46 protein-coding genes and 3 pseudogenes are annotated in these 52,424 nt (G+C 62.6%); 23 read left to right on the forward strand and 26 right to left on the reverse strand.

Annotation, left to right across the window (positions count from 1 at the left end):
* From ASG92_RS12960 to ASG92_RS12970, 3 genes are all read left to right on the forward strand, one after another.
* A partial coding sequence (locus ASG92_RS12960; protein WP_162256320.1) for a CoA transferase subunit A occupies positions 1–351 on the forward strand: 351 nt, incomplete at its 5' end.
* Positions 352–421: 70 nt separating this feature from the next.
* Positions 422–1,087: a 3-oxoacid CoA-transferase subunit B gene (locus ASG92_RS12965; RefSeq protein WP_056628942.1), complete on the forward strand. Its 666-nt coding sequence runs from the start codon at positions 422–424 to the stop codon at positions 1,085–1,087.
* Positions 1,078–2,274 (forward strand): acetyl-CoA acetyltransferase, encoded by a 1,197-nt coding sequence (locus tag ASG92_RS12970; protein WP_056628943.1) that lies wholly within the window; start codon positions 1,078–1,080, stop codon positions 2,272–2,274. Before ASG92_RS12965 ends, ASG92_RS12970 begins: the two co-directional genes overlap by 10 nt.
* Positions 2,275–2,706: 432 nt before the next feature.
* On the opposite strand, the gene ASG92_RS12975 is transcribed toward ASG92_RS12970, so the two are convergent.
* Positions 2,707–4,521 (reverse strand): glycoside hydrolase family 15 protein, encoded by a 1,815-nt coding sequence (locus tag ASG92_RS12975; protein ID WP_056628945.1) that lies wholly within the window; start codon positions 4,519–4,521, stop codon positions 2,707–2,709.
* Between the two features lie 949 nt (positions 4,522–5,470).
* Between ASG92_RS12975 and ASG92_RS12980 the strand changes: the two genes are divergently transcribed.
* On the forward strand, positions 5,471–5,869 hold the full coding sequence (locus tag ASG92_RS12980) for a carboxymuconolactone decarboxylase family protein (protein ID WP_056628947.1): 399 nt from the start codon (positions 5,471–5,473) through the stop codon (positions 5,867–5,869).
* Between the two features lie 119 nt (positions 5,870–5,988).
* Positions 5,989–8,784 (forward strand): LuxR C-terminal-related transcriptional regulator, encoded by a 2,796-nt coding sequence (locus tag ASG92_RS12985; protein ID WP_056628948.1) that lies wholly within the window; start codon positions 5,989–5,991, stop codon positions 8,782–8,784.
* Positions 8,785–8,823: 39 nt separating this feature from the next.
* On the opposite strand, the gene ASG92_RS12990 is transcribed toward ASG92_RS12985, so the two are convergent.
* From ASG92_RS12990 to ASG92_RS13010, 5 genes are all read right to left on the reverse strand, one after another.
* Positions 8,824–9,651, reverse strand: a complete 828-nt coding sequence (locus tag ASG92_RS12990; RefSeq protein ID WP_056629033.1) for a hypothetical protein — start codon at positions 9,649–9,651, stop codon at positions 8,824–8,826.
* 120 nt (positions 9,652–9,771) lie between these two features.
* A complete protein-coding gene (locus ASG92_RS12995; protein ID WP_056628949.1) occupies positions 9,772–12,102 on the reverse strand; it encodes a hydantoinase B/oxoprolinase family protein in 2,331 nt (776 codons plus the stop codon).
* Positions 12,103–12,161: 59 nt separating this feature from the next.
* Positions 12,162–14,288, reverse strand: coding sequence for a hydantoinase/oxoprolinase family protein (locus ASG92_RS13000; protein ID WP_056628950.1), 2,127 nt, complete (start codon positions 14,286–14,288; stop codon positions 12,162–12,164).
* A 15-nt stretch (positions 14,289–14,303) separates the two neighbouring features.
* Complete coding sequence (locus ASG92_RS13005; protein WP_056628953.1) at positions 14,304–14,759, reverse strand: acetone carboxylase subunit gamma; 456 nt, start codon at positions 14,757–14,759, stop codon at positions 14,304–14,306.
* Positions 14,760–14,799: 40 nt separating this feature from the next.
* Complete coding sequence (locus tag ASG92_RS13010) at positions 14,800–16,728, reverse strand: hydantoinase/oxoprolinase family protein (protein WP_056628956.1); 1,929 nt, start codon at positions 16,726–16,728, stop codon at positions 14,800–14,802.
* A 657-nt stretch (positions 16,729–17,385) separates the two neighbouring features.
* Between ASG92_RS13010 and ASG92_RS13015 the strand changes: the two genes are divergently transcribed.
* Complete coding sequence (locus ASG92_RS13015; protein ID WP_056628961.1) at positions 17,386–18,282, forward strand: 2-hydroxy-3-oxopropionate reductase; 897 nt, start codon at positions 17,386–17,388, stop codon at positions 18,280–18,282.
* Between the two features lie 741 nt (positions 18,283–19,023).
* Here ASG92_RS13015 and ASG92_RS13020 read toward each other — a convergent pair.
* The 4 genes from ASG92_RS13020 to ASG92_RS13035 all read right to left on the reverse strand — a co-directional run bounded on the left by ASG92_RS13020 (position 19,024) and on the right by ASG92_RS13035 (position 22,755).
* Positions 19,024–19,239, reverse strand: coding sequence for a hypothetical protein (locus ASG92_RS13020; RefSeq protein WP_056628962.1), 216 nt, complete (start codon positions 19,237–19,239; stop codon positions 19,024–19,026).
* 117 nt (positions 19,240–19,356) lie between these two features.
* On the reverse strand, positions 19,357–20,037 hold the full coding sequence (locus ASG92_RS13025) for a class II aldolase/adducin family protein (RefSeq protein WP_056628963.1): 681 nt from the start codon (positions 20,035–20,037) through the stop codon (positions 19,357–19,359).
* Positions 20,034–21,287 (reverse strand): 3-oxo-tetronate kinase, encoded by a 1,254-nt coding sequence (gene otnK, locus ASG92_RS13030; protein WP_056628964.1) that lies wholly within the window; start codon positions 21,285–21,287, stop codon positions 20,034–20,036. Before otnK ends, ASG92_RS13025 begins: the two co-directional genes overlap by 4 nt.
* Before the next feature lie 94 nt (positions 21,288–21,381).
* Positions 21,382–22,755, reverse strand: a complete 1,374-nt coding sequence (locus ASG92_RS13035) for an MFS transporter (protein ID WP_162256321.1) — start codon at positions 22,753–22,755, stop codon at positions 21,382–21,384.
* A gap of 212 nt (positions 22,756–22,967) precedes the next feature.
* On the opposite strand from ASG92_RS13035, the gene ASG92_RS13040 reads away from it, so the two are divergent.
* Together ASG92_RS13040 and ASG92_RS13045 are read left to right on the forward strand one after the other, a co-directional pair.
* Entirely contained in the window at positions 22,968–23,735 is a 768-nt protein-coding gene (locus tag ASG92_RS13040) for an NAD(P)-dependent oxidoreductase (protein WP_277309129.1), read from the forward strand.
* Between the two features lie 178 nt (positions 23,736–23,913).
* On the forward strand, positions 23,914–24,696 hold the full coding sequence (locus tag ASG92_RS13045) for an MBL fold metallo-hydrolase (RefSeq protein ID WP_056628967.1): 783 nt from the start codon (positions 23,914–23,916) through the stop codon (positions 24,694–24,696).
* A 66-nt stretch (positions 24,697–24,762) separates the two neighbouring features.
* Here the strand turns inward: ASG92_RS13045 and ASG92_RS13050 are convergent, their stop codons facing one another.
* Both ASG92_RS13050 and ASG92_RS13055 read right to left on the reverse strand, forming a co-directional pair.
* On the reverse strand, positions 24,763–25,479 hold the full coding sequence (locus ASG92_RS13050; protein WP_056628969.1) for a fumarylacetoacetate hydrolase family protein: 717 nt from the start codon (positions 25,477–25,479) through the stop codon (positions 24,763–24,765).
* Positions 25,480–25,575: 96 nt separating this feature from the next.
* The gene (locus tag ASG92_RS13055) at positions 25,576–26,295 is read right to left on the reverse strand and encodes a substrate-binding domain-containing protein (protein ID WP_056628974.1); all 720 of its coding nucleotides are present in this window, start codon (positions 26,293–26,295) and stop codon (positions 25,576–25,578) included.
* A 200-nt stretch (positions 26,296–26,495) separates the two neighbouring features.
* Here ASG92_RS13055 and lhgO point away from each other — a divergent pair, with 200 nt between their 5' ends.
* Together lhgO and ASG92_RS13065 are read left to right on the forward strand one after the other, a co-directional pair.
* The gene (lhgO, locus tag ASG92_RS13060; protein WP_056628977.1) at positions 26,496–27,683 is read left to right on the forward strand and encodes an L-2-hydroxyglutarate oxidase; all 1,188 of its coding nucleotides are present in this window, start codon (positions 26,496–26,498) and stop codon (positions 27,681–27,683) included.
* Positions 27,680–28,774: an Ldh family oxidoreductase gene (locus tag ASG92_RS13065; protein ID WP_056628979.1), complete on the forward strand. Its 1,095-nt coding sequence runs from the start codon at positions 27,680–27,682 to the stop codon at positions 28,772–28,774. The genes lhgO and ASG92_RS13065 overlap by 4 nt, the downstream gene beginning before the upstream one ends.
* A gap of 41 nt (positions 28,775–28,815) precedes the next feature.
* On the opposite strand, the gene ASG92_RS13070 is transcribed toward ASG92_RS13065, so the two are convergent.
* Positions 28,816–29,481 (reverse strand): GntR family transcriptional regulator, encoded by a 666-nt coding sequence (locus ASG92_RS13070; RefSeq protein ID WP_056628980.1) that lies wholly within the window; start codon positions 29,479–29,481, stop codon positions 28,816–28,818.
* A 341-nt stretch (positions 29,482–29,822) separates the two neighbouring features.
* On the opposite strand from ASG92_RS13070, the gene ASG92_RS13075 reads away from it, so the two are divergent.
* The 5 genes from ASG92_RS13075 to ASG92_RS13095 all read left to right on the forward strand — a co-directional run bounded on the left by ASG92_RS13075 (position 29,823) and on the right by ASG92_RS13095 (position 34,067).
* Positions 29,823–30,611 (forward strand): TIM barrel protein, encoded by a 789-nt coding sequence (locus ASG92_RS13075; protein ID WP_056628981.1) that lies wholly within the window; start codon positions 29,823–29,825, stop codon positions 30,609–30,611.
* Positions 30,608–31,294, forward strand: coding sequence for an aspartate/glutamate racemase family protein (locus tag ASG92_RS13080; RefSeq protein WP_056628982.1), 687 nt, complete (start codon positions 30,608–30,610; stop codon positions 31,292–31,294). Before ASG92_RS13075 ends, ASG92_RS13080 begins: the two co-directional genes overlap by 4 nt.
* A gap of 168 nt (positions 31,295–31,462) precedes the next feature.
* The gene (locus ASG92_RS13085) at positions 31,463–32,017 is read left to right on the forward strand and encodes a LacI family DNA-binding transcriptional regulator (RefSeq protein WP_056628983.1); all 555 of its coding nucleotides are present in this window, start codon (positions 31,463–31,465) and stop codon (positions 32,015–32,017) included.
* A 4-nt stretch (positions 32,018–32,021) separates the two neighbouring features.
* Positions 32,022–33,068, forward strand: a complete 1,047-nt coding sequence (mgrA, locus tag ASG92_RS13090) for an L-glyceraldehyde 3-phosphate reductase (RefSeq protein WP_056628984.1) — start codon at positions 32,022–32,024, stop codon at positions 33,066–33,068.
* 153 nt (positions 33,069–33,221) lie between these two features.
* Entirely contained in the window at positions 33,222–34,067 is an 846-nt protein-coding gene (locus ASG92_RS13095) for an aldo/keto reductase (RefSeq protein WP_056629036.1), read from the forward strand.
* A 513-nt stretch (positions 34,068–34,580) separates the two neighbouring features.
* Here the strand turns inward: ASG92_RS13095 and ASG92_RS13100 are convergent.
* From ASG92_RS13100 to ASG92_RS29815, 4 genes and pseudogenes are all read right to left on the reverse strand, one after another.
* Complete coding sequence (locus ASG92_RS13100; protein ID WP_056628987.1) at positions 34,581–34,874, reverse strand: hypothetical protein; 294 nt, start codon at positions 34,872–34,874, stop codon at positions 34,581–34,583.
* Between the two features lie 118 nt (positions 34,875–34,992).
* Positions 34,993–35,169, reverse strand: a complete 177-nt coding sequence (locus ASG92_RS28340) for a hypothetical protein (RefSeq protein ID WP_157372215.1) — start codon at positions 35,167–35,169, stop codon at positions 34,993–34,995.
* 472 nt (positions 35,170–35,641) lie between these two features.
* Positions 35,642–36,316, reverse strand: a complete 675-nt coding sequence (locus tag ASG92_RS13105) for an endonuclease/exonuclease/phosphatase family protein (RefSeq protein ID WP_200951964.1) — start codon at positions 36,314–36,316, stop codon at positions 35,642–35,644.
* 395 nt (positions 36,317–36,711) lie between these two features.
* Positions 36,712–36,860, reverse strand: a pseudogene (locus ASG92_RS29815) (transcriptional regulator); the annotation flags it as partial.
* 266 nt (positions 36,861–37,126) lie between these two features.
* Here ASG92_RS29815 and ASG92_RS13110 point away from each other — a divergent pair.
* Positions 37,127–38,110, forward strand: coding sequence for an NAD(P)-dependent oxidoreductase (locus ASG92_RS13110; RefSeq protein WP_277309146.1), 984 nt, complete (start codon positions 37,127–37,129; stop codon positions 38,108–38,110).
* A gap of 142 nt (positions 38,111–38,252) precedes the next feature.
* On the opposite strand, the pseudogene ASG92_RS27365 reads toward ASG92_RS13110, so the two are convergent.
* Positions 38,253–38,526: pseudogene (locus tag ASG92_RS27365) on the reverse strand (transposase); the annotation flags it as partial.
* Between the two features lie 520 nt (positions 38,527–39,046).
* Here ASG92_RS27365 and ASG92_RS13120 point away from each other — a divergent pair.
* From ASG92_RS13120 to ASG92_RS13140, 4 genes are all read left to right on the forward strand, one after another.
* Positions 39,047–39,262 (forward strand): hypothetical protein, encoded by a 216-nt coding sequence (locus ASG92_RS13120; RefSeq protein WP_056628994.1) that lies wholly within the window; start codon positions 39,047–39,049, stop codon positions 39,260–39,262.
* Between the two features lie 336 nt (positions 39,263–39,598).
* The gene (locus tag ASG92_RS13125; RefSeq protein ID WP_056628997.1) at positions 39,599–41,011 is read left to right on the forward strand and encodes a cytosine permease; all 1,413 of its coding nucleotides are present in this window, start codon (positions 39,599–39,601) and stop codon (positions 41,009–41,011) included.
* A gap of 8 nt (positions 41,012–41,019) precedes the next feature.
* The gene (locus tag ASG92_RS13130; RefSeq protein ID WP_056629000.1) at positions 41,020–42,504 is read left to right on the forward strand and encodes a C69 family dipeptidase; all 1,485 of its coding nucleotides are present in this window, start codon (positions 41,020–41,022) and stop codon (positions 42,502–42,504) included.
* A gap of 522 nt (positions 42,505–43,026) precedes the next feature.
* Positions 43,027–43,407 (forward strand): hypothetical protein, encoded by a 381-nt coding sequence (locus tag ASG92_RS13140; RefSeq protein ID WP_056629005.1) that lies wholly within the window; start codon positions 43,027–43,029, stop codon positions 43,405–43,407.
* Between the two features lie 278 nt (positions 43,408–43,685).
* Here the strand turns inward: ASG92_RS13140 and ASG92_RS13145 are convergent, their stop codons facing one another.
* Positions 43,686–45,617 carry a glycoside hydrolase family 15 protein gene (locus ASG92_RS13145; RefSeq protein WP_056629007.1) on the reverse strand — a complete coding sequence of 644 codons (1,932 nt, stop codon included), beginning with the start codon at positions 45,615–45,617 and terminating at the stop codon, positions 43,686–43,688.
* Positions 45,618–45,812: 195 nt separating this feature from the next.
* Here ASG92_RS13145 and ASG92_RS13150 point away from each other — a divergent pair, with 195 nt between their 5' ends.
* Positions 45,813–46,661, forward strand: coding sequence for an alpha/beta hydrolase (locus tag ASG92_RS13150; RefSeq protein ID WP_056629010.1), 849 nt, complete (start codon positions 45,813–45,815; stop codon positions 46,659–46,661).
* Between the two features lie 75 nt (positions 46,662–46,736).
* Here ASG92_RS13150 and ASG92_RS13155 read toward each other — a convergent pair whose 3' ends face one another.
* Positions 46,737–47,378: a lactate utilization protein gene (locus ASG92_RS13155; protein WP_056629011.1), complete on the reverse strand. Its 642-nt coding sequence runs from the start codon at positions 47,376–47,378 to the stop codon at positions 46,737–46,739.
* A 67-nt stretch (positions 47,379–47,445) separates the two neighbouring features.
* On the opposite strand from ASG92_RS13155, the gene ASG92_RS13160 reads away from it, so the two are divergent.
* On the forward strand, positions 47,446–47,949 hold the full coding sequence (locus ASG92_RS13160) for a MarR family winged helix-turn-helix transcriptional regulator (RefSeq protein WP_082579492.1): 504 nt from the start codon (positions 47,446–47,448) through the stop codon (positions 47,947–47,949).
* 48 nt (positions 47,950–47,997) lie between these two features.
* Here the strand turns inward: ASG92_RS13160 and ASG92_RS13165 are convergent, their stop codons facing one another.
* The 3 genes and pseudogenes from ASG92_RS13165 to ASG92_RS29245 form a co-directional block, all read right to left on the reverse strand.
* Complete coding sequence (locus ASG92_RS13165; RefSeq protein ID WP_240987127.1) at positions 47,998–48,945, reverse strand: low temperature requirement protein A; 948 nt, start codon at positions 48,943–48,945, stop codon at positions 47,998–48,000.
* A 67-nt stretch (positions 48,946–49,012) separates the two neighbouring features.
* Positions 49,013–49,129 (reverse strand): annotated as a pseudogene (locus tag ASG92_RS29820) (hypothetical protein); the annotation flags it as partial.
* A 142-nt stretch (positions 49,130–49,271) separates the two neighbouring features.
* Positions 49,272–49,493: a hypothetical protein gene (locus ASG92_RS29245; protein WP_056629014.1), complete on the reverse strand. Its 222-nt coding sequence runs from the start codon at positions 49,491–49,493 to the stop codon at positions 49,272–49,274.
* Positions 49,494–49,975: 482 nt separating this feature from the next.
* On the opposite strand from ASG92_RS29245, the gene ASG92_RS13175 reads away from it, so the two are divergent.
* Positions 49,976–50,383, forward strand: a complete 408-nt coding sequence (locus ASG92_RS13175) for a DUF4192 family protein (protein ID WP_056629017.1) — start codon at positions 49,976–49,978, stop codon at positions 50,381–50,383.
* Between the two features lie 255 nt (positions 50,384–50,638).
* Here ASG92_RS13175 and ASG92_RS30450 read toward each other — a convergent pair whose 3' ends face one another.
* The 3 genes from ASG92_RS30450 to ASG92_RS30280 all read right to left on the reverse strand — a co-directional run bounded on the left by ASG92_RS30450 (position 50,639) and on the right by ASG92_RS30280 (position 52,174).
* Entirely contained in the window at positions 50,639–51,055 is a 417-nt protein-coding gene (locus ASG92_RS30450) for a DUF1508 domain-containing protein (RefSeq protein ID WP_346762993.1), read from the reverse strand.
* A gap of 662 nt (positions 51,056–51,717) precedes the next feature.
* Positions 51,718–51,984, reverse strand: coding sequence for a hypothetical protein (locus ASG92_RS13190; RefSeq protein ID WP_056629022.1), 267 nt, complete (start codon positions 51,982–51,984; stop codon positions 51,718–51,720).
* Positions 51,985–52,039: 55 nt separating this feature from the next.
* Positions 52,040–52,174, reverse strand: coding sequence for a hypothetical protein (locus ASG92_RS30280; RefSeq protein ID WP_277309144.1), 135 nt, complete (start codon positions 52,172–52,174; stop codon positions 52,040–52,042).
* Positions 52,175–52,424: the final 250 nt, after the last annotated feature.

The raw sequence follows: 52,424 nt of genomic DNA on the forward strand, positions 1-52,424 counted from the left end.
CTCGTCGCCGAAGGCAAGCCGCTCGCGGAGTTCGACGGCGAAACCTACGTCCAGGAGCGGGCCATCCGGGCCGACCTCGCCCTGGTCCACGCGCACACCGCGGACACCGACGGCAACCTGATCTACCGCTACACCGCACGGAACTTCAATCCGGTGGTGGCCACCGCGGGTGCCGTCACCATCGCCGAGGCCGAGGCCATAGTCGAGCCCGGCGCCCTGGACCCCAACCACATCGTCACGCCCGGCGTCTACGTCCAGCGCCTGGTCCGGGCCAGCGGCAGGGTCAAGGACATCGAGCAGCGCACGGTCCGCCCGAGGGTCGAGCCCGCCTCCGCAGCAGCCCCGGCCTGATTAGCCCCGCCAACCCAGCGCGAACGAACACTTAAGCCCCCCGCAACTTTGAGAACCCAAGGAGAACCCCATGGCCTGGACCAGGGATGAAATGGCCGCCATCGCGGCCGAGGAACTGAACGACGGCGACTACGTCAACCTCGGCATCGGCATCCCCACGCTCGTGGCCAACAACCTGCCCGAGAGCGTGCGCGTGGTCCTGCAGAGCGAAAACGGGCTGCTCGGCATGGGCCCGTTCCCCTACGACGGCGAGGAGGACGCCGACCTCATCAACGCCGGCAAACAGACCGTCACCGTACTTCCCGGCGGCAGCATCTTCGACTCCGCCACATCCTTCGGCATGATCCGCGGCGGACACGTCAAGGTGGCCATCCTGGGCGCCATGCAGGTCTCCGGTAACGGCGACCTCGCCAACTGGACCATCCCCGGCAAGATGGTCAAGGGCATGGGCGGCGCCATGGACGCCAAGGACGGCACCGCCAAGATCGTCAAGGAATGCACCCTGCCGCTCACCGGGCTGAGCTGCGTGGACCGGATCATCAGCGACCTCGCCGTCTTCGACCTCGTGAGGAACGAACAAGAAACAGGCGGCGGCCGGCGCCTCACGCTCACCCGCCTCGCCCCGGGCGTCACCGTCGAGGAAATCCGCGAGAAAACCGAGGCGGAATTCACCGTCGCGCTTGAAGCAGCAGATGCACAGGAAGAAACACTGGAAGTTGCCACCGCATGGGCCTGAAAGAACAGTTCGGCAAGGATGTCCTGCTAACCGGCTGGGGCCACAGCCGCTTCGGCAAACTCACCGACGAGACCCTCGAGTCCCTGATCGTGCAGGTCGCCGCCGAGGCGATCGACAACGCCGGGATCGAGCCCGGGCAGATCGATGAGATCTACCTTGGCCAGTTCAACTCCGGCATGATGCCGCTTGCATTCCCATCCTCCCTCGCACTGCAGGTGTCCGACCAGCTGGCCAACGTGCCGTCCACCCGCGTCGAGAACGCCTGCGCCTCAGGATCGGCCGCTTTCCAGCAAGGCTCCAAGTCGCTGCTGGCCGGGACCGCGAAATCAGTCCTGGTGATCGGTGCCGAGAAAATGACGAACGCCGGAGCGGACGTCGTGGGCGCGGCACTGCTGGGGGCGAACTACGACATGGCCGGCCAGACGTCCACCACCGGATTCACCGGGCTCTTCGCAGACGTCGCCAAGCACTACGCGAAGCGCTACGGAGCCGGCGTCGAGAATCTCGGCGATGTCCTCGGCACCATTGCGGCGAAGAACCACCGCAACGGCGCAGACAACCCCTACGCCCAGCTCCGCAAGGATCTGGGCGAGGAGTTCTGCCGCACCGTCTCGGACAAAAACCCGATGGTGGCCGATCCGCTGCGCCGCACGGACTGCTCCCCCGTGTCCGACGGCGCCGCCGCCGTCGTGCTGTCTATCTCACCGACCGGCGGGGCCACTGCCCCGGTGCGGCTCGCCGGATTAGGCCACGCGAACGACTTCTTCCCCGCAGAACGCCGCGACCCCACCGCCTTCGCCGCCACCCGCGTCTCCTGGCAGCGCGCCCTGGCGATGGCCGGCGTCGGGCTTGAAGACTTGGACTTCGCAGAAGTCCACGACTGCTTCACCATCGCCGAGCTGCTCATGTACGAGGCCATGGGACTGACCGAACCGGGCCAGGGATCCCGCGCCCTGGCGGAAGGCTGGGTGTTCAAGGACGGGAAGCTGCCCGTCAATGTTTCCGGCGGCCTCAAAGCCAAAGGCCACCCCGTCGGCGCCACCGGCGTGTCCCAGCACGTCATCGCCGCCATGCAGCTCACCGGCACCGCCGGCGACATGCAGCTCGCCAATCCCCGGCGCGCCGCCGTGCAGAACATGGGCGGCGTAGGCATCGCCAACTACGTCAGCATCCTCGAAGCCGTCTAACGCCGAATGCGGGCAGCTACCTGGACGGGAATCAATATGAATGCAACACGCACGCTCGGCCCCGTGGAAAGCGCCACGCTCCGGTCGCCTGCGTCCGACATCAAACATTCGACGGACCCGGCGCGAAGCCGTCCGGGTAGACGAAGCCAGCCGCTCCTGACACAGCAATGGAAACACCTATGGGCATCAAATGCCCCGGTACCAGTGCCGGAGCTATCGTCACCACCGGCCCGGCCTGTTGTTCATGCGGGTCCCGCCAGGCCGCAGATCATTCCGCCGCCCGGGAGTAGCCCGGACGGGCTTCTTGGCTGGGCGGCACAAACTGCCAGTCGGGACACTACGCGCCCCGATGTCAGTCGCTCTGGGAGCAACTCAGCGGAAGACTTCTTACGGGAAGCCGGCGGAGGCGCACCGCATCTCCGTCAAAATACGCTATTCAATAACCGCCAGACTGAGCCGGTCAACTCCGTGCATTGCATCCGCCGCCCGCACAAGCGCTAAATGCGAAAATGCCTGCGGGAAGTTGCCCGCCATCCGTTTTTCCTTCACTGCGTATTCTTCGCTGAGCAGACCGACTTCATTGGAGAGCCCTACGAGCTTGTCCATCAGAGCCCTGGCTTCAGTCCAGCGACCGGTGCGGGCGTACTGCTCCACCAGCCAGAAGGAACACGCGAGAAACGGATGCTCGCCCGGTTCGAGTCCGTCAACGCCGGTCTCGGTCCGGTACCGAAGAAGCAGGCCCTCATCAGTCAGTAGCTCCTTCTCCAACAGTGAAACGGTACCAAGCATGCGTTGGTCCGAGTAGGCGAGGAAGCCCACCTGCGGCAGGGCTAACAGAGCGGCGTCGACCTGTCGCCCACCATAGGTTTGCGTGAAAGACCCCAAATCGCAGTTGAAGCCCTTGTTCAATATTTCCGCGCGCAGCCGTTCCCGGAGTTCCTGCCAGTGCTCCAGCGGGCCCGGCAGTCCGTGATCACGAACCGCCCTGACCCCGCAGTCGAATGCCGCCCACATCATGGCTCTGGAATGCGTGAAATATTGGGCACTGCCGCGCATCTCCCAAAGACCAAAATCTCTGTCCTCGAGGTGGTGCTCCACATAGCCCAGGAGAGCACGCTGTAATGCCCAGGAAAAGTGGTCTTCCTTGCCGCCGGCTAGACGCAGCCTTTCCAAAGCAACCAGGACTTCTCCCACTACATCGGCCTGGTACTGGGAGACCGCAGCGTTGCCAATCCGCACCGGTATCGCGTCCTGGTAACCAGGCAGATGGTCCAGTTCTTTCTCCGGCAGGTCCCGCTCACCTGCGACTCCATACATAATCTGGATGTCCTCCGGATCACCGGCAAGGGCACGCAACAGCCAGTTGCGCCACTTCAAAGCCTCCGATTCATAGCCATGCGTCAACATGGATTCCAGCGTCAACGAGGCGTCTCGAAGCCAGCAATAGCGGTAGTCCCAGTTGCGTGAACCGCCAAAATCCTCCGGTAAGGACGTTGTAGGAGCGGCGACGATGCCTCCCGTTTCATAGTGCGTCAGAGCGCGCAGCACCAACAAAGATCGTTTGACTGCGCCTCCGTATACCCCGTCCTGACGGCAATGGCCGCCCCACCGGGTCCAATAGTGCACGGCCTCATCAAGGGCAGAGTCGACTTCGACGGCGGCCGGCACGCCACGGTGCGACGGAAACCAAGTCAGCTCGAAGTTCGCACTCTCACCAGCTGTAACCACAAATTCGCCGACGTGCCGAGCATCGTGGGCCTGGGGCAGATGACGCCCTCGCAATGCCCAGGCATCCGGTCCGGCCATGGCCAGTAATATTTCTGAGCCGCGCGTGGCGTTCTCGCGATGTCGGCTGACCCACGGCAATACGGCACCGTAGCGTGGACGAATCCTCAACTCCTGGATCATGGTCACACTTCCGCTCAGTCCTGTGACCCGACGTACAAGGGATGAACGGCCTTCCCCGAGTGGCATGAAGTCGGTAATCGTGGCCTCCCCGCTGGAGGTCTGCCACATTGTCTCCAAGACAAAAGTGGACTCCTTATAGCGACGGCTCACAACGACAGCCTCCGGCTGCTTGGGAGCGAGCAGCCACCGCCCGTGTTCTTCACTTCCCAGCAGAGCGCCAAAAATTGATGCGGAGTCGAAGCGTGGCAAACAGAGCCAGTCAACGCTGCCCTGGCGGGAGATTAGACATCCTGTAGAGAGATTCGACAGGAGCGCATAGTCCTCTATCGAAGCGGCCATAACTCAACTCAAGCACAAGGGTTTGAACAGCGTCAGGTCCGAACCGAGATACTCATCAAGCCGTCAACGCCCGATGCAGATAGGCCTGAGGCTCCGGCACCAAGCCACCGGGGCTCTATGGCCGGAGGGTCGCCACTCCTCCCCACCCGGGTGGGGAGGAGTGGCCCGAAAAGTTCACCCGGGAAGGTAGTTGCGGGCCACTCCGGCTGCTGAGCCAGACTGAAAACAGGACACCACCAGTGTCACAGCGAGGCAATAGATATTGAGGGAGTAGTCATGGAACGGCCTGTCAACGTCGACAGTGGTGACACACTAACCGCTTCTCGTGTCCGGATTGGCCGAGGTCTTTCGGCAATGAATTCGACCCCGGAGCGGGCCGTCTGCGGCGCCCCCGTTGCGCAAGAGGGGGACCGAGATGACGCGTGAGGAGGCTTACGCCCGTTGCCCCGACGATTCATATGTGGAGCTATACGGCCAGCAGTGGTTAATAGTTCCGTTCGCGCCGATCGAGCAGCCGAAGTTCTTCGTCTGCACGCCAGGGTTAAAGGGCGCGAGCCTGTGAGTTATGTCCCTGCCGCTGTCCGGTCGGCCGCAATGGCGCATCCACCATGTTCTCCATAAAGAGGACCGGCATAAGGACAGCTGTCGCATGTCTGCGTCTGGGTGGCCGGGATCCCTACGCCCTACACCAACGAGGCGACGTTCTGGCGGGCGTAACACCGGAGTCGGAACACTGGCCGCCGGGCAAGACCATGGCGGTCCTCACCGCCCAGGGATGAATAAACGGACGCCATAACTGCCGGACAGCAGAGCCCGCGAGTCTCTCCTCTCAGCATCTGCGTTCCAAGCTCGTGGCAACAAACTACCCGACGGCGTCCGCGTCGCCGCCTCGTGGCAAACACCCCACCTGCGGGCATCGCCAATCAGCCACAGCAGAAAGGGCACACCGATGACAACTTCAGGAACACATCAGAAGGGCTACGACACGGGTTTGGGGATCCGCAAGACCGTCATGGGGGCAGCCCACGTCGAACGCAGCCTTGGGCAGACCAGCGACTTTTCCCGCCCTGTCCAAGAGCTCGTCACCGAGTACGCGTGGGGGAAAGTATGGTCCAGGCCCGGGCTGGATCCGAAGACGCGAAGCATGCTGAATCTGGCGATGCTGACCGCCCTCAACCGTCCCCATGAATTCGCAGGACATGTCCGCGGCGCGGTTAACAACGGTGTGACGGAACAGGAAATACAAGAAGTACTGTTGCAGACAATGATCTACTGTGGCGCGCCTGCTGCTCTTGAGTCTTTTCGCGTGGCCGAGATAGTCCTGCGGGAGATGCGGCAGCAGGATTAGAAATCCTGGCCGGCAAACCAGCACGGCTGCACCGCGCTGTTTTTGAAACATTTGTTGCCATAGGATTTTAGAGGGTATTTCGCATTCCCGGCGAACGTCGGTCCACTAGGAGGTGGCAGATGGCGGTGGTGCCGCCCGGTGCTTCAAGCAAGTTCCGTTCCCCGAAACCGGTCGGGAAATGGGTTCCCAGGACGCGCCTGACCGATTTTCTCAATGCCGAGCCTAGTTGGCGCCTGGCCCTAATCCATGCCCCGGCAGGCTTCGGCAAATCCACCCTGGCGGCCCAATGGATGGAGCTTCTCGCCTCACAAGGACGGACGACAGTGTGGCTCTCCCTGGACCGGGATGACAACAACACCATCTGGTTCTTGTCCCATTTGCTGGAAGCCATCGGAAGGGCAAGGTCGGGGTTCGATGACGACCTGCAGCAGCTGCTCGAGGAACGGCCCGATGACGCAGAACGATATGTTATCCCTGCCCTCATCAACGCCATCGATGAAAGCGGTCAGGACATAGTCGTCGTGTTGGATGACTGGCATTTGGTCACGGACAAACGCACCCTGGACGTCATTGAACGCCTGTTGGACGCTGGCGGGGCGCATCTGTCCTTCATCATCACGAGCCGAACTCGCTCAGGGCTCCCGCTCGGGCGTCTTATGGTACGCGGCCAGCTGGTTGAGGTGGATGCCGTCTCGTTGCGGTTTGACCGGACGGAATCCCAGTCTTTTCTGGTAGACATTAACCGCCTGGACCTCGATGGAGAGGACGTGGCCAGCCTCCATCGGACAACGGAAGGCTGGATTGCTGCTCTGCAACTCGTGTCCCTCTCCTTGCGCGATCATCGGGAGGCCTCGGCCCTGATCGAACGCCTTTCCGGAGGGCATCAGTCGATTGGTGAGTACCTGGCGGAGAACGTTTTCAATACTCTGGAACCGGACGTGCTGAACTTCCTCTTGACCTCTTCTGTTCCGGAGCGGCTCTGCGCGGGGCTCGCGTCCGCGCTGTCTGGTGTGGGACAAGGCCAAGCGATGCTCGAACAGGTCCAGGCCCAGGACTTGTTTTTGCAGCCGCTTGACGAGGACGGCACCTGGTACCGCTACCATCATCTCTTCGAGGACTATCTGCGGCGCCGCCTGGAGCGCGACTACCCGGGACGTATCAGGGAGCTGCATCTGACGGCCGCGCGCTGGTATTCGGAGAACGGATTCCCAAGCGACGCTGTCGACCATGCATTGGCCGCACGTGACGTGGATTTCGCCGTGGAAATCGTGGAGTCCCGCGCGATGTGGCTGGTGGAACACTCAAGTATGGCGACCCTGCTTGCGCTCGTCGGCAAAATCCCGGCTGGTCGTGTTGCTGGCCAGGCGAGGCTCCAGATGGCCATCGCATGGGCAAACACGCTGCTTCACCTAGCCGCAGAAGCGCAGGTCGCCCTCGACCAGGCCCAGGCCGTGATGCCCTCCGATGCGACACTGAGTGACGACGACCGCTTTGAACTCGGAGTTGAGAGCCTTGTCGTCCAGAGCTGCATCGATATGTACGGTGACAATGTGAGCCGCGTTGGAGAATTGGATGAAAAGTGCTTCGCGCAAGCGAGCAGGCTTCGACCTTGGATCGTTTCGGTGGGAGCAAATCTGTCAACGTTCAAGAAAATTCACGACGGCCAGTACGAGCTTGCACTGGAACAGCAACTTTGGGCGAACACGTTTCACAACCAAGTCTCCGGCCCATTCAGTAATGTCTACGGACACTGCTTTGCGGGCCTGGCAGCCTATGCGCTCCTCGACATGGATCAGGTCGAAAAGCAATTCGCTCTTGCCGTCGAACTGGGACGAAGCCACGCTGGACGACACTCGCACGCCGCCCGCCTGGCCGCGGCCATGAAGGGCCAACTCCTTTACGAACGTGGCGCTCTAGACAAAGCCGAAAGGCTTCTTGAAGAGACACATGAGCTGGGATCAGAAGGCGGAGTCGTGGACTTCATGATTTCCACCTTTGCCACACTCGCCAGAATCAAGGAACTTCGTGGAGACTCATCTAAGGCCGCTGAGATACTCGACGAAGGCGACTCCGTCGCCGACAGCTTGGGACTTTCGAGGCTAAAACTCGTCATCAATCTTGAACGGGTGCAGCTGGGCCTCAAGTCCAGGACATTCCAACCGGGCCTCGCCCCTGGCGTTCCCGTAGTGCACGGCACTCCGGGACAACGGCTTGAGGGACTGGCCGAAACCAGCTACCAGATTTTCCTGGCCACCCAGATCCGTTCGGCGCTGGCCGATGCCGCCCCCGCCGGCGCAGCTACTCCTGAGCACCTCGCCGCCGTCGAGATGGCCCGTCTTCTGCTGGGACGAGCTGCGGCCTACTCGGGCCCGCGGTCAGAATTGCACGCCCGCATACTGTTGTCCGCGGCGCTCCAGCAGGCAGGACTCCATGACGAGGCTGAAGATATCATCGTCCCGGCGCTCAACACATGTTGCAGGTTGGGCCTTGTCAGGCCAGTACTGGACGGCGGCGCTGCCTGCTCCGAACTGGTGCGTACGGTCTCTGAAAAACTGAGGCTGGGAACAGCGAACTACGATTACCACCCAGATCTCGGGGGGTTTCTCAGTCTCCTGATCCGGCTGGATTCAAATGCAGCCGTCAACCGCGGAAGTTCCCCACTTCGAAGCACGGCACCGTACAACAGCAGGTCCGCAGCGCCGTCTGTCGCAGAGCCAGGCTTGTCACAACGAGAACAGACCATTCTGCTGCTGGTTGACAAGGGCCGGTCCAATCGCGAAATCGCCCAGGAGCTTCACTTGGGGATCAACACTGTGAAGTGGTATCTGAAGAACCTGTTCATCAGCCTTGGCGTAGGCGACCGCCAAGGCTGTGTCGATGAAGCGCGCCGCAGGCATTTGCTGCAGTCGGATTGAACTGCGAATAGAACTGCGGGGCCGGCAGGCTACGGCCTGCTACGCGAGGGCATCGAGGCGCAACAGCACGTCTTCCGGCCGTGCTGAACTTGGTATCTCGGCGAAGTAGAAGTCTGCTGGCGGGAGCTGTACGTCCGTATCCAGCCAAAAGCCTGCAGGGATGTACCCGCCCACCGCAGTGTCCGCGTGCAGCTGCACTTGTGCGTCGTCCAGCTGCCCTAGGGTCCACCGATAATTGCTGGTCACGTTGGCGATAGGCGTATAGGCCTCCAACGCAACGGGCACGCGTCCGTGACCGTCGTCAGGCGTGCGGTTATCCAGCAGGAGGCCGGCGACGGGCAGTGCCGCGAAGGAACGCAACCAGTCGCTGACGTACATCGAGGCGTTTTCAGCGTCGTCTGCGGCCAGGTCGCTCAGGCTGACAGCACCCCCAAAGCGGTGTGTGCCGATGAGCCATTCCATCGGAGAGGGGATACGAAGGACAACGGGCTGACGCGCCGTCTGAGCGAACACAGTGGCGAATTCAAGCACTGCCTTGTTTGTGTCATCGTCTGCCAACAAAGTCCGGAGCGCGTATCCGGTCCGGGACTTGCCCGCCATTGCCGCCTCAAGCCGCGAATTTCCGGCAGTCAGATGGTCGTAGAGTCGCTCCAGGTCCAAAAGCGCAACATCCGGCCTCAGGAGCCCTTGGGCCTGAGCGAAAAAAGCCGAATAGGCTGTGACATTGTCCCAGGGAACCTCGCCTCCGCGAAGTATCACGGAGGTTGCATACTCATGGTGGTCAAACAGCACCGCTTTGGGCCGGCCCGACCCTGGAGTGGCAACAACAGCGGCAAGGGTGGCAGGAGTGGTAAGGGTAGAAGTCATGACGTCTCTCTCGGAAATTTGCTGTTTCAAGCCGTCAGCGCCGCACCGTCCTGGACTGTGGAGGATGCGGCGCCGAAGGCTTCTCTATGGTTGGTCCTGATCAGGACTTTCGATGAAGGATTAGGACCTGCGCTGGATGACCTCCCCGTGTTTCGTTTCGAGCTCGCGGATCCTTTCCTCCAGCTGGCTGATCTTCACTTCCCGCCGGTCTGGAAGCATGATCAGCGGCAGCTTGTCCACGGTCGCTTTGACCCGTTCCGGGCCGTCGCTGGTGAAGTGTGTCGCTGTCAGCTCGTCGGTATCGTCGCCCCAGGACCCGTAGTAGAGCAGGTCCTTCGGAGGCTCGGGCTGCACGTAGCTTTCAAGAAACTCCTTGTACGGCTTGCCCCGGGCTATGCGGGCGCGGCGGGCATCTTGACGCAACTGGACTGTTGCTTCTTCGTCCACCACGAAAGTGTCAGGATTCCACACAACGCCATAGATGGTGGTGGCAACGTTCGCGGAAATGCGGCCGAGCTCCAGATCCTTGGCCACCGCTTCGGGCTCGCGTTCGAGCACGTCACCATAGCCGCCGCCGGAGCCCTGGGCGATCATGTACAGCTCGCCGTCCTTGGCGACGTCGAACTGCAGCCCCATATGGGCAGTGGTGTATTTCCCGCCTTCATAGGGTTGTTCGTTCATGATCCTCTCCATGGACAGATCAAACTGACTGGGGTCCTTGCGGATGACGTCGTAGATGTTGATGCCCTTGACCATGGCCAGCGGGTTGGTGCTGCAGCCGTAGCCGCCGAACATTCCGGTCACAGAGGAGAACTTGGAGCCCGAGGCAACGGTCATGAAGCCCCACAGTGGCGTTCCTTCGGCGGCTACGATCATCTCGTAACCCATGCCGCCGCTGTTCTTTCCGAAGCCCTGGTTGTCGCGGACGATTCGTTTGCTGACGAGCTGCATGAAAGGAACTTCCTCTTCCATAACTTCCTGTTCAGCAGTGTCAGCCATGGCACAGAACAACGGTGAGACCGCATCTTCGCCGTCGCGGAACGCCTTGGCTCCGCCGCCCATGCCGTTGAGGTCCGCACACAGGTTGCCCACCTGGTCGCCGTGCTGGGTCAGGCCTCCCCACAGGAACGTGTTGATCTGGTTGAACCACGGGGCCAGGACATTGGAGAACTTTTCCGGGTTGGAGAACTGCATCTTGGCAAAGGCTGTCTGCAGCGCAGAGAATCCACGGAACGAGGCTTGCAGTGACTGCCCCATCGGTGCGTCATAGCCGGCATCGGCCCACGTGTGTTCATCCGAGATGATGTCGATGGGGGACATCGCCGAGGTGCACCTTGGCAGATCCGGCCACCAGAACGCGAGAATCGCCTGCATCATCATCGATTTGACCGAACACAGCGGCGAATTGATGGCCCGGTTGAGGATTTCCGGGCCTGTGCCGCGCAGGTCGACCGTCATTTTGTCGCCCTTGACCGTTATCTTGCAGGCGAGTTTGATCAGGATGTTTTCTTTCAGGGTGGAGTCCATGAACTGGTTGAAGGTCACGGTCCCATCCGGCAGCTCGCTGATGCGGCGTTTGACTTCCTGCTCCACGTCTTCAACCGTGACTCGCAGGGCGGCTACGAATGTCTCGATCCCCACTTCGTCAATGATGCTGTCGACGCGTTCCTGGATGCGCTGGACTGCACCGATCTTGACCTTGATATCGGCCAGCTGCAGTTTGGGGTCGCGGACTGAGTGCTGCAGGAACGTCAGCAGATCCCGGCGGAGTTCGCCCTTTTCAACAATCTTGAACGGTGACATCCGCAAGCCGTCATCGAACGGTGTCTCGGAACCGGACGGCATCCCGCCGGGCTCGCAGGCACCGTTCTCTCCCTCGTGGATGGTCGCCGCGACCCACGCGATGATCTGCCCATCGCGCATGATCGGGGTAATCATCGACTGGTCGGTGTTGTGGACGTTGCCGTACCGGGCATCGTTGTGGATGAATCCGTCGCCGGGGTTGATCCCGACGGTTGGCTCGTCCTTCCAGTACTTCATGATGTAGCGGATCGGGTGGTGCAGGATCGCGGAGAATGCGATGACCCCGTGGCAGGACAGGTAGGTGACGTCCCCTTCTGCGGTGTAGATCGCCGTCGTCAGGTCCCCCCACTTTGCTCCGGGGGCGGCCCCCATGGCCTCACACATTTCGTAGCCCTCGTCCAGGGCGCCTGCCAGCCGTTTGCGGATGCGGTCGACCTGGATGGGGTCCACACCCTTGGAGATGCACTCCTCCTCATAGGCCGAGCGGGAAGTGATCTGGTGGCTGCGCATGATTGCCGGGTCCGGACCGAGGAAGAGGGTTGTTTCGTCCATGAACTGGTCCACCCACTGCTGCTCCTGGGCAGTCAGCGGCTGCGAAGCATCGTCGGCTCCGCCGGCCGTGCTGGTTTCATTTGCTGTAAGCGTCATTGCTGTCTGGCTCCTTCAATGGGAATAGCTGGAAGGTCTTGATGAGATGTGCCACGGGGTCAGTCTTTGAGGAACCACACAGCGCCCTGGGATGTGGGTTCCAGGCGCCACGAGGGCTCGACGAGATAGGTGGTGTTCTCGGTGGTTACGATCGCCGGGCCGTGGATGACGTGCTGGTGGTGCAGAGCCTCGGCATCGTAGACCGGCGTATCAACGGCTCCGTCGATCTTCACGAAGTGGACCTGCCTCGTGCCGATAGGGGACGGCATGGTCCGGTCGTGGCCGGAGTCGATCGAATCGAACTTGACGACGTCACCCTCCACGTAGGAGGACACGCGAACAGTCTGTGCCCTGATGCCGGCCTCGGGTGCCTGGCTGCCGGCACCGTAGCGCTGACCGTAGATGTCGGAGAACGTCCGTATGAGATGGAGTACATCGGCGACGCCGTTCACGCGGTTGATGTCGAAGACGACTGCCGTGGTCACCAGCTGGTTGCCATAACGCAGGTCCATCTCGAGGCTGTGGCGGATGTCGGTAGGGTTGTAACCCTGACGGACCAGGTCTTCCCTGCCCTTGGCTTCGAGCTCCTGGATGACTCGGTTCAGCTCGTCGTAGCTCTTGTAGAGGCTACGGTCGGTTGGGTTGTAGAGGACCACATGTGAACCCCGCTCGTGGATGTGAAGGGGCTTCATGTTGCCGGCTCCGCAGGCTGAAAAAACTGAAGAGAACGGCGGCGCGAGAATCTTACGAATACCTGCGTGGTCGGCGATGCCGCAAGCGTGCAGCGGACCGTTGCCGCCATAGGCCAGCATGGTGAAGTCTTCCGGAAGATAGCCCCGGACCCGCAGCTCCTTCGACATGCCGATGGCCATTTGCTCGTCGACGGCGTTCTTGACGATCTTGGCAACCTCAATAGTGTCCATGTTCAATTCATCGGAGAGAACTTCATCAATGGCGTAAATGGAGCGCTTCTTGTTCAGCTTGATGTAGCCGTTGGCGTAGTTGTCCGGATCAAGGTATCCCAGGACCAGGTCAGCGTCGGTGACAGTCGGGCGGAGGCCGCCACGGTCGTAACAGGCCGGACCGGGGTCAGAACCGGCGGATTCCGGCCCGATCTGCACCGAATGGTGGATCCGGTCATAGCTGGCTATCGAACCTCCCCCGGCGCCCAGGGTCAGCAGGTGGATCATCGGAACCGAGACCAGCCAGCGTCCGATAGTCGGCTGGAAGTCGTAGTGCTTGACCCCTCCCTCAGGGACGAGCCCGATGTCGAAGGACGTGCCGCCCATGTCCGTGGAAATGACATTCCCCAAGCCCGTGCTATCAGCCAGGTGTTGGGCGGCACCTACTCCGGCGATGGGCCCGGAGTGGATGGTCTGTAGCGCGTCGGTGGAATTCGACTGTGCCATGCCCCCTGAGTTGTGGATGACAAGCATAGGTTTGTCATAGCCGGACCCGCGGAGGTTGTTCGACAGCTGCCCGAGTGCGTGGAACATGATTTCGTGCAGAAAGGCGTCAACAATGGTTGAGGTTGCCCGCACATATTCGCCCTTTCGCCCGGACACCTGGCTGCCCAACAGAACAGGGATGGCCCCGAGCTCGTGAGCCGGGTACTCGTCCAGGATGATGTCCAGGATCTGCTGTTCGTGGACCGGATTCTCCGTCGAATTGACCAACGAGACCACGATGGCCTCCGCGCCGTTGTCCACGAGTTCGCGCACCTGCGTGCGGACGTCGTCTTCCATCAGGGAAACGACAACCTTTCCCGCTGAGTTGATCCGTTCCTTTACAGAGCGGATCAAGCTTCGAGGTACGAGAGGATCCGGGCGGGTAGCATCCGGCATATTCTGCTGCTTGGAAGGGTCCAGGCCCTCTCCATAGCCGCGTCCACGGGAGAGCGGGATTGTGTCCTCAAACCCGTGGGTGACCAGTGCGCCGACCCTCGGCCCCTTTCCTTCGATGAGTGCGTTGGTGCCGAGGGTTGTTGCGTAGCGGACCGAATCGACCTCCGCCAGGACGAGATCGCGGTCGAGTCCAGCGCGCGAGCAGGCAAGGTCGAGTGCTTCGTTGAAGCCCTGGGCCAGATTGTGGTGGGTTGTCAGCGCCTTCGCTTCAACATACTTGCCGTCCCACGCGAAGAAACAATCGGTAAATGTACCGCCGATGTCAACGGAAATTCGTTTCATGACCAATGGATTCCTTTAACTGTGCGAATGAGGGGCGGACGAGGAGAGGCTGTTGTACGAGCCAAGGGCGGGACTGAAGTCGGCAACGGCCTCTTCGCCGGGCCCGTAGTTGATGACGAATTCAGGGTCGACTCCACGTTTCGTCCACTTTTCGCGGAGCGAGTCGATATCCCACAGCATGTCCACGGTGGGCGGGTGTCCTGGCGGCACATACTCCGTTTCAAGCTGCGTAGCGCAACCGGGGCAGTAGAATTCGAGGATCCGGCAGAAGGCGGGGTCGGGAGCAAACGTGAATTCGTACTTTTCCGAGTCCAAAATCGACTGGTGGATTTCCCTCGGGTCCCGGTCATAGACCAGGGTCCCCTCCTTGTAGTTACCTCTCGCGTCCCCGAGATCATGGCTGCACACCCTGCAGGTCCATCGCTCCGTGTCGAGATCGATGATCAGATATTCCGTCATTGGAATCCGCATAGCTTGTCTCACCTGTCTTCTTGCAATAGTTGTGTGTTGGTCATTTCTGGATGGTGTCTGTGAGCATGAGGTCACCGGAATCAGTCACATCAAACCTCCAGCCCTGCGGCACGCGGGACGTGAAGTAAGGGCCTTCAACGATGGCCGGGCCCATGGCTGATGCGCCGGCGGCTTGACTCTCCAGCTCGAATACCGGAACGTCTTCCACCTTGTCGGCCGCATAGCAGACCTTTCTTGTAGACGCGGCGACCGCGGGCGTCCGGGCCGCAGATTCAGCTCGCCGGATAGAGGCGTGCGGCAGCTCGTAGCGCGCGGTCAGGGTCAGCATGGTGTTGTCTTCGCGCGCGCCGGGCTGCGGCTCCGAACCCAGGTGCGGGAGCTCTGAAATCAGCTGGCCTTCGGCGTCTTCAAGAACCACTTTCCATTCGAGCGTGCATTCGCCGATGTCATGGCCTTCCTGGAACATGTCCCGAGCCGCCCGGGCTAGCAGCGTCTCCTTGGCTGCGCTGAACTCTTCGGAATCCATTCCGGTCACATTGGCCTCGTAGGTCTGCGCAATGTCAGAGAAGCCGATTCCGAAGGCTGAGAAGACCGCAGCCATCTTGGGCACCAGGACACGGCGAACACCGGCGATCCGCGCCGCGCCGCAGGCGCTCATGGGTCCTGCGCCTCCAAAGGCAGCAACCGTTGTGGTGTCCGCATCCTCGACATCGGCCGCAAAGGACTGCGCCATGCGCTGGAAGTACGCGGTCTCCATGCGCATCAGTGCGTCACCAAGCGTTATCCCCAAAGGTTCAGCGATGACTTCTGTGATGACGGCGCGGGAGCGCTCAGCATCGAGGCTGAACCCTCCATCGAGATAGGTGTCCGGATCCAGGACTCCCAGAAGTAGGTTTACGTCAGTGATAGTGGCTTGCTTCCCGCCAAAACCAAAACAAGCGGGACCTGGTGCAGCCCCGACGCTCTCGGGGCCGACGGTAATGACGCCGTCGCGAAGCGCAATGATGGAACTGCCGCCCACACCGCTGGAGTGGACGTTACTCATCTCAAACGAAACCGGAACACCCCGGATGGAGCCCCTGCGATCCGTCGAGATGGTCGAGTTCTTCACTGAGCCGACGTCGGTAGTGGTGCCTCCGACGTCGATCATGAGCACGTGCGCAAGCCCGTAGGCTTCCGACAGCGCCTTCGTTCCTTCCAGCCCGCCGCGGGGACCGGACGAGTATGTCTTCAACGCCACAGACTTAGCCACACGTGAAGAAGCTCCGTCATTGCGGTAGATCAGGAGCGGGTTCTTCACCTTGTGATCCCGCAGCCGGTGCTCGGCGCTATAGAGGAACCGCTCCATGGTCGGGTGCAGGAAGGAGTTGATGATTCCGGACCATACACGGCGGCCTCGGACGGCGTCAGGTGTGAATTCCCAAGAAAAAAGGATGGGCACGGAACCCAACAGATGCCGAGGGAATTTCCGTAGGAGGATGCCCTTGACGGCCTTCTCCGTGCTTCTTTCCGCCATGGCAATCACAAGTCTGGCTGCACCGTCGGTTGTCAGCCGGTTGACCTGTTTGACGATCTCGCCCGACAGTTGCTCCAGGTCCTGCGCGCCATCGATGACCGCCACGCGGGTGCCAACGAGGTCGTCGAACAGCTCAGCAGCGTCATCTCCGGCGCGGAGTTCCTCAGCGAGCGTATCGGTGTCTGTGAGGATTCCAATCCGCGGCCCCTTGCGTTCCACGAGCGCGTTGGTTCCCTGGGTGGTTGAGTACCGGATGTGTCGGGTTGAGTGCAAAAGTCCGGGAAGATCTTCCTCACCGAAGATCTGTTTTGACGCCTTGGCCATACCGTCGAAAAGGCATTGAGAGAGGTCGAAGGGTGTGGTGAGCGTTTTTGTGAACGTAAAACTATTACCGTCCCAGACACAGATATCGGTCAGCGTCCCGCCGTTGTCGATGTTAATGAGCCGTTCCATTGATACTCCTTTGTATGTTGAGGCGCGGAGAACGATCGGTGCTTTCCTCGGCGTGGGACTGTGAGTCAGACCACATTGAGGAGTGGCCTCAGTTTCGCCCCTGAAGCGGTGTGGCCGTCCACTACCTTGCCGGGTGGATTATGCAAGAGAGGGGCCGGCCACCCGGGTGGGGGTGGGACTGGCCGGGATGAAAGTCTGAGTGGGCACCTGGCCGAAAAAGCTTCGGTGGGGCTGGCGATCCTAGGATCCAGAGGGCCACGATCATCGCATCCGGGGAGGGCCCAAGAGACCTAAGCTGTTGAGAGCAGCCGGCTTGCTCGCGTCGGCGAATCGCAACGCAAGCAAGGCCATCCGGGCCCTCAGCTCAAACCGTCCAAGCCGTTTTGCTTGCCCGAAACTCCCCCATTTCGCCCAACGCGATGCCAGATCAAGGAACTTAAGATGATTAGCCCTTCAGGTCTAAACAACGGTCGCATCCCGGGACCCCCGCCGCGACCCGGGATGCGACCATTTGCTGGCGGCGGAAGTCCCTGCGGAGGGCTGCAGAGATGATCGGCGGGGCCGGGGACGCCGCGGAACACGGGTTCCGGCTCGGCTGATTCGATACGTTCGATGCTCCTCCGTTAAACACAAATCGCTCAGTAAAGGACACGAACAATGAATGCTGTTCCCAGGAGAGTCGCAGTAATTGGACTCGGAATCATGGGCCTGCCGATGGCGGTCAACCTGATCAAAGCCGGCCATACAGTCACCGGCTTTAACCGCAGCCCGGGCAAGATCGACCAACTGGCCAGTCACGGGGGCGCTGGCGCCGCCAGCACCGCCGAAGCGGTCAAGGACGCGGACATCATCATCACTGTGCTGCCGGACTCCCCGGACGTCGATGCGGTCGTCAGCGGACCGCACGGTATCTTTGCCAACGCCCAAATGGGTGCCTACTGGGTTGACTGCAGCACCATCCGCCCCGACGTCAGCGTCCGGTTGGCCGCGGCCGCCCAGGAAGCCGGCATCAGGGCTGTAGACGCCCCGGTTTCCGGCGGCGAGGCAGGCGCCATAGAGGGCAATCTCTCCATCATGGTCGGCGGCGAAACTTCCGATGTCGAGGCCGTCCGGACGGTTCTTGAGGCTGTTGGCAGCACCGTTGTGCACGTCGGTCCGGCAGGCTCGGGCCAGACCGTGAAGGCGGCCAACCAGCTCATCGTCGCGGGTAACATTGAGCTGCTGGCCGAGGCGCTGGTCTTCCTTGAGGCGCACTCGGTGGACACTCGGGCCGCTATCAAGGTTCTCGCCGGCGGTCTGGCCGGCAGCCAGGTCCTGGAGCGTAAGGCCGCCTCGATGGTCGCCCGCAGGTTCGAGCCGGGCTTCCGCGTGGATCTGCATCACAAGGACCTGGGCATTGTCACGGCCGCCGCCCGCGAGGCCGGCGTCGCCATCCCGCTGGGTGCAATGGCGGCCCGGTTGATGGCGTCGGTGCGCGCCGAGGGCCACGGCTCTCTGGACCATTCGGCGCTCCTGCTCCTTGTCGATCGGCTTTCTGGCCGGTCCAGGAGCTGAAAACCGCAACGTTCAGCCTGCGTTGTGTCATGTCAGGGCGGGAAAGCCCGGGAGCTCTTGAAGCCGGGTAGAGCCCAAGTCAACGTAGGGTTGCCTCCGCGTGACCCGCCCGCCAATCAGCCTGTCGGTACCGGCCACAACGGATCCGTCACGCTCCCGCCACCGTTGGACCGTGACGCCGTTGGCCGGTGGCGGGGATGGTGTTCGTGGGCGTTAGTGGGAATGCGCGTGTTGCGGCTCTCCGTCGCTGGTCCCTGGACCGCCGGGCTCCCTCGCCGCCCAGGGCCAGCTGATAAACGCGTGAGCAGGGCAGATGTTGAACTTGATTCGATGACGGAGGATCCATCAGATCCGACGTCCACGGCGACGGTATTGGCACCTACTGCCGGGGATCAGTTACTGTCGGCGGGTCAGGCTCAATTGCCCACGCGACTTGGTGTAAGAGACTCGCCAGCCAACCCTGCAGGCGAGCCAGCCTTCTGCGTGCGTGCCCGGCGCGTTTTTCCGCGACAACAGGCGCATCCGGCAACGCACTGCGGGCGTCGTGATTCGTTGCATTGATTAGCACGCAAGCCATCATCAGCGAATAGTCCATAGTCCTCTTCTTGTCATTTGATGTGCATTGAATTTATGTGCCGGATTGCCTCATCATCTCCTGGCACAAGAGCTACTCGCGGGCGACGGATTTGCGTCTACCCGCTGCGCAAGATGGTCTCGCCTGCCCGTCGAACCGCAGTTGATTCACCAATCCTGATGCTCGAGGGTCAGCCCGAAGGGCACGGCATCGCTGAGGGAGACGGTGAAGGAATCGTAGGCGTGTCTCGTGACGAGAATTCCCTGGCGTCCTTCGCCCATTGCTCTGGTCCTGGCGATGGCCACGGCTTCATTGAGCTGGCGGTCCATGCTGGAACGGTCTATGGCTGTGATTGCGATGGTTGGGTCAGGGGCGGTTCTCATCGATCTATCCTTCTCATATTTCGGTTATTGAGGTGTGGCTGCCTACTACCTCGCCGGGTGGACTGTCCGGAACCGGGGTGGCAGGACTCCGAAGCCGGCTCGAACGGTTTGTCGGTTCTAGCCGTGTCGGTCTTCCCGTTGCGGAGCGGCCGCGTCGTCGTCGGCTGCCGTCCATGGGGATGAGTAAGCGGACGCGAGCGCCAGGGCTTCCCGAGGGGTCAAGAAGCGGGCAGGCTTCGTGCCCAGGAGGAGGAGGAGCTTGCACGCCTCTTCCAGTTCAATCGCGGCATCGACTGCGGCGACCATGGTCAAACCGGATGTGATCGAGCCGTGGTTTTGCAGGAGAACCGCGCCGAACGGGAAGCCCAGGTTCTCAATGACTTCCGCCTGCGAGGAATCACCTGGCGCCGCGTATGGAATGAGCGGAGTCTGTCCCACGCGCATGACAAAATATGGCGTGACAGGCGGGATTGCACTCATCGCGCTCCACGGCTCCAGACAAGATACCCCCACGGCATAAGTCGAGTGCAGGTGCACAATTGCTCTGGTCTCCACACTGCGTCGGTACATCGCGCGGTGGAAGGGGTACTCTTTCGACGCCTTCGGTCCACAGAGAAGGTTGCCCTCGAAGTCGAGCACCGACAGCTGCTGCGCGTGGAGGCTGGCGAGATCGCTGCCTGTTGGAGTCATCACGATGGTGTCGCCGACGCGAACACTGAGATTCCCGGATGAACCAGGGCTGAGTCCGAGCGCGGCGAGTTGGCGTCCCGCCGCGACGAGGTCATCGATAACGCTCATGCGAGCACCGCCCAGGCAGAGGTGAACATGTCTTCGCCTCCGAAGTTCCCCGACTTCAGGGCGACGTTCACGGGCGCTCCGTCGGCCGTGCGTCCGGCACCCCACGCCACGCCAGGCGCGATCGCGGCGCCGATCGCGATGCGGTCGATGCCAAGTTCGGAGACTACGCGTCCGGACGTCTCGCCGCCCGCCACGATGAGCCGCCGCGCGCCGAGCCGCACGAGTCCGGCCGCGATCGCTGCAAGTGCCTGCTCCACAAGCTCGCTCGTGCCAGCTGGAACGTTCTCAATATCGGAGAGGGAATCGACGGAGTAGAAAAGGGGCGTTGCATCCGCCCACTCTTCGTACACCCCGGCCGCCCAATCGAGCAGCGACGCGACCTCCGCATCGAAGCCACCCCGAAGGGCGTGTAAGTCGAGCTTGCGCCAGGGCACGTTCAGCCTCGCGTGGTTCACCTGCGCGCGTGTCGCCTGCGACGCGCTGCCGCACAGGGTCGCGCTGTATCCGTCAGCGACCGGGATGTCCCTGGCGTCTTCTGAACCTGCGTCGTGTGCGAATCCCCTCGCTAGTCCCGAGCCGCCCGTGACCACGCGAAGGCTGCTCGTCGCTTCGGCGATCGTGGTGAGGTCGAGCTCGGAAATGGCGTCGACGACGAGAAGCGTGCGCTCCCCGTCGGGTGCAACTCGATTGCGCAGGGCAACGCCCCCCGCCCGCACGACGTCGAGAGGAATCAACCCCACGTGGTTGACAGTCTGGAGCGAGAGCATCCGCGGCACACTCGAGTCGAGCATTGGAGTGAGCGGGTGGTTGCGCATTGAGCTCTCGCTGAGCGGGTCGCTCCCGACGAAAAGGTGTCCTTGGTAGACAGTGCGCGCAGCCTGCGGGAAGGAGGGGACAACCACGGTAGCGGCTTCATCCAGTTCGGCCAGCACAGCGTCTATTACGGGGCCGATGTTGCCGGCCGGTGTCGAGTCAAAGGTCGAGCAGTACTTCACGTAAATACGTTGTGCACCGATTGACTCGAGGTACCGGAGCGACCGCAGGCTCTCGCTGACAGCCTGCTCGACCGGGGCTGTGCGCGTCTTGAGGGCGACCACAACCACATCTGTCTCAGACTCGTCGTGCGTGTCCGGTCGCTCTGGGTCGGGGGGACCGAAGATGACGGTCGTGCGGAACCCTTGCGAGACGAAATTCGTAGCCAAGTCCGTTGCTCCGGTGAAATCATCGGCTATGCAACCCCATTGAGGCATTATTGGTCCTTCGATTGAATCTGTTCAAAATTCACCCGTACCCGCTGTCTCTGCTGGAGCACAGCGGGTACGGGCGTTCAACGCTGTGGAGGATCTACTCCGCGACCTGGACAAGTTTCGCGTTGAGGGGCAGTTCCGTTCCCTCGATCTTGGCGTCCTCGCCCCGAAGCGGTCGGTTGGCCGTCTCGGGCGAGAGCAGCACGCTGATGACGCAGATCACCGCGACGACGATGATGTACACGGAGACCATCCAGGCGGACCCGCCGGCTGCAGCGACGAGACCGCCGGCGATGAGGGACGCGGGGCCGCTGGAGATCACGGAGCCAATGTTCGTCGAAACCGCGAGCGCGGTATACCGCGTGCGAGACGGGAACAGCTCGGCGAAGTACGACGTGTGTACCGAGTACATCGCCGAGTAGCCCACGCAGAACCCGATGATCAGAGCCAACGAGATGAGGACGGGGTTGGCGGTCTCGATGAGCCAGAAGAACGGGAATGCGAACGCGACGAGGAAGAGGGCGCCGAAAAGCAAGACGGGGCGACGGCCGACGCGGTCCGAGAGCGTTCCCCAGAAGTACTGCGCCGGGACACTGAGGATCGCGGCGACCGTTGAGCCGATGAGAACGGATGTGCGATCCACATGCAACTGACCGGTCGCGAATGCAACGACGAATGTGAAGCAGATAATTGCGAACACACCCTCGATGAGCTTCATGCCTACCACGCGAAGAACAGATGGGAAGTCGTGACGGAACAGGCTTGCGAGGGGGTTCTTCACGATCTCGTTGTTCTCCTGCATCTTGGTGAAGCTCGGCGTCTCGCCGATCTGCTTCCGGATGATGAGCCCGATGACGATCAGAAAGACGCTGACGAAGAACGGCAGGCGCCAGCCCCATGAGAGGAACTGATCTTCCGGCAGGGTGGACACGAGCGCGAAGGCCGCCGTCGAGAGCGCGATGCCCGTTCCGTTGCCCAGCTGCGGGAACGTGCCGAACTTGCCGCGCTTGTCGTCGGGAGAGAATTCGATCGCAACCAGTGTGGCTCCGCCCCATTCCCCGCCGGTGGCGAACCCCTGCAGCAGTCGACAGATGACGAGGAGGACGGGTGCGAGAACGCCGATCTGCTCCGCCGTTGGCAGGCAGCCCACGAGGAAGGTGCCCGACCCCATCATCAGGAGGGTCGCGATCAGCGTCTTCTTGCGTCCGATACGGTCGCCGAGGTATCCGAAGAAGATCGCGCCAAAGGGTCTTGCGACAAATCCCGTTCCGAAGACCGCGAACGCGGAGAGGACTCCCACGAGCGGGTCGCCTCCAGGGAAGAAGAGTGGGCCGAAGACCAGTGCCGATGCCGCGCTGAATACGAAGAAGTCGTACCACTCGATCGCCGTTCCAACGAAGCTCCCCCAGCCGACTCGTCGCAGCTCGGCCCTCGAGACTGTTGTTGTTTTGGATTCTACTGATTCGTGCATCATTGCGCCTTTCAGATCGCCTTTGATTGCCCGTGGGGCTTTCGTTCATCACCGGCTAAACCGGGGTCCCCGTTGAGCCGGGGGTCTGTCAACGAGCATAATATAGTTTTCGATGACTGTATATAGTATGCTGGTGAATACTGAAGCGGCTTGCCGGCGGAGAAGGTCGCCCGAGTCGCACCTACGAGACAAGGGAGTGCGGGATGGCAATCATGTATACGGGCGGCGCAGGAAGGATGGGCACGGTCATCCGTGCCGGCCTCGAAGGCAACTACTCTGACGTCCGCCTGTTGGTCAAGAGCCCAGGAACCGGATTGTTGGAAGGTGAGACCGAGTTCGTCGGTGACCTCGCCGACCTCGACCTTCTCACCAAGGTGTGCAGCGACGTCGACACTGTCGTGCATCTGGGCGGGATCGCCGACGAACGGTCGTTCCCGGAGATCCTCGAAAACAACATCGTCGGAACGTACAACCTGTTCGAGGCCGCGCGACGCGCCAAAGTGCGCCGCGTCATCTTCGCGAGCTCGAATCACGCGATGGGCTTCTATCCGTCGGACACGAAGATCGACAATGAGGTTCTCCCCCGGCCGGACTCGTATTACGGTGTTTCGAAGGTCTTTGGCGAGACGCTCGGTCGCCTATATCACGACAAGTGGGGCCTCGAAGTGGTTTCGTTGCGCATCGGAAGCTTCCGCGAAGCACCCGGAGAGGCGCGACAGTTGAGCACCTGGCTCAGCCACCGCGATGCGATTTCGCTGGTGCAGCGGGCAATCGATGCGCCCGACCTTGGGTACCAGATCGTTTACGGTGTGTCCGCCAACACACGCGGATTTTGGGAGAATGAGGACGGGATGAAGGCACTGGATTGGCGGCCACTTGACAACGCGGAATCGTGGGCCGATCAGTTCGCAGGACAGACCCCGCCGGCTTATCAGGGCGGAGGCTACGTCGATCCCGACTACACCGGAGGCCTTTGGTGAGAATATGCCAGCAAGACAAATTCACCGCCTCTCGAGATGGCGCCACGGAGCGACTGCGCAAGTAAACCTTCGCAGTATTCGTGCGTGACTGACGTTCCGTCACCCACTTGTACAAAAGCCGCTGGCCCGTCGCGGCGGCCCCCTTGACGCAGCAATCTAGAACCTGAGGAGTATCTCCATGTACGACGCCCATCCCCTCGCCCACGGATTCCCGATCAAGAGCGCCTTCCATGGTGGTTTCGGCTGGAGCAGTGTGAACCTGTTTCGCAAGGAAGACCGTGTCGTAATAGTCGATACCGGCTCGCCGTCCCACGGAGGGATGGTGCGGGCCAACCTCGCGGAGCTCGGGCTCACAACGGCCGACGTGACGGATGTTCTCCTGACCCACCTCCACTGGGACCACGTCGGAAACATCGCAATGTTCCCCGAGGCCACGGTTACGGTACACCAGGTGGAGTACGACTGGGCGATAAACCACCCCGAGCCGGACGCAGTCTTCCTATCAAAGCCGTACCTCGACTACTTGGTCGCGTCGGACCAGCCCAAGAACTTCCTCACTGGCATGGACGAAGGCGGAGAGCTCCTTCCAGGTATCGCATGGTTCCCGACGCCGGGGCATACGCCCGGTCACATGGCGTTCCGCATCGCGACGACTGAGGGTGGCGTGCTCCTCTCCGGAGACTCCGTGAAGAACCGCGTCGAGTTGTTCACCGGTGTTCCTGACCTATCGATGGATCTCGCCGCGAGCCAGCGCAGCATCGACAAGGTCCGCGCCATCCTGATGGCCGACAGTTCGATCAGCCTACTGCCCGGACACGACAATCGGCTCCGGATGGTCGGCGGTGAGGTCCTGGACGAAGGCCCGACGCTGCGTGAGATCTTCACCGTGAACTTCGACGGCAAGGCAGGTCCTGTCCAGATAGAGCTGAACGCGACGGGCGGACTCACCCCCATCGCCTAGCGAGACGACGAAGCGTCCGTGCCTGGGACTGCTGCCCAGGCACGGACGCTTCTTGGAGTCGGGACGTCAGGCGACAATGACAGAGGCGGTGATGACTCCGTCGATCCCTGCCGTCACGACATCTCCGTGCGCGAGAGCAGCGATGCCCGCAGGCGTGCCGGTGAAGATGAGGTCGCCGGCTTTCAGAGTGATGGTCCGTGAGAGAGCGGCGATGATTTCGGGGACGCTCCAGATCTGGTCGGCGAGATCTCCTTGCTGACGCAGCTCGCCGTTGACCTCGAGGTAGATCCGTCCGGTGACCGGATGGCCGATCTGCGATGCGGGCACGATCGCGGAGCTTGGGCCCGAGGCGTCGAAGCCCTTCGCCATGTCCCAAGGCCGGCGCATCCGCTTCGCCACACTCTGGGCATCACGTCGGGTCAGATCGAACCCGAGCCCGTAGCCCCAGACGTGTTCGAGGGCGGTGTCCGGGGAGATGTCCTTCCCGCCGACACCGATAGCCACGATGAGCTCGACCTCGTGGTGCAGCTCAGAGGTCAGGGGTGGATACGGAACGTGCCCGGGCGCGACGCCGTCGAGGGGCAGCCCCTCGTCGAGGGCGTACACGGCGTCGGTCGGCTTCGAGAAGAAAAATGGCGGCTCACGGTCAGGGTTTGCGCCCATCTCGCGGGCGTGATCGCCGTAGTTTCGGCCGACGCAGTAGGCGCGCCGTATGGGAAAGCGTTCGTCTGACCCGGTGATCGGGAGTCCAGGATGCGCAGGTACAACGGGAATGACTGTCATGGGTTCTCTTTCGAACGTTGGTGGTCCCCCGCCCTGTATAGAAATGCTGCTGCGGCGAGGAGCAACGGCACGGAAGCAACGGTGGCCTCGAGGGCTTTATGCCTGCGAGGCGGCGGGCAGCTGCAGGCCTTCCGCGACGTAGGCGTCTCTCGCCAGCTGTCCGATGAGAAACGCGTGCAGGGCGTGAGCCCCGACCGAAGCAGCCTCGCTGGACGTGACGGCGACAGAGAAATCGGTGTACGCCTGCACAGGTTCCGGCAGCGGCCCGACGACGGCGATGCCTGGAACGAAACGGAGCTCGCTGATCTGCTGGATGGCAAGATCGGCGCGGCCGTCGATGACCGCCTCCCCCGTAAAGCCCTTCTCCAGGATGGTCGCCTTCGCGTTGACCTCATCGGCGATGCCGAGTTTCTCGATCAAGGAAGCAAAGTGGATCCCGCTCTGTCCAGCGCGCGAGTACGCGACTGAGCGGGCCCCGAGAAGCGCCGACGTGAGATCAACAACCGTCTCGATCTGATAGGCCGCGGCCCCTTCAGCCACGCCAATGCCGATGCCCGTTCGGACGAGTGGAGCAATCGATTCCTCGACGAGGGTTCCGGAGGGCAGGCCCTTGAGGGAATCAGTGGTGGAGATGATGATCTCCGGCAACTCGCCGGCAACAATGCGCTGCATGAGCACAGTCGTCGGGTCGAATACAGCGTTCACGCTTCCCTTTCCCTCGGCAGCGAATGCAGGGATCACCGTGGCGTCAAGCGCGCCGCGAACGACAAGAGCACTCCAGAGGGAGACGACGGTGGAGTCGGATGAATTGGCCATGATTTGTCCTAACAATCTGGACGGCTGCGCCGTCTACTCGGACCGCGCAGGCCGCTCTCCTTGAGTGCGATGTTTCTGACGAGACGGCCGGGTAGGGACTGACTCGAATTACTATAGTATCTTTAACACTACTAGACTATAGTCTAAGTGTTGCTCCCTCGGCACAGCGTTGTCGACAGCCCCGAACAAGGAAGTCACCCATGAAGAGCCACGTCATTGTGGCCGGCGCAGGAATTGTCGGCCTCTCCACCGCATATGAGCTCGGGCTCCGCGGCCACCGCGTAACCGTCCTCGAGAAGGAGAATGCGGTCGCCGAGCATCAAACCGGGAACAACTCCGGCGTGATCCACTCCGGCCTTTATTACAAACCGGGCAGCCTAAAGGCGACGATGGGCCGGGCCGGATCACTCTCGATGAAGGAGTTCGCCGAGGAACACGGCATCACTGTGGACATCTGCGGCAAGCTCGTCGTCGCGACGTCAACCGCGCAGATCCCCGCTCTCCAGGAGCTGTACCGTCGCGGTCAGGCCAACGGCGTGCCGTGCCGCAACATCACCCGCGAGGAAGCCCGCGAATACGAGCCCCACGTTCATACCGTCTCGGCGCTCCGGGTGGAGTCGACCGGCATCGTCGACTATCGCGGCGTCTGCAATACGCTGCGCCGCTTGATCGAGGAGAACGGCGGTCAGGTGCTCTTCGGCCAGAAGATCGTCGGAGTCGCCTCGAAGAACGACGGAATCACCGTCACGACCCAGATCGGCGAGCACCGCGGCGACGAGTTCGTCAACTGCGCCGGCCTGCATAGTGACCGCGTCGCGCGGCTCGCCGGCCTCACACCGAACGTGCGGATCATCCCCTTCCGTGGCGAGTACTTCGAACTGACGCCCCAGGAGTCGTACAAGGTCAAGGGTCTCATCTACCCGGTCCCGGATCCTGAGTTCCCCTTCCTCGGTGTCCACTTCACCCGTATGTTCAACGGCTCCGTCCATGCCGGCCCCAACGCCGTCCTCGCTCTGGCCCGCGAGGGCTACAGCTGGCTGCAGATCAACCCGCGGGACATGATCGAGAGCGCGGTGTGGCCGGGCCTGTGGATTCTCGGTAGGAAGTTTTGGCGCATCGGCATCGAGGAGACCCGCCGCTCCCTCTCGCAGAAGAGGTTCCTGGGCAGCCTCCGCGAGCTCATTCCGGACCTCTCGGACGACAGCCTCGTTCCCACCCATGCCGGTGTTCGCGCTCAGGCGATGAAGCGCGACGGCAGCCTCGTCGACGACTTCTACTTCGAGCGCGCGCCTCGGCAGATCCACGTCCTCAATGCCCCGTCACCGGCCGCGACCGCGGCCCTGGAGATCGGCAAGCGCATCGCCGATGAAGTAGGAGTATCCGTATGACCACCGAGACCCAGTTGCGGCGCTTCACTCCGGAGTCCCTGCGGGCGCAAATCCTCGCAATCCTCGACGCATGGGGCATGCGGAGCGATTCCGCGGCGATCACCGCGGAAGTCATGGTCGACACCGACCTCTCTGCGATCGACTCCCACGGTGTCTCGATGCTGCAGATGTACGAAAGGTTCCTGGTTGAGGGCCGCCTCGACCTGACCGCGGAGCCCGAGGTCGTCGTCGACGGCCCCGCGTTCGCCGTCCTGGACGGACATCATGGACTCGGACATCCGACCGCTGTCCGATCGATGGAACTCGCAATTGAGAAGGCTCGGGAGAGCGGAATCGGCATTGTGGTGGTCCGTAATTCGCTCCACTTCGGCGCGCTCGGCTTCTACGCCCGCATGGCCTCCGAGCATGGCCTCTTCTCGCTGGTCACCACGACGACACGCACGCCTGTGACCTCGGCCACCGGCGGGACCACTCCGATCCTCGGCACCAATCCGATCGCATTCTCCGCGCCGCGAATGAGCGGTGAGCCGTTGCTTGTCGACATGTCCACCAGCGTCGTCGCCCTCAATAAGGTAAAGGCCTACGCGAACAAGGGCAAGACTCTGCCCGAGGGCTGGGTCTTTGACCGGACCGGGGAAGCCGTCACAGACGCCGCGCTTGCCTACTCGCTACTGACGAAGCTCGGCGCCACGATCAGCCCGCTCGGCGGACCGACCCCCGAGACAGGCGGCCACAAGGGCTTCGGACTCAGCCTGATGTCGCAGGTTCTGAGTGCCGCCCTGTCGAATGCCGCGGGCCCGCTGCACTCGGGCGACCGCGACAACATCGGCCACTTCTTCCTGGTCATCGACCCGGAAGCACTGAACCCGGGCGGTCAGACAGCACAGAACGTCGAACAGCTCGTCAACGCCATGCAACAGGGCGAGAACAGGGTCAGGATCCCAGGTGACCCCGAACGCGAAGCGCGGCGCGAACGGGGCCAGAATGGCATCCCGATGCCCGAGGCGCTGCTCACACAGATCACTGACATCGCCGGGCGCGCCTCGGCGCCGACACTCCTCACCGAGGTGGGCGTCGTCGAACTCGTCTGACATCGGCTAGGTCAAGCTGGCCGAAAGTCGATCAGCTTGACCTAGCCGATCGACTTTCGGTCAGCGAGGGCACGGGCGGCGGCTCCCTCGATGTGCTGGCGCATCGCTTCGGCCGCCTTCTCCGCGTCCCTCGCCTCGAGCGCTTCGATAATGTGCCCGTGCTCGATCACGGCGATCGCCGCAGTCCTTGAACTCGCTTTGGCAAGCAGACGGAATCTGCGCACGTGGCCGCCGATCGCCAGATAGGCGGAGTCGAGGAACGGATTGCCCGACTGCTTGGAGATCAGCCCATGGAAGGCATCGTCCGTACGCCAGTGCTCACTGAATGATTCGGATTCGGCTGCCGCTGCCAACTCATCGACTGTCACTTGAAGTTCTGCAAGGAACTCCGGCGTCACTCGACGCGCCGCCTCCAGCGTTACTGCCGGTTCGATCACCAAGCGCGCTTCCATGAGCTTGACCAACTCGTGCTCACTGAACATGGGCGCAACCCGGTACCCCTTCAAGGGCTCGCGGGTCACCAGGCCAGTGTGCTCCAGGCGCGCGAGCGCTTCACGTACCGGCGTCTGGCTGACATCGAACTCGCGGGCGATGGACGGTATGTTCAGAGACTGGCCCGCCTCCCGCTCGCCCGCCATGAATTGCTTCAGGAGCAGGTTGTAGACGGTGTCGGCGTACGTTGTTCCGGGTTCTCGGCGGTTCGCCATGGAATCTCCCTCTCGACTATATTATTCAGTTTATCGTACGGAATCCGCCGACCATCGCGTCAACACGGCAAAGCCTCCGGGTTCCATCCACCACACATCTGGTGAGCGACGCGCCTCCCATGGATAGGGAGACCTTCTTGTCCCGCAACGGGACTGGACCCAGGACACTTAGGGTTGGCTATAGAATAGAATTAGCTGTTAGACTATACTATTGTGAGAAAACAATAACGTCAGCGAGTTCGGCCTTGGCCGGGTCGCAGGAGATCGTGATCCAGGAATCGAATGACATCGCCGTCTGGGCGGATATCGGCTCGAGAACGGGTCACAGAAGGAGGAAGACAATGGCGGAGTTGAAGTTTGACGCCAACCTCAAGTGGCTGTTCACCGAGGTGGACTTCCTTCAGCGCTTTGACGCCGCGGCCAAGGCAGGGTTCACCGGCGTCGAGTACGCAGCGCCGTACATCTACAAGGCAACCGAGCTGAAAAGGCGCCTGACAGATGCGGGCCTGAAGCAGGTCCTCATTAACTCGCCCACTGGGAAGCCCGGCACCCCCGAGCGTCAGGGCATCGCCTGCATGCCCGACAAGGTCACGCAGTTCCACGCCGACTTCGAGCTCGCCCTCGAGTACGCCGTCGAGCTGGAGAGCGGTTTCATCCACGTGATGGCCGGCATCCGCCAGGAGGGCGTCAGCCGCGATCGGGCGTTCGCACGCTTTGTGAGCAACATCATCTGGGCATCCGAGAAGGCCAAGGACACGAACGTCCGGATCCTGCTCGAGGCACAGAACAAGCGCGACGCACCGGGCTTCCTACTCGAAAGCCAGGCGCACGCGGCCGCCGTCGCCGAGGCGGTGGATGCCGACAACGTTGGCATCATGTTCGACGTCTACCACGCTCAGATCGACGAGGGCGACCTCGTGCCGAAACTGCAGGCGATGCTTCCGCAGATCTTTCATGTGCAGGTCGCTGATCCGCCCAGGCGACACGAACCTGGTACCGGCGAAACCAACTTCCGCACGATCTTCGACACCATCCGCGCCTCCGACTACATCGGCTGGATAGGCTGCGAATACTCACCCATCGGCGGCACCGTCGAGGGACTCACTTGGATTAAGGAGTTGGCGCAATGACGCTCACAACAGACACAACATCGACCCAGCGCATTGCGCTCATCCATGCCACGACGGCGGCGATCGCTCCGGCCGTTGCCGGCTTGAACACAGTGTTCCCGGGAGCCGAGGTGTGGAACATCCTCGACGACAGGCTACTCCCCGATGCGGACGCGCACGGCGGCCTCGCGCCACAGCTCGTCGAGCGAATGAGCCGCCTGATCGATCTCGCTCTCGCCAACGGCGCGGCCGGTGTTCTGCTCACCTGTTCGATATACGGTTCGGTTGCCCATGCGACAACGGCAGACGTTCCTGTCTTGTCCCCGGACGAGGCCGCCTTCGAACAGGTCCTCGCCGGCAACTATGGCAAGGTTCTCATGGTCGCATCCTTCGAGTCGGCACTCAACGACTCCGTGGCGCGCTTCGCCGAGTTCCTGCGGGCGAATGGCTCGGCAACGAAGGTCGTCGGAGAAACAGTTCCCGCAGCGTTCATCGCAACGAAAGCCGGCGACATCAGCGCACTGACTGCAGCGCTGGTCGAAGCGGCGAAGCCCTACGTAGGTTCGGTCGACGCGGTGCTGCTCGGTCAGTATTCTCTGGCCCCTGCAGCTGTCGCTCTCGAGGAGGCGCTCGGCCTTCCGGTGATCTCGGGCCCGCAGTCCGCGGCGCTCAAGCTAAAGTCAGCGGTATCCGCCCAACCGTGATAGAGGCGCGAACCCCTGCTCGGTCAAGACGTTCACGCAGGGAAGGCCATGGCGAACGTTAGCGTGTGGCGTGAGCCCTGAGCCCCGATCTCTTGACATGCAAGCTGATTTACTTGCCTTGAAAGTCCCCCATTTCGCCCAGCGCGTTGCCAGATCAAGGAACTTAGGATGATTACGTCTTGCCGGATGAGCGACGTCGCTGCCGAAGCGGGTGTCTCTGTCGCTACGGTGTCGAATGTCCTGAACCGCCCGCAGAAGGTCAAAACCGAGACCCGGGCCAGGATTCGGGCGGCCATTGACCGGCTTGGTTATGTGCGGAACGAGCAGGCTTATGAGCTCCGCCTACGAGCGCGGACCAGAACCAACAAACGCCGCGCGAGCGGGGAGCCCTGGACTACCGAAGATGGCGTTCGGGACGAATCCCTTGGCCCGATACCCCAAAGGATCCAGATCCCGGGCACCTCGGGGCCGTTGCAGCTTTTGGAGGGAAGCCACGTCGGGCTTATCAGCCGGGACCGGGTGATTGCCAAGGGCTGGATGGAGACGGTGACAGCAGATGAATCTACCGCCTGGATCTGGCTCGACGCGGGCGGCGGACGCCGGATGATCCACGCCGGGGACGGGATTGATCTCCTGATCCTGGAAGAAGTCCCCGACGCCGCCCACACCACCGAAGCGAAAAACACGAAGCCCAAACGCGGCGTTACAACCGAAGGAAACTGAACGCATGACCTACATTCCAGCGCAGGACCGCTACGATTCCATGCCGTACCGCAGGGTCGGGCGCAGCGGGCTGAAACTTCCGGCCATATCCCTCGGCCTCTGGCACAACTTCGGCGACGACAAGCCCTTCGAGACGCAACGGGCCATCCTCCGCCGCGCCTTCGACCTCGGCATCACGCACTTCGATCTCGCCAACAACTACGGCCCGCCCAGCGGCGGCGCGGAAACAAACTTCGGCCGGCACCTGCAGGACGACTTCAAACCGTACCGCGACGAACTCGTCATCTCCACCAAAGCCGGATACCGCATGTGGCCCGGGCCGTACGGGGAATGGGGATCCAGGAAATACCTGCTGGCCAGCCTGGACCAGTCGCTGGAACGCATGGGCCTGGACTACGTCGATATCTTCTACAGCCACCGCCCCGACCCGGACACCCCTCTCGAGGAGACCATGGGGGCACTCGACACAGCGGTCCGCTCCGGCAGGGCGCTGTACGCCGGTATCTCCTCCTACTCCCCCGAAAGGACCATCGAGGCCGCCGCCATCCTCGCCGATCTCGGCACGCCGTTGCTGATTCACCAGCCCTCCTACTCGATGCTCAACCGGTGGACCGAACACGGTGATCCCAACCTGTTCCAGGCACTCGAACAGGTCGGCGCAGGGGCGATTGCCTTCTCGCCCCTCGCCCAAGGACTGCTCACCACCCGCTACCTGGACGGCGTCCCCGACGACTCCCGCGCGGCGTCGGGCAAGTCCCTGGCGGACACCCACCTCTCCCCCGAGAACCTGACCCGAATCCGAGGCCTCAACAACATCGCTGCCCAGCGCGGACAGACCCTCGCCCAAATGGCCATCGCCTGGGTGCTGCGCCCCCAGAAGAAGGGGATACCGGTTACGTCAGCATTGATCGGCGCCAGCAGCGTCCGACAACTCGAATACAACCTCGCGGCAGTCTCGGGGCCGGAATTCACCAGCGACGACCTTCAGAAAATCGACGAATTCGCGATCGAATCCGACATCAACCTCTGGGCTGGAGCGCTCCAGGCCTAGACCCACGCATTCTTCCAGAGCACCGGCCCGCCAACAGCGGCGCGCAACTACCCAGTCACATCAAGAATGGGCTCTGCCGCACCCGTCCCGGTTACCCGGGCACCCGCGGCGCCCGGGTAACCGATGCCGCCCCCACCGACGAAAGAACTGATGATGTCCCAGACACAAGAAACAACCATCCCCACGGTCACTCTGAACAACGGCGTCAAGATCCCGCAACTCGGCTTCGGCGTGTTCCAGGTCCCCGAAGAGGACACCCAGCGCATTGTCGAGAACGCCCTGGAAGCCGGCTACCGCCACATCGACACCGCGGCTGCTTACCGGAACGAAATCGGCGTGGGCGCCGCGATCGCCGCATCGGGGATTCCTCGAGAGGAAATCTTCGTCACGACCAAACTCCGTAACGGCGAGCAGGGGCTGGTCTACGAGGCCTTCCAGGACAGCCGAAAAGCATTGGACCTGGATTACGTGGATCTGTATCTGATCCACTGGCCGGTCCCGTCCCAGGGGCTCTTCACCGGAGCCTGGAAGGCCATGGAAAAACTGTACGGCGACGGCCTGACACGTGCTATCGGGGTGTCCAACTTCCTGAAACCACACCTGGACACCCTCCGCGCGTCGTCAGACATCATCCCGGCCGTCAACCAGATCGAAATCCACCCCACCTTCCAGCAGCGCGACCTCGTCGCCACGAGCCGGTCCCGGGGCATCGCCGTCGAGGCATACAGTCCACTGGGCCAGGGCGCGGATCTGGACTCCGGCACCGTGAGGTACCTTGCCGCCAAGTACACCGTCACGCCCGCCCAGATCGTGCTCGCGTGGCACCTTAGCACCGGAAACATCGCCATCCCGAAAACCTCCTCGGCTGACCGCATGCGGCAAAACTTCGAGGCCGCTGCGATTATTTTGACCGCCTCGGAACTGACAGCCGTCAACGCACTGGAAGAGGGGGCACGGATCGGGGCGGACCCCGCCACAGCGGCCTTTACGCAGTTCTAAGAGTCTGCGGCGGTGCCAGGGAATGAGTACCCGCGAAGCGACTTGCTGCAGTATCGCGGGTCCTCGCGCCTAACCGGTTCGTGGGGAGATCACCGTTCGGCTTGTCGTGATACCGGCTAACGGCTTGGTCCCTTGGGGCCTTTCGAGAATGGCCAATGAATACTGTGCGCTTACGAACACGCAAGCGCCCGGACCCGGAGGGGAAGCCGTATCAGCGAGAACTATTCTGCAATCGGATCACTTCTACTGGCACAAGATCCGTTATCGGCGTTGCAACATCAGCCTTAAGTGGTTGATTTCATCTGTTCACAGGCCGCCAGGCTTTAGTACTGGTGACTCAAGCGGCGTCCTGAACTGCAGGCGGCACCACGACTCCTGGGGAAAGGCCTCGTGGCCGCTGAGCGCTCGCCAGATGACTCCGGGTTCATAGGTGCCGGCACTCCACTCGCGGATTCCGAACCCGGCAATACCTATTCGTATCGGCATCGGCCGATTCGTCTCGGTGGAACGGACTCAGTGCCGGAACGGGGCCCCGAGCAAGGACTTCTCGTATCCCTCATCGACTGTGGACACGTCAGCGAGAGCGACTGCCAGCGGATCCTGGTCCCGCGCAGAGAAACCAAGATGCGAATGGCGGCGCCATCCCTCAGCCACTTCGTATCGCCCGGACATGTCGCCAATGGTCCGGCTCATCTCGTCCATCTCTCCCACGAAGGATCCGAAACCTTGCGTCTCGTCCAGCCACGCCTGCTGACTCACATGAGCCCGGGGCTCGAGTGTGTCATAAACGGCTGGTGAAGCGTCCATACTGCGGTCTCGTCGAATGTGGCGACACCCATGTTCCAGATACCGCTGAGGGATCCGGGACGTGAATCCGGGTAGCGGACGTAGACCAGAATCCCGCCCTGCGCGTCGAGCCTGGTCGCTATCTTGCATCGAAGTACCAGGAACCTGCCATGAAGACAGCCCACAGCGCGGCGTTGAAGATCGCCTGGTCCAGCGGGCGCCCCCAGCTGACGAAGAGCGCTATCCCCGCGCCCCACACAGCGCCGAGGACCACCAGTGAAACCGTCTTGCGGTGAGCGGCTATCCACTTCCTCACCAGGCCATCCTAGACGGGTCACTCAGTCACACCACCCCGAGGGCTTCTCGTCACGACGCTTGCGGGTGCCCCTCGGCCAGGTGGTGGTTGCGGGTCTCGATCAGCTTCATGGCGCCGGAATGGGACATCATCGAACACCAGGTGTGCGCCGAACAGCTCCGTCCCATCCGGTGCGGCAACAGACTGCCCCGGTTCCGGCCCCGGATAGACAGGCCAGGGCGTCCCCGCTGAGGTCCTCCTAGCCGATATGACGGTGATCGGTGCGTGGTCCGGGACGGTGGCGTCCCGGCGACTGGACGGTGTGTTCCCGATCGTGGTGACGTCCTGGATGTAGGCATCCGCGCCGACCAGGTTTTGGACCAGGCTGTGGCTGAGCAGGATGTGGTCGATGAGCTCCCGGTCGCCTCCATGAAGGCGCGAGAACCGGTGCCCGTCAGGTATCCGCGGGGCAATGTTCCAGAGCCGGGACGCGTCACCGGCGTCGGGCCGGTCGAAGCCGGGGGCCCAGCTGGGATCCGTCCGGGCCATAGAGAATCTGTGTGGCGGCCGCCAGCTGGGTGTCGTTCATGTCGCCCAGGACGACCAGGTTTTGCACGCCGCCCTCCAGGATCCCATTGGCGTAAATCCGCAGCGTCGCGGCTTCCATGGTCCTCCGGTACAGGGCATAGGCGCCGTACCGCGCCCGCTCGTCCTCGTTCAGTGATCTGAACCGGCAGCCAGGGTAGGTGAGCAGCTTCGATTTCAGGTGCGCGGTGACCAGGTCCGACTCGAGGCCGCCGATCGTAGTCCTGACGTGAAGGGCGCCACGGCCCATCGACCCGTCCATGTCCGTGGGAGCATCCCCGACCTGCACCGGCAGCAAGGGGCAGGCAGTGTCACCTCCCCCATTCCGGCGACCGGAGTTCGGCTCAGGAACCCGACCCGGATACCGCGCCGGTCCGGCTTGTGACAGAGCGGTGTGCCAGGTTCCCGGCAGCCGGCCCGCCAGATCCGTCAGAGCGCTCGGATCTCCGACTTCTTGGACCGCCACCACGTCCGGGGCCAGGGCGTCGATCCGGTCAGCCATATATGTGAGCTTCTTCTCGTAGACGTCCTGGGCGCGGGGACCGTACTCCCCTCCGGGCCGGAAGAAGTTTCCAAGTTCCACGTCGTGATTACCGGCATCTCAGGGCTCCTTCAGCGGGACGTCGCGGACAGGCACACGCTACAGCCACCCGGTGAATGGAGGATGTCTCAGCGACGTCTAAAGGTGGGTCACAAACCACCTAATCGGACGGGACCTCGTCAACAGCACGTCTGGCGACCCGCCAACACCGGCTGATTACAGCCAGCCTTAGGCGGCTTCGGCGCCAATCTCCTGAAGAGACAAGCCACTGGACATCCTGCCAGGTCCGAGCAAGCAGGTAACTGGGCGCGGCCCGTTCTTGTCACAGCTCCCCCTCGCCAGCTCCTGCCCGGCAGCCACCCGCATCAGTTTGAAATGGCGTCTCGCCTTAGGTGCGCGCCCGGGACCGGGTGCGTCGGCGGCGTCTTCGTGCTCATCGTGCTGACATCGGCCAGCCGCGCGATCTCTTCGCGCCGCAGCCCGGAGACCCCCGGGCGCCGGAGGGTGTGCCGATCCCGGCCTGCTCCAGGGTCAGGCGTGACCGCATTGCCTTCAGGAATTTTCCAAACTCCGCACTCTGGCCCATGTCTTCCTCGTGCATCCCCGCGTCCGCGCTTGCTACGGCGAAGGTAGGACTGCCAGTCCTAGGAAAAGCAGGGAGCGGCAAACCTGCTGACATAGCCTCCCAACATCCGTAACGTCACTTGCAGACCCCGCAAGGCAGCAGTCTCCTGCCGGACTTCCCGTGCCGGCTGACGCCAGCAGAGCGACCCCAGCGAAGAGATTCCGATTCGAGCTGGATCCTGCCCGCTCACAGGCAAAGGGTTCGCCGGGAGTAGCTCGTGCCCGGGACTGCCCGTTTCAAAAACCTATGAAAATAACCACAAGGAGCTTCACATGAGCACGATTGCATTCATCGGCCTGGGAACGATGGGCCGCGGCATGGTGAACAACCTGCTGCACGCCGGCCACAACGTCACCGTCTGGAACCGCTCCCCGGAGCAGGTGAACCAAGCAGTGACGCGAGGAGCCACATCGGCTGCCACCCTCGCCGAAGCAACAAAAGACGCAGATTTCGTCATGTACTGCCTGTCCGACGACGCCGCGGTGCGAGAAGTGGTGCTAGCGTCGGGCGGTCTGGCAGAAACTGTGAATCCCGACTCGATCGTTATCGATCTATCAACCATCGACCCGGAAACCAGTGCAGAAGAAGCTGAGGCCTTCGCCGCACGCAACGTAGCTTTCCTGGACGCACCCGTCTTCGGCTCAAAAGGCGAAGCCGCGGCGGGCGGGCTCTGGGTCGTCGCAGGAGGCGAGCTGGAGACCTTCAACCGTGCCCGCCCCGTGCTCTCGGCGATCAGTGAAACTACCCACTACATGGGACCATCGGGAAACGGAGCTCGCATGAAGCTCGTCGGCAACCTGCTGGTCGCCGCCCAGCTTGAAGCCCTCGGCGAATCACTGTCCCTGGCACGGAAAGCCGGCCTGAGCCTCCACGATGTTCTTGGGGTACTCAAGGTCACAGACTTCCGTTCCCCCATCTTCGACGGCGTCGGCGCAGCCGTAGTCGCCGGAGACTACACCCCCAGCTTTGCCCTCAACCTGATGCTCAAAGACGGAAAACTCGTGCAAACATTCGCCGAAAGACTAGGCGTCTCAGTTCCCGGCACCCGGGCAACCGTATCCACCATCGAACGAGCCGTTGAGGCCGGCTTCGGTAACGAAAACGCTTCCGCGCTCATCAAGGTCCTGGCCTCAGACGCGGGAGTCGACCTCACCGACGAAACGGCCGACCACAGTACGGGACTGCTCACAGCAGATGCGAGTGCCCGCTGACCAAGCGAACCCGGGACGGATAGTCGCCTTGGACCGCCGCTACAGCGTCCGCCACGGTACAGGGATTGTCGAAGTTTTGTGACTACAGCGTGCGTTGAACGATGCGATAGATGGTGGACCGGGTGACGTGGAAAAGGGCGGCGATTTCGGTCGCTTTCCGGGTTGAGACCCCGTGCAGGTACACCTCCATCACGACAGCGAACAGGGCCTGGTCCACGCGGCGGGGCCGTTCGAGCAGGGAGGGGAAGAATGAGCCCCGCCGCAGCTTCGGGACCTTCAATTCCAGGTCCCCGGCTGTCTTGGACAAGGTCTGGGGGGTCCCGTTGCGGCGCGTCGTGCGCTCATCGGTGCATTCGAAAAGGCCAGCGCCGATAAACGCGTCGCTTCCGCGTCGATGAGCTCCTGGTAGAGCTTCTCCGTGGCCGAGCGAACCGTTCCGTGACATCGGTGACTTTCAGTTGGCCAAGCAGGTCCAACCGGGCTCTCTGGTCAAGAGCCATCGTGTGTTTGTGTCCCCTCGAGCGATTCCTAGACACTTCTCACTGACCATCGCACGATGGCTCTTCACGTCAACGAAGCGACGCTCAGAACCCGAGATTGACACCACTCCACGGGACGTGACCCGATATACGGCAAGGCGCAGCGCGGTTCACCGCCCAAGAGACGCTCCGTGCCGCCGGTCTTTGACTGGTCCCCCGAAGTCCTGGACACGTGGATCCGGACCCGGGCTGCGCGTGACGGCCTAATACGGATACTCGTGCCAAACCAGGCCACCGCCCACCCGGGTGGCCAACCCCTGTCCCGGATAGTCCACCCGGCAAGGTAGTAGCCAGCCACACCGCATCTGGAGCGAAACTGAGGTCAGTCCTCGATGTGGTCTGGTTCACACAGCTACACGCCGAGGTTAGCAATCGAGAAAAAGAGAAGGATAGAACGATGAGAACGGCCCTTGACCTAACCATGGCAATCACTGCGACAGACCGTGCCAGCATGGAACGCCAGCTCGACGAAGCCGTGGCAGTCGCCAGGACAACGGCAATCCGCGAAGGACGCCAGGGAATTCTCGTCACGACACACGCCCACGATTCCTTCACCGTCGCGCTCAGTGATGCCGTGCCCTTCGGACTGACGCTCGAGCATCAGGACTGGTGAATCAACCACCAAGAAAACCGGCCGCATGGCCTAGAGAAAGACGAGAGACCATGACCCAATTCCCCCTCGCGGAAAAGAGCCTTACGGTTTCAGCCACGGGCCATGAACCAGTGGAAATCAAAGTTGAAGGTACCGAGTCGTTGACCTTACGCGTGGAGGTGCAGGGCGCTAACTGCACGTGCTCTCACACCACACGTCCAGGCTCCTACACCGACATGGAACCGCCTTTCTCCCGTCACTAGCTAACGTCGACACCGTCCCACGGTCGCGAGAGCGTGACGCTCCACCATCGGCATTGCATGAAGCCTTTCGTCCAACAAACTGAGGAAATTTTCCATGTCCGTCCTGAAGATCTTCAAGGGGCCAGAGGCCTCAATTGATGACCAAATCGAAAGCTACGCCATCGAAAGGGTCCCGGCCGAGAAACGATGGTCCATTCCCGCGATCAGCCTAGTTTTGCTGGGCAACGCCACAGCGATGTTCTTTTTCTCCTTCGGCGCCCAGCAGACGTTCCTTGTGGGCTGGCCGATGATGCTTATCCCAATCGGCTACTTCTTCTTCGGAGCCATTCTGATCGGTGCGCTGACCATGCGGATGGCGAGCCGCGAAGGACTGTCGCAAAGCCTGATTTCCCGCGGACTTGGTTTCGGCAGCCGAGGCGCGGCCCTGACATCATTCATTTACGCGGTCAACTTCATTTACTACTTCCTATTTGAAGGGACAATCGTTTCCCATGCAGTTGCCTATTACTTCAATATCGAGATCAACTCCCTCGGCGGCATTCTGATCTTCGCTGGCATCGGGCTGGCCACGATTGCGTTCGTATGGCGGGGCATGTACGCCATGTCTGTCCTACAGACGTGGGGCTTCCCCATTTTTGTTGGCCTGCTGATTTGGGCACTTCTCGAGCTTCAGGGACAGGGCGGCGGGGCAGGACCTGAGGGATGGGCAGCCACCGGAGTCTCCGGAGGAGTAGCGATGTGGACGGCGATGAGCTTTGCCAACGGCCAGATGATCTTCCAAGGTCTCATGGCCACCGACTACGGACGATTCGCTGCCAAGAACATCCGATACCGCGGCACCGCCATGATCATGATCCTGGAACTCATACCAATGTTTGTCGTGATCTTCCTCGGAGCGTTCTTGGGAGCATCTCTCGTGGGACAGTTTGGCGTTGAAAAGGCGCAGGATCCAGGGTTTGTGTTCGTGCATCTGCTTGGACTGGCAGGTGTCATATTTGTCGTCGTGACCCAGATCCGTATCAACGTCATGAACCTATACGGTGGGTCAATCACGCTCTCTAGCGGCTTCGACGTCGCCGCGCACTTCCGCCCCGGCCGCCCATGGTGGATGTTCGCTGTCTGGCTCTTCGGTGTGATCTTCTACGCGACCAACGTCATCAATCACTTGGGAACCTTCCTGGCCATTACCGGTGTTCTGACGAACACCTGGGTGCTGATCATTCTTGCGGACTACTTCATCTGCCGCCGCTGGCTCAAGCTTGGCCGCGGAGAAGACATCGAATATCGCGAGGAGGAAGTCCGGCCGTGGAACCCCTGCGGTCTCATCTCCCTGGGGCTGGCGGTTGGGGTCGGGGCCCTTGGAATCATCGAGGTGTATCCGATCGCCTACGCTTCGTTCATCTCGATGATTCTCGGACCCATCGTGCACGTGGCACTAACGGTCAGCAGCAAGGGCCAGTACTACCTGCCCAAGAAAACCGCCGAACTCGATAGAGTGCTCCTTTGAGGGGGGAAATGTTGAAGCCATGGAGCTGCGACACATACGTCGCTCAGGCAGATGCGACGGCGGACGGCCGGCTCATCTTCGGCAAGAACAGCGATCGTCCCGCCGGTGAAGTGCAGCCTCTGCGCTACGTGCCGAGGCGGCCTAAGTCAGAGCGGCTCGACCTCGCGTATGTCTCCATTGAAGACGAGCCGGCGTATGCCCACGTCGGCGCAGCACCCTTCTGGTGCTGGGGATACGAGTTCGGCGTCAACGAACACAACGTCAGCATCGGCAACGAAGCTCAGTTCACGCGCGCTTGGGCAAGCTGTGTCGCGGCGGCAAAGGCTGGAGACCCGCCGTCGAGCGGCATCATCGGCATGGAACTGGTCAGGCTCGGACTGGAACGCGGACGGACGGCAATTCAAGCACTGGATGCCATGACGCGACTCCTTGAGCGGTACGGGCAGTGGGGTTCGGGCGTCCTAGGGAAACCGCCCGTGGACGGGTCCTACGACAACTCATATCTGATTGCGGATGGAAAGGATGCCTGGATTCTCGAAACCAGCGGACGCGAGTGGATCAGTCGCCGCGTGCAATCCGGAATTTACTCGATCAGCAACGAACCCTCCATACGGACGGAATATGATCGAAAAAGTGAGGGTCTGCTCAGCACTGCGTGCCAGGAAGGCTGGCTGGTCAAGGACCGCCCCTTTGACTATGCGGCAACCCATGTCGATCCATTGACGTCGCTTCAGGTTTCACACATGAGGCAGCGCCGCTCGCAGCAGATGCTTCAGAAGGCTAAGGAAGCCGGCGGGGTCCAACTGCACAGCGCCAAAGGAGTTCTGCGCGACCATTTTGAGGGGACATTTCTGGACGGCCCGTACTTCAACGCAGCCCGACCTGACTTCCTGACATTGTGCATGCATGAACATCCTGCTGGATTTACGTGGGGGAACACCGCGGGTTCAATTATTGTCGAAACGGCAAGGCATGATGATGATCTCACCACGATCTGGTGGACACCGCTGTCCCCCTGCGTTGGGGCTTACATTCCCATCTTCCTGCAGTCCGGTGAGATACCGGAATCTCTCCAAACACCAGCGCCTCCCCAGGTCCCCCGTCCGCCGGAAGAGTGCGAGCAGGCCCAGTTCGATCCTTCCGGATACTGGTGGAAGTTTCAGAATCTGCTGGACGCGGCTAAGGGGGACCCGTCGGGGTCCCGGTTCCCCGAGCGGCAACCGATGATCCGCGCTCGGTTCGATCAACTCGAAAGGACGTGGGTGGAAAAGGCTGCGGAGCTGCGCCGAAGATGGGCCACTGCGGACGGCGTGAAAAGGGAGAAACTTGTCCCGGAGCTCAAGCAACTGACATCTCAGGCAGTTGACGAAGTAAGCGACCAAATTGGTGTGTTCCTGGCCGAATACGCGCCTAGCGGGCTACTCGAACCAATCGACCCTAGATGGCTCGGCTCTCGTCGCTCTGCCGCCGGAATCACCCGGGAGCGTTCGTGACGCGCTGAAACGGAGCCAGGACCGCTTCGGATGTGGATTCCGCCGGTGTCCATTGGAGGTGGGCGACAGAGGCCGCGGATTCCGGCTCTTTCAGGAGGGACAACCGCGGGCCGACTGCGTCGGTAAGGTCAAAGAGACGCCGCCGGCGACCACCGGACCGCCCAGCCAGCCCCGCCACGGCCACGACAGCTGCGACGATCAGGACTACAAGCGAGCCCGAACTGTGGACAGTGTCCACACCCCTTTTCCGACAGATTTTGAGCAACTCCGAGCGACTGCCGCGCTCCCCAACCAGGGGGCGCGGCAGCTGTGTTCTGCTGCGAGTCTTCCGGTGCGGACTTCCCACCAGTCCGTTCTGGACCATCAGGTCCCGGAACATTGGTTCACTCGAAATCCCCATCGCGAGTTCTCCTCCTCAGACATCTCTCATGGCTGAAACGCGGAAATTCGCATGACCGGACGCCCCCGTCTGATTCACCCAGCCAGGTTCTGCGTCGGGCACTGACGGCGGGTGCCGAGTCGGTGCCGTTCGACGTTGATGACCTGCCCGGATACGCGGAGGCGATCTTCGACCACCTCGTCGCCCGACCCGACCTCATGCGCCTGCGACTATGGAAACTCCTGGAACGCCCGTCCGCCACCGGACTTGAACCAGGCGCGTTCCGGCACAAGACCGCCGAGGTGGCCCAGGCGCAGCAGCACGGCGACCTCGCCCGGGACATGGGACCCGAAGATCTGCTGACCATGGTCCTCGCCGCGGCCCAGGCATGGTTCTGGGCCATCGAAGGCGCGGACGCGCAGGAGGATGTGCAGTCGTGGTCGGCGCAGCGGCTGGCCGAGCACCGTGCTGCTGTCGTCGAGGCCGCCCGCCGGATCAGCGAACCGAAGCCGGCGCGCCCTTAGCGGGCCCAGAAGGCACGCGGTCATCCGGTTCCGGCATACCCGCCAAGTCGGCTTTCGTAGAGGCTCAGGCCCTCGCTGGCCTCCGCATCTGACCTTCGCCTACTTCGCAAGGAGACGGCACCGACGGCGCAGATCGGGGCGCAAGTTCTTGGGCCCTTGTGAAGGGCAAGAGGAGAAGCCCTGATGGCCATGGACATGTACGCCTACACTTCCGTCCCGGATGGATCCTGACCGTCCGCGGGGAATCCTCCAGAACACGCTGGTCACGGGCGCTGCTGTCAGGTGTTGCGGTGTGCAGGGGCGAACTGGGCCGCGCGGTTCGTTTCTTCGGCGCGGATGAGGTGCACGAGCGCGTTGAGGAGAGCCAGGTGGGTGAACGCCTGTGGGAAGTTGCCGAGGTGTCGGCCGCTCAGCGGATCCAGCTCCTCAGCGTAGAGGCCCAAGGGACTGGCGAGGGACAGCAGACGTTCGCACAGTGCCATGGCGCGTACCACTTCTCCGATCTCGACGAGGGCTGAGACGAGCCAGAACGAGCAGGTCGTGAAGGTCCCCTCGACGCCGGTGAGTCCGTCGTCGGTCTGCTCGGGGCGGTAGCGCAGGACGAGCCCGTCCCGGGTGAGTTCGTCGGCGATGGCCAAGACGGTAGCGCGCACGCGTGGATCGTTGGCGGGCAGGAACCGGACAAGGGGGACAAGGAGCAGCGACGCATCGAGGTTCGTCGTGCCGTAGGACTGGACGAACACACCGCGGTCGTCGACACCATTGCGGCAGATGTCCTCATGGATCTCCTCGGCGATCGTGTCCCACTTCCGGGCGTAATCAGCCTGACCGTGCAGGCGCGCCAGCCGGGCACCACGATCCAGGGCGACCCAGCACATGAGCTTTGAGGAGGTGAACTGCTTCGGTTCGCCACGGACCTCCCAGATGCCGTGGTCGGGGTCCCGCCAGTGGGCGGCGGCCTGCTCGACCTGGCGGAGCAGGACGGGCCAGAGCGGCTCGGGGAGCTGGTCACGGGATTTGGCGTGGAGGTAGACGGAGTCCAGCATGGTGCCCCAGACGTCGAGCTGCCGCTGGTGGGCGGCAGCGTTGCCGATGCGGACGGGGCGGGCGCCGTCGTAGCCGCCGAGCCCCTCGACAGTGACCTCGGGAAGGTCCCTTTCGCCGTCGATGCCGTACATGATCTGCAGGTCGTCCTCGGCGGCGACGTCGCGGATGAAAGCGAAGAAGTCGTCGGCTTCCCGGTCCAGGCCGAGGGTGTAGAGGGCCCATAGCGCGAACGTGGAATCGCGCACCCACCTATACCGGTAATCCCAGTTCCGCTCTCCCCCGGGCGTCTCGGGCAGCGACGTGGTGGGCGCCGCGACCAGAGCTCCAGTCGGCGCGTAGGTGAGGCCCTTCAACGTCAGCGCGCTGCGCTGCAGCTCCTCCCGCCAGGGGTGGTCGGGGAACTCGCCCCCGGTGATCCATTGCCTCCAGAACTCAGTGGTCTGCCACTGCTTACGCGTGGCTTCCTCCCACGTCCGCGGCGGGGGCAGCGACCCCCAGGAGAGCGCGATAAATGCCTGCTCGCCCTCGGTCATGCGGCTGCGGATGACCGCGATGGAGTCCTCGATGCCCAGCCGGCGGTCGGTGGTCAGACGCAGCACCGGATCCCCCTCATCGCCGCTGACGGTCACGACCTCCCCGTATCCGGGACCGGAGAACTCCCACCGTGCCCGGCGCCGGCCGTAGCCGAAGACCGGCTCGCACAGCACGGACAGCTCCACTGCACCGTTGACGCACCGGACGGTGCGCAGCAGGCAATGCTCAGCCTCGTAGTTCGTCGGCGGGCGGCGGTATCGGCCGGCCCTCTCTTCGGTGTGGTGCCACGGACCCATCACCAGGGCGTCCCTCACGATCAGCCATCCAGTCCTGGTCTGCCAGGTGGTCTCCAGGATCAGGCTGCCGGGGAGATAGCGGCGCGCTGTGGGCTCCCGGACGCCGTACGGCGCCACCTTGAAGCCACCCGCGGCGCGGTCGAGCATAGTGGAGAACACGCTCGGTGAGTCGTGACGCGGCACGCACATCCACTCCACCTGCCCGCTCGATGCGATCAAGCAGTTGGCCTCACAGTCAGACAAAAACCCATAGTCGGCGATCGGCGGGTACAGGCTCGTGCCTGCCCCGGAGCGCCGCCTCCCCTGAGCCCCTGATCCGGCGTCGATCCTCACTACCCCAGTATGGTCTCCCGGACCGGAAGCGGGAATCCTGACTCCATGCGGACCCTTCCCATGGGTCAACACGCAGCCTTGACACGAGTGGAGCGACGGGTCTAGAACTGCTACAGCGATCGCTCCTGGCAGCGCGTCGGGACAGATCAGGTGGGCGATACGGCCGATAGCGGGTTCAACGAAGAGAGTTGTCAGATGGGTGCCGGGGCGGTATCGACGATCAGCACGTACTTCCGAGTCTGTGACGGGGTGCGGGTGAGGTTCGCGGACAACAAGGCGGACTCGGACATCACCATGCTGCTGCTGGCGCCGTGGCCGGAAAGCCTTTGGGCCTTCCGCCGCATCTGGAGCCGCGTTGCGGCAGTCGTGCGGGTGGTCGCCATCGACATGCCCGGATTCGGCCATTCAGATGGCCGCCCGGAGCTGATCGCCCCGGACGGCTCCGGAGCATTCCTGGCGCGGCTGATCGATGAATGGGGCCTGGGAGTTCCGCACGTCGTCGGCCCGGACGTTGGCACGGCCGCAGCGCTATTCCTTGCTGCGAAGGCCCCAGAACGGGTCACGAGCCTGACCATCGGCGGCGGCGCGGTCCGCTTTCCGATCGACGCGGGCGGCGCCCTCAAGGAGATCATCGAAGCGCCGTCTCTGGATGACGTGCGCGCCCTCGACGCCAGAACGAATATCGGCTTCGCGGTCGAGCTGCCCGCCCCGAGCGTCAGCGAGCCGGAGGTCCACGAGGACTACGTCAGCGCTTACGACCTCGGGCGCTTCGCCGAGTCGGCGCGGTTTGTGCGGACCTACCCCGAGCAGAACCCGGTGCTGCACGATCTGCTGCCGTCCATCACCACGCCGACCCAGATCGTCGCGGGCCGCCACGATAACCTCGTGCCGTGGTCGAACAGCGAGTACCTGGACGACCTCCTCCCCCACAGCGAGATACATCCTCTCGACGGCGGCCACTTCGCGTGGGAAGAAGCAGCGGAGGAATACGGCCGACTGGTCGCCGACTGGGTCAGCGGCGGGTATCGACGCGTCGCGGACTAGGCGGCCAGTCGCACCGCAATTCCTCCCCCTGACGGTTACCGATAATCCCAACAGCCAGCGTTCGTTCTGGCACGGTTAGAACCCCAGTGCCTCATCGCAGAGGACGACCGTGATGCGGCCGGGTACCCACTCGCGATTGATGATGAGAACTTTGTTCACGCCGCTGTGCACGCCGTACGCTGCCTGGGCCCGCGCGTCCTCCAGCGGGAAGGCGTATTCATCGACGCGGCGCAGTGCGTCCTCAAGGCCGGGAACGATTTTCTGCGTCCCAACTAGGAGAATGACCTTCCCTGCGCCGGATGCGTACGGGCCGATTTGGCTCCCGCTCGCGGAGGCGACAACCAGCGACCCGGTCTCGGTGATGGCATGGACACTGCCGAGCATGACGTCCGGCGACACGCTGAGGCGGCGGATCTCGTCGGCCTGCGTGGCGCGGTCCATGGCGTGGAACCGGGGTCGGAGCGGCTGGTACCGGCCGGACTTCTCTATCTCCTCGGTGATGCCCGCGGCCTCGAGCGAGGCCGATGCGCCTTGATGTACTTGCGACCCCGCCGGGATGAGATCCAGGACCATGCGTTTGGCTTCTGCGCTGTTCGGGGCGCGAAGGACAGTGATCCCGTTGGCTTCCAGCGCGGCTGCAGTTCGCGCCACGCGGTCCTCCTCGGCCGGGGCTGAGAATCCACCACTCAGTGTCCTGTTGGGCTGTACTTCACTCATGAGACGGTCCTCCTCACCGCTCAGATGTACTTGCGATTGCAAATACCTGTGGGGTTAACTGGTGAACATGGACGAAAATTCCCCACCGATCGACGTGACTACTCTCTTCGGCCGGCTTGTCGACGAGTCACTTCCCGGGCGGCGCGGAGAGAAGGCATGGCGCGCGTTGTTGCACGCCCACGCGACACTCATGCGCCAACTCGACACCGATCTCTGGGAGGATACCGGCCTGCGCCTCGCCGACTTCGACGTCCTGGCTCAGCTGGCCGGGGCGGGCGGCGGGCTACGGATGACTGACCTCGCCGCCCGCACGCTCATCTCACGCTCGGGATTGACGCGTCGCGTCGCGAGGTTGGTAGATGAGGGCCTGGTACACCGGGCAAACGCCGCCGGGGACGGGCGCGGCGTGGTTGTCGCGTTGACCGACGCCGGTGTCGCCCGTCTGGCGGAAACGGTCCCGGTCCATCTTCGCGGCGTGTCCAAACTGTTTGTCGAGCGGCTCGACGATCAGGAACTCGCCGTACTCGAGACCGCCCTAGGAAAAGTCATCGTCGACTGCACGTTCGGCTGAGGATGCCGCCCGGGGCCGGCGGGGGATACGGACAGCGGTGGGGCTGCGTCAGGCCTCAGCCTGCTTCAGGGCTTGCTCCTCATGTCGGTAGCCGACCGTCTCGTATGCGACGACGATGAGGGCGGGCGAGGCGGCGACGAGGAGCAGCGTGGCGCCCACGCTCGCACCCAGGCCCACCGCGGCCACGGCGGAGACAAGGACGATCGCGGCCGAGCCGAATATCCAGATGTGGTAGCGGTCGGCAGTGCGCAGCAGGAGCGAGTAGATCGTCACAAGGATCAGCTCGAAGACGAACACTGGAAGGGCGACGGTGAGGACCGTTGCAGTGGCGCCGATGTGGCTCTCACCTGAGATGTAGACCGCCGCTGCGTGGAGGCCGGCGCCGGTGCCGACAACCGCGCCGAACACGACGATGTGCCCGTAGCTCCATCCGAACGCGCGACGGCGATAACGTCCCAGCACCCGCCCGGCCGGGAGGGTGAAGTACAGCCACCACATCGCGAAGGTGAGGGCAGTGCCGCCGGAGGCGACGAGCACGACCTCGGCTGACCAACCCGACCGGTCGACGACGGCCGTGATCGCGAGGACAGTGCCGAGGATCACCTCCCCGAGTGTGATGATCACGAGCAGCGAGTACCGTTCGGCGATGTGGTGCGGATGCCACGGAGTGCCGCCGTCCTTGCGCTCGGCGAAGAGCGGGCCCGCCAGCTCGACCCCGGTGAGAGCCGCGATGATCCACGACGTCGTCCCGATCGGGAGCGAGGCGAAGATGAGTACTACCCACCCGACCTGCGCCACCGAAACGGCAGCCGCGTAGGCCAGGCAGGCCCGTCGATGCTCAGGATCGTGACGCGCCGCGCGGAGCCAGAGCGCGACCGCGGCGACACGCATGATCACGTACCCGCTCACCATGATCGCGTTGTCGACATGGCGGCCTTCGTCGATGGAGCGGAAGAAGGGTGGCATCCCGAGTGCGATCACGAGCACCCCGATCATCTCGATCAACGGTCGCGATACGGAAGAAGACGTCGTCGTTGTCGTATGCGGAGGCCAGCCACGCGTAGTTCACCCACGCCCAGCTGATCGCGAAGACCCCAAGGCCGAACCCCGTGGCCGCGGCCGCCCAGTGCCCTTTCTCCAGGAGCAGCGCCGTCTGCGTCGAGACCGCGCTGAAGCCCACGACGAACGTAAGGTCGAAGAGCAGCTCAAGCGGGGTCGAGGTGGTGTTGCTCGGCCGGATCGCGCCCGGACATGCGTGCGAGCCGATGGGCAGGGCTCATGCAGGAAGGCTACTCCGATACGACATTGCCGGGGAGGCCGGGTTAGCCGGAAGATCCCTCCCCTGTGTCATAGTTCTCGCCGCCACCTACGGTGGCCGGCTTGCGAAGTAGTCCGCGCAGGTCGCCTCGGCAAAGCACTCCCTGCTCGACAAGATTCTGGATGGTCTGGGCGTACGAAAGCCGGGGCCCGGAGCTGTCGGTGTGGACGTCCCCAAGGGTATCGAGCCCGAGGGTGCTTACCAGGTTGCGTGCCCCGGTGTCCACGGGGTATTCAGTCGTCGTTGTGACGCTTTCAGCCCAGGGTGGCCCCGGGTTGCCGGGTTCCAAGCCCCAGGTGTGGGCTTGCGGTCCAGCACGAGGCCGCAGCGATGCCGAGTGAATGCCTCCAGGAGGCAGGGTGATCGCAGCGGGCCCGCGCTTCCGCTGCAACTTCCGGCAACTCCACCTGCGTCATGCTGACCCGCTCCAGCAGGTTCATGAATGACCAGAAGCATCATCGCTGTTTGTCATTCTGATCCTCCCGCTGGGCGGGCCCTCCGCGCAACCAGGGCGCCAAGCGCCGACCGCAATCAAAAGTTTCGTTCGGCGCTCCTCCGTCGCTTATCTCCTCACCAAACTTTTGATTGCGGCCCGTCCCCCAAGTTGCACTCCGGACCCTGCTACCCAGCGGTGATTCCTCTATCAGAACGGCACCCAAATCCAACGACCGCAGTCAGGCCGAGAAAAAGGTCAAAGAAGCCAGGACCATGGAAACGCTCACCATCAAATCCCCCGCCGACCTGCTCAGCTTCATCGGACACACCCTCGGCTTCTGGCCGCACGAGAGCCTGGTCTGCATCACCGTGGACACCGACCGCATCGGCGCCACCTTGCGCGTGGACCTCCCCCGGCACGACGGCGGAGAACTGGGCTACGCCCGAACCGTCGCCGAATACCTCACCCACGATCCGAACGCCACCAGCGTCGGCAGTGTCACGCCTGCACGCCTGATGTGGGAGGATCCGGCCGCTGGGCAAGGCCCGACATTCTTCGGCACTCCGCGTTACGGGCGTGTCGCAGGGGAATTGATCGGGCGTGTTCACCCCGGCTGGCAGGATGGATGCCGTGGCTACAACGGGGGCAGGATGCGGCTCCGAACCAGGAGTGGGTGCTGATGTACCGGGCCGGCCTCACCAGGGCACGGATCGCGGAACTGGCCGGCGTTCCTGCGTCGACGGTCGGATACCACCTGCGCGCAGGCCTACTCTGTAGGCGGTGCTCCTACTGGCTCCAATGCTCCGGGGTTGTGTCTCAGAGCATGCGGAGACGGATACGTGACATCGGCGAGGACCGGTCAGGCAGGCCCAGCTCAGTCCTCGCGGGAGCGGTGTGTCGAGATGGTCAGCGCCGCCCTGCTCCACTGCGGGGCGTCAGGTGACAGAATGCCAGCGGCGTGAACCGGTTCGCTGCAGAGTCGTCCTGGCGGTGACCGTGCCGTGAACCGCGGGATCTGCCTGCGCTGCCCGGGGCTGGCCAAACGCGGTGCGACCGGATTGGGCCCGAAGGAGCCGGAGCCTCCGCCGGAACGGCTCCCCGCGATGCCCTGAGGACATGTCCCGGATGAGGCCGGTCCCGGCAACCTCCCTAATGAGACCGATGCCGGCCGCCGCCTGCCGCTTCGTCGGAAAGGTCTCTGACACGGCCAGGAGTTCGCCCGACGGCCCTCGGAGCCGAGTGCGGAATCCTCCATCAGCGGCGTCAATAATTTCGAAGTACCCGGACATGTTGCGCCTCCGTTTCTGCTGATTCGAGAGGACCGGCGGGGTCTGCTGTCCGCTCTCGGCCATAATAGGTCCGGGTTCCGACGGCAACAATGAGGCCCGGTCGACAGTCACTCGCCAGGCATCTCCATTGCCGCTGCCCCCTGCCTTCCCGCTGGAATGCCGCCGTCGAGCCGAGGGGTGGTGCCGGGTCCGGACTGCTGGGGGATGCGCCGGACCCGGCCATCCGGAGCTTCGGATTTGCGGCTTGTTCCGCTTCAGGACACCCTCACTCTCGTCGGAGGGCCTAATGAAAAAACGGGAGTGCCAACTCAAATACGGGACGTTCCCCGACCCCCACAATGAGGGGCTGGGGAACGTTCCGGGCGTTTGCTCGGCCGGTAGTGCGGACAGGCATGAAAGAAGGGCAGCGGTTTGCGGCTGCCCTTCTTTTTGTTCTGGACTAGACCTTCTCGCCGGTTCTGTCAGGAGCCTTCTCGGGTTCCTGGACGGTGAACTCCCTGCGACGCCAAGGGAAGGACCAGAACTTGAAGTCCTTTGCCTCCACCCGGCGCTCCTGGCGAGTCTCAGTTTCCCGTGTGGCGTCTTTCCAGGCGTCGCGACGGAAATCCTTGCTGTACGAACCGCACATATGTGACCTCCCTAAAACGATGCTCCTTAATCGTCCTCCGATTAGGAGCCCCGGTCGAGAGGCGGGCGATGGCCGATTGTGTTCCGACGGGCAGGCCTTAGCGAACGATGGCAGTAGCGGCTGAGATGCTGGACCCGCTTAGGTATCCGGCTCTGGCGGCAACGATCCTCACGGAGACCTTCCTGCCCTTGTCGGCGGTGGTGAGGCGGTAGGTGCTACCGGTCGCGCCCTTGATGGCGATGCCATTCCGCAGCCACTGGTAGCTGTACCGGGTCGGGGCTACACGCCATGTGCCGACGCTCCCGGAGAGCGTTCTGCCGACGAAAGGCAGGCCACGGACGCTGGGCTTGACGACATTCAGCACTGTTGGTGCGATGACGGTGCCCGTCGCCGCGGACGTCCACGACAGTTGAAAGCGGTCAAGGATGTTCGTCCAGCATGGTGACGGTGATCTTCCGTCCAACATCAGCGGCGGTGAGCTTGTAGATACTCGCCACCGCGCCGTTGATGGGATCGCCGTTACGTTGCCACTGGTAGGTAAGCAAAGGTTCCACGGGGAACCCTTTGCCGGCGGGCGGCCTCCACGTGGTTCCGGGGGCAGCCTTCAGCGACCTAACCGGCCTCTGACCTGCGGAAACACGTGCCCGAGGTGGGACTCGAACTGCATTCCAGACCTTGCAAACCCGCCACTCCCCCGGAAACATACGCAATCCCCTGTGTGTCAGGCTGTTCTGTGACAGGTTCCCTGTTGCTGGAGCCGGTGCTCAGAGCGGGGGAAAGGTCCATCATGGATTTCGTTATGCC

The organism is Arthrobacter sp. Soil736 (assembly GCF_001428005.1).
Taxonomy (GTDB): domain Bacteria; phylum Actinomycetota; class Actinomycetes; order Actinomycetales; family Micrococcaceae; genus Arthrobacter.

What these genes read in the sequence shown, in the direction of transcription:
- ASG92_RS12965 (WP_056628942.1), top strand. Translation starts at nt 422, where the DNA reads ATGGCCTGGACCAGGGATGAAATGGCCGCCATCGCGGCCGAGGAACTG.
- ASG92_RS12970 (WP_056628943.1), top strand. Translation starts at nt 1,078, where the DNA reads ATGGGCCTGAAAGAACAGTTCGGCAAGGATGTCCTGCTAACCGGCTGG.
- ASG92_RS12975 (WP_056628945.1), bottom strand. Translation starts at nt 4,521, where the DNA reads ATGGCCGCTTCGATAGAGGACTATGCGCTCCTGTCGAATCTCTCTACA.
- ASG92_RS12980 (WP_056628947.1), top strand. Translation starts at nt 5,471, where the DNA reads ATGACAACTTCAGGAACACATCAGAAGGGCTACGACACGGGTTTGGGG.
- ASG92_RS12985 (WP_056628948.1), top strand. Translation starts at nt 5,989, where the DNA reads ATGGCGGTGGTGCCGCCCGGTGCTTCAAGCAAGTTCCGTTCCCCGAAA.
- ASG92_RS12990 (WP_056629033.1), bottom strand. Translation starts at nt 9,651, where the DNA reads ATGACTTCTACCCTTACCACTCCTGCCACCCTTGCCGCTGTTGTTGCC.
- ASG92_RS12995 (WP_056628949.1), bottom strand. Translation starts at nt 12,102, where the DNA reads ATGACGCTTACAGCAAATGAAACCAGCACGGCCGGCGGAGCCGACGAT.
- ASG92_RS13000 (WP_056628950.1), bottom strand. Translation starts at nt 14,288, where the DNA reads ATGAAACGAATTTCCGTTGACATCGGCGGTACATTTACCGATTGTTTC.
- ASG92_RS13005 (WP_056628953.1), bottom strand. Translation starts at nt 14,759, where the DNA reads ATGCGGATTCCAATGACGGAATATCTGATCATCGATCTCGACACGGAG.
- ASG92_RS13010 (WP_056628956.1), bottom strand. Translation starts at nt 16,728, where the DNA reads ATGGAACGGCTCATTAACATCGACAACGGCGGGACGCTGACCGATATC.
- ASG92_RS13015 (WP_056628961.1), top strand. Translation starts at nt 17,386, where the DNA reads ATGAATGCTGTTCCCAGGAGAGTCGCAGTAATTGGACTCGGAATCATG.
- ASG92_RS13020 (WP_056628962.1), bottom strand. Translation starts at nt 19,239, where the DNA reads ATGAGAACCGCCCCTGACCCAACCATCGCAATCACAGCCATAGACCGT.
- ASG92_RS13025 (WP_056628963.1), bottom strand. Translation starts at nt 20,037, where the DNA reads ATGAGCGTTATCGATGACCTCGTCGCGGCGGGACGCCAACTCGCCGCG.
- otnK (WP_056628964.1), bottom strand. Translation starts at nt 21,287, where the DNA reads ATGCCTCAATGGGGTTGCATAGCCGATGATTTCACCGGAGCAACGGAC.
- ASG92_RS13035 (WP_162256321.1), bottom strand. Translation starts at nt 22,755, where the DNA reads ATGCACGAATCAGTAGAATCCAAAACAACAACAGTCTCGAGGGCCGAG.
- ASG92_RS13040 (WP_277309129.1), top strand. Translation starts at nt 22,968, where the DNA reads ATGTATACGGGCGGCGCAGGAAGGATGGGCACGGTCATCCGTGCCGGC.
- ASG92_RS13045 (WP_056628967.1), top strand. Translation starts at nt 23,914, where the DNA reads ATGTACGACGCCCATCCCCTCGCCCACGGATTCCCGATCAAGAGCGCC.
- ASG92_RS13050 (WP_056628969.1), bottom strand. Translation starts at nt 25,479, where the DNA reads ATGACAGTCATTCCCGTTGTACCTGCGCATCCTGGACTCCCGATCACC.
- ASG92_RS13055 (WP_056628974.1), bottom strand. Translation starts at nt 26,295, where the DNA reads ATGGCCAATTCATCCGACTCCACCGTCGTCTCCCTCTGGAGTGCTCTT.
- lhgO (WP_056628977.1), top strand. Translation starts at nt 26,496, where the DNA reads ATGAAGAGCCACGTCATTGTGGCCGGCGCAGGAATTGTCGGCCTCTCC.
- ASG92_RS13065 (WP_056628979.1), top strand. Translation starts at nt 27,680, where the DNA reads ATGACCACCGAGACCCAGTTGCGGCGCTTCACTCCGGAGTCCCTGCGG.
- ASG92_RS13070 (WP_056628980.1), bottom strand. Translation starts at nt 29,481, where the DNA reads ATGGCGAACCGCCGAGAACCCGGAACAACGTACGCCGACACCGTCTAC.
- ASG92_RS13075 (WP_056628981.1), top strand. Translation starts at nt 29,823, where the DNA reads ATGGCGGAGTTGAAGTTTGACGCCAACCTCAAGTGGCTGTTCACCGAG.
- ASG92_RS13080 (WP_056628982.1), top strand. Translation starts at nt 30,608, where the DNA reads ATGACGCTCACAACAGACACAACATCGACCCAGCGCATTGCGCTCATC.
- ASG92_RS13085 (WP_056628983.1), top strand. Translation starts at nt 31,463, where the DNA reads ATGATTACGTCTTGCCGGATGAGCGACGTCGCTGCCGAAGCGGGTGTC.
- mgrA (WP_056628984.1), top strand. Translation starts at nt 32,022, where the DNA reads ATGACCTACATTCCAGCGCAGGACCGCTACGATTCCATGCCGTACCGC.
- ASG92_RS13095 (WP_056629036.1), top strand. Translation starts at nt 33,222, where the DNA reads ATGTCCCAGACACAAGAAACAACCATCCCCACGGTCACTCTGAACAAC.
- ASG92_RS13100 (WP_056628987.1), bottom strand. Translation starts at nt 34,874, where the DNA reads ATGGACGCTTCACCAGCCGTTTATGACACACTCGAGCCCCGGGCTCAT.
- ASG92_RS13120 (WP_056628994.1), top strand. Translation starts at nt 39,047, where the DNA reads ATGAGAACGGCCCTTGACCTAACCATGGCAATCACTGCGACAGACCGT.
- ASG92_RS13125 (WP_056628997.1), top strand. Translation starts at nt 39,599, where the DNA reads ATGTCCGTCCTGAAGATCTTCAAGGGGCCAGAGGCCTCAATTGATGAC.
- ASG92_RS13130 (WP_056629000.1), top strand. Translation starts at nt 41,020, where the DNA reads ATGTTGAAGCCATGGAGCTGCGACACATACGTCGCTCAGGCAGATGCG.
- ASG92_RS13150 (WP_056629010.1), top strand. Translation starts at nt 45,813, where the DNA reads ATGGGTGCCGGGGCGGTATCGACGATCAGCACGTACTTCCGAGTCTGT.
- ASG92_RS13155 (WP_056629011.1), bottom strand. Translation starts at nt 47,378, where the DNA reads ATGAGTGAAGTACAGCCCAACAGGACACTGAGTGGTGGATTCTCAGCC.
- ASG92_RS13160 (WP_082579492.1), top strand. Translation starts at nt 47,446, where the DNA reads ATGGACGAAAATTCCCCACCGATCGACGTGACTACTCTCTTCGGCCGG.
- ASG92_RS13165 (WP_240987127.1), bottom strand. Translation starts at nt 48,945, where the DNA reads ATGATCGGGGTGCTCGTGATCGCACTCGGGATGCCACCCTTCTTCCGC.
- ASG92_RS13175 (WP_056629017.1), top strand. Translation starts at nt 49,976, where the DNA reads ATGGAAACGCTCACCATCAAATCCCCCGCCGACCTGCTCAGCTTCATC.
- ASG92_RS30450 (WP_346762993.1), bottom strand. Translation starts at nt 51,055, where the DNA reads ATGGCCGAGAGCGGACAGCAGACCCCGCCGGTCCTCTCGAATCAGCAG.